General features: G+C 48.3%; 53 protein-coding genes and 1 other RNA gene (2 of these 54 cut by a window edge). 27 read left to right on the top strand and 27 right to left on the bottom strand.

From position 1 onward, the window contains the following. The 3 genes from recD to METTU_RS08875 form a co-directional block, all read left to right on the top strand. Positions 1-338, top strand: the end of a protein-coding gene (gene recD, locus METTU_RS08885; RefSeq protein WP_006891065.1) for an exodeoxyribonuclease V subunit alpha. Its footprint begins 1,351 nt before the window's first position; only the last 338 of its 1,689 coding nucleotides appear in the window; the start codon falls outside the window, past its left edge; it ends in the stop codon at positions 336-338. Positions 339-540: 202 nt separating this feature from the next. Further along, on the top strand, positions 541-1,446 hold the full coding sequence (locus METTU_RS08880) for a HipA domain-containing protein (protein ID WP_040579724.1): 906 nt from the start codon (positions 541-543) through the stop codon (positions 1,444-1,446). Next, positions 1,443-2,177 (top strand): HIRAN domain-containing protein, encoded by a 735-nt coding sequence (locus METTU_RS08875; RefSeq protein WP_006891063.1) that lies wholly within the window; start codon positions 1,443-1,445, stop codon positions 2,175-2,177. Before METTU_RS08880 ends, METTU_RS08875 begins: the two co-directional genes overlap by 4 nt. 307 nt (positions 2,178-2,484) lie before the next feature. Here the strand turns inward: METTU_RS08875 and phoU are convergent, their stop codons facing one another. The 5 genes from phoU to METTU_RS08845 all read right to left on the bottom strand — a co-directional run bounded on the left by phoU (position 2,485) and on the right by METTU_RS08845 (position 9,178). Further along, positions 2,485-3,201: a phosphate signaling complex protein PhoU gene (gene phoU / locus METTU_RS08870; protein WP_006891061.1), complete on the bottom strand. Its 717-nt coding sequence runs from the start codon at positions 3,199-3,201 to the stop codon at positions 2,485-2,487. Between the two features lie 13 nt (positions 3,202-3,214). Further along, positions 3,215-4,048, bottom strand: coding sequence for a phosphate ABC transporter ATP-binding protein PstB (gene pstB / locus METTU_RS08865; RefSeq protein ID WP_006891059.1), 834 nt, complete (start codon positions 4,046-4,048; stop codon positions 3,215-3,217). A 4-nt stretch (positions 4,049-4,052) separates the two neighbouring features. Continuing rightward, entirely contained in the window at positions 4,053-5,708 is a 1,656-nt protein-coding gene (pstA, locus tag METTU_RS08860) for a phosphate ABC transporter permease PstA (RefSeq protein WP_006891058.1), read from the bottom strand. After that, positions 5,705-8,002: an ABC transporter permease subunit gene (locus METTU_RS08855; protein ID WP_006891056.1), complete on the bottom strand. Its 2,298-nt coding sequence runs from the start codon at positions 8,000-8,002 to the stop codon at positions 5,705-5,707. Before METTU_RS08855 ends, pstA begins: the two co-directional genes overlap by 4 nt. 192 nt (positions 8,003-8,194) lie before the next feature. After that, on the bottom strand, positions 8,195-9,178 hold the full coding sequence (locus METTU_RS08845) for a PstS family phosphate ABC transporter substrate-binding protein (RefSeq protein ID WP_027148442.1): 984 nt from the start codon (positions 9,176-9,178) through the stop codon (positions 8,195-8,197). A 233-nt stretch (positions 9,179-9,411) separates the two neighbouring features. Between METTU_RS08845 and METTU_RS08840 the strand changes: the two genes are divergently transcribed. Then, complete coding sequence (locus tag METTU_RS08840) at positions 9,412-10,953, top strand: CHAD domain-containing protein (RefSeq protein WP_040580276.1); 1,542 nt, start codon at positions 9,412-9,414, stop codon at positions 10,951-10,953. A gap of 208 nt (positions 10,954-11,161) precedes the next feature. Continuing rightward, entirely contained in the window at positions 11,162-11,464 is a 303-nt protein-coding gene (locus tag METTU_RS08835) for a BON domain-containing protein (protein WP_006891052.1), read from the top strand. A 106-nt stretch (positions 11,465-11,570) separates the two neighbouring features. Here the strand turns inward: METTU_RS08835 and METTU_RS08830 are convergent, their stop codons facing one another. Beyond that, positions 11,571-11,846, bottom strand: a complete 276-nt coding sequence (locus METTU_RS08830; protein ID WP_006891046.1) for a hypothetical protein — start codon at positions 11,844-11,846, stop codon at positions 11,571-11,573. Positions 11,847-12,199: 353 nt separating this feature from the next. Between METTU_RS08830 and METTU_RS08825 the strand changes: the two genes are divergently transcribed. Next, positions 12,200-14,593 (top strand): Lon protease family protein, encoded by a 2,394-nt coding sequence (locus tag METTU_RS08825; RefSeq protein WP_006891045.1) that lies wholly within the window; start codon positions 12,200-12,202, stop codon positions 14,591-14,593. A gap of 480 nt (positions 14,594-15,073) precedes the next feature. Next, complete coding sequence (locus tag METTU_RS23160) at positions 15,074-15,259, top strand: hypothetical protein (protein WP_006891044.1); 186 nt, start codon at positions 15,074-15,076, stop codon at positions 15,257-15,259. Between the two features lie 522 nt (positions 15,260-15,781). On the opposite strand, the gene METTU_RS08820 is transcribed toward METTU_RS23160, so the two are convergent. The 7 genes from METTU_RS08820 to coaBC form a co-directional block, all read right to left on the bottom strand. Beyond that, positions 15,782-16,372 (bottom strand): Uma2 family endonuclease, encoded by a 591-nt coding sequence (locus METTU_RS08820; protein ID WP_006891040.1) that lies wholly within the window; start codon positions 16,370-16,372, stop codon positions 15,782-15,784. Between the two features lie 393 nt (positions 16,373-16,765). Continuing rightward, positions 16,766-17,362 (bottom strand): SPOR domain-containing protein, encoded by a 597-nt coding sequence (locus METTU_RS08815; protein WP_006891039.1) that lies wholly within the window; start codon positions 17,360-17,362, stop codon positions 16,766-16,768. A gap of 1 nt (position 17,363) precedes the next feature. Next, the gene (gene argS / locus METTU_RS08810; RefSeq protein ID WP_006891038.1) at positions 17,364-19,124 is read right to left on the bottom strand and encodes an arginine--tRNA ligase; all 1,761 of its coding nucleotides are present in this window, start codon (positions 19,122-19,124) and stop codon (positions 17,364-17,366) included. Between the two features lie 266 nt (positions 19,125-19,390). Further along, complete coding sequence (locus METTU_RS08805) at positions 19,391-19,786, bottom strand: hypothetical protein (protein ID WP_006891036.1); 396 nt, start codon at positions 19,784-19,786, stop codon at positions 19,391-19,393. Between the two features lie 137 nt (positions 19,787-19,923). Further along, on the bottom strand, positions 19,924-22,566 hold the full coding sequence (locus METTU_RS08800; RefSeq protein WP_006891034.1) for a phosphomannomutase/phosphoglucomutase: 2,643 nt from the start codon (positions 22,564-22,566) through the stop codon (positions 19,924-19,926). 28 nt (positions 22,567-22,594) lie between these two features. Beyond that, positions 22,595-23,059 (bottom strand): dUTP diphosphatase, encoded by a 465-nt coding sequence (gene dut / locus METTU_RS08795; RefSeq protein WP_006891033.1) that lies wholly within the window; start codon positions 23,057-23,059, stop codon positions 22,595-22,597. Beyond that, positions 23,031-24,245 (bottom strand): bifunctional phosphopantothenoylcysteine decarboxylase/phosphopantothenate--cysteine ligase CoaBC, encoded by a 1,215-nt coding sequence (gene coaBC, locus METTU_RS08790; protein ID WP_040579722.1) that lies wholly within the window; start codon positions 24,243-24,245, stop codon positions 23,031-23,033. Before coaBC ends, dut begins: the two co-directional genes overlap by 29 nt. An 88-nt stretch (positions 24,246-24,333) precedes the next feature. Here coaBC and radC point away from each other — a divergent pair, with 88 nt between their 5' ends. Both radC and METTU_RS08780 read left to right on the top strand, forming a co-directional pair. Beyond that, positions 24,334-25,008 carry a RadC family protein gene (gene radC, locus METTU_RS08785; RefSeq protein ID WP_006891029.1) on the top strand — a complete coding sequence of 225 codons (675 nt, stop codon included), beginning with the start codon at positions 24,334-24,336 and terminating at the stop codon, positions 25,006-25,008. Between the two features lie 919 nt (positions 25,009-25,927). After that, positions 25,928-26,116: a hypothetical protein gene (locus METTU_RS08780; RefSeq protein ID WP_006891026.1), complete on the top strand. Its 189-nt coding sequence runs from the start codon at positions 25,928-25,930 to the stop codon at positions 26,114-26,116. Positions 26,117-26,210: 94 nt separating this feature from the next. On the opposite strand, the gene amrA is transcribed toward METTU_RS08780, so the two are convergent. Together amrA and amrB are read right to left on the bottom strand one after the other, a co-directional pair. Further along, positions 26,211-26,840, bottom strand: a complete 630-nt coding sequence (gene amrA / locus METTU_RS08775) for an AmmeMemoRadiSam system protein A (protein WP_006891024.1) — start codon at positions 26,838-26,840, stop codon at positions 26,211-26,213. Next, a complete protein-coding gene (amrB, locus tag METTU_RS08770; RefSeq protein WP_006891023.1) occupies positions 26,827-27,606 on the bottom strand; it encodes an AmmeMemoRadiSam system protein B in 780 nt (259 codons plus the stop codon). Before amrB ends, amrA begins: the two co-directional genes overlap by 14 nt. Before the next feature lie 421 nt (positions 27,607-28,027). On the opposite strand from amrB, the gene amrS reads away from it, so the two are divergent. Continuing rightward, a complete protein-coding gene (gene amrS, locus METTU_RS08765) occupies positions 28,028-29,113 on the top strand; it encodes an AmmeMemoRadiSam system radical SAM enzyme (protein WP_006891020.1) in 1,086 nt (361 codons plus the stop codon). A gap of 173 nt (positions 29,114-29,286) precedes the next feature. On the opposite strand, the gene METTU_RS08760 is transcribed toward amrS, so the two are convergent. From METTU_RS08760 to sucC, 7 genes are all read right to left on the bottom strand, one after another. Further along, positions 29,287-29,757 carry a copper resistance protein NlpE gene (locus METTU_RS08760; RefSeq protein WP_006891018.1) on the bottom strand — a complete coding sequence of 157 codons (471 nt, stop codon included), beginning with the start codon at positions 29,755-29,757 and terminating at the stop codon, positions 29,287-29,289. Between the two features lie 85 nt (positions 29,758-29,842). After that, positions 29,843-30,598, bottom strand: a complete 756-nt coding sequence (locus METTU_RS08755) for a DUF5765 domain-containing protein (RefSeq protein ID WP_006891016.1) — start codon at positions 30,596-30,598, stop codon at positions 29,843-29,845. A gap of 506 nt (positions 30,599-31,104) precedes the next feature. Beyond that, complete coding sequence (locus METTU_RS08750; RefSeq protein WP_006891015.1) at positions 31,105-32,715, bottom strand: NAD+ synthase; 1,611 nt, start codon at positions 32,713-32,715, stop codon at positions 31,105-31,107. 44 nt (positions 32,716-32,759) lie between these two features. Next, positions 32,760-33,602: a DUF4435 domain-containing protein gene (locus tag METTU_RS08745; protein ID WP_006891012.1), complete on the bottom strand. Its 843-nt coding sequence runs from the start codon at positions 33,600-33,602 to the stop codon at positions 32,760-32,762. Continuing rightward, positions 33,583-34,875: an AAA family ATPase gene (locus METTU_RS08740; protein ID WP_006891010.1), complete on the bottom strand. Its 1,293-nt coding sequence runs from the start codon at positions 34,873-34,875 to the stop codon at positions 33,583-33,585. The genes METTU_RS08745 and METTU_RS08740 overlap by 20 nt, the downstream gene beginning before the upstream one ends. 95 nt (positions 34,876-34,970) lie before the next feature. After that, complete coding sequence (sucD, locus tag METTU_RS08735; RefSeq protein ID WP_006891008.1) at positions 34,971-35,837, bottom strand: succinate--CoA ligase subunit alpha; 867 nt, start codon at positions 35,835-35,837, stop codon at positions 34,971-34,973. Then, positions 35,834-37,000 (bottom strand): ADP-forming succinate--CoA ligase subunit beta, encoded by a 1,167-nt coding sequence (gene sucC, locus METTU_RS08730; protein WP_006891007.1) that lies wholly within the window; start codon positions 36,998-37,000, stop codon positions 35,834-35,836. The genes sucD and sucC overlap by 4 nt, the downstream gene beginning before the upstream one ends. Before the next feature lie 136 nt (positions 37,001-37,136). On the opposite strand from sucC, the gene METTU_RS08725 reads away from it, so the two are divergent. From METTU_RS08725 to METTU_RS08705, 5 genes are all read left to right on the top strand, one after another. After that, positions 37,137-38,765: a sensor histidine kinase gene (locus METTU_RS08725; protein WP_040580274.1), complete on the top strand. Its 1,629-nt coding sequence runs from the start codon at positions 37,137-37,139 to the stop codon at positions 38,763-38,765. Next, on the top strand, positions 38,762-40,105 hold the full coding sequence (locus METTU_RS08720) for a sigma-54-dependent transcriptional regulator (protein ID WP_006891004.1): 1,344 nt from the start codon (positions 38,762-38,764) through the stop codon (positions 40,103-40,105). Before METTU_RS08725 ends, METTU_RS08720 begins: the two co-directional genes overlap by 4 nt. A 209-nt stretch (positions 40,106-40,314) precedes the next feature. Then, positions 40,315-41,595 (top strand): SpoIIE family protein phosphatase, encoded by a 1,281-nt coding sequence (locus METTU_RS08715; protein ID WP_006891003.1) that lies wholly within the window; start codon positions 40,315-40,317, stop codon positions 41,593-41,595. Positions 41,596-41,611: 16 nt separating this feature from the next. Continuing rightward, positions 41,612-42,166 carry a SiaB family protein kinase gene (locus METTU_RS08710; RefSeq protein WP_006891002.1) on the top strand — a complete coding sequence of 185 codons (555 nt, stop codon included), beginning with the start codon at positions 41,612-41,614 and terminating at the stop codon, positions 42,164-42,166. 9 nt (positions 42,167-42,175) lie between these two features. Continuing rightward, on the top strand, positions 42,176-42,562 hold the full coding sequence (locus tag METTU_RS08705; protein ID WP_006891001.1) for a DUF1987 domain-containing protein: 387 nt from the start codon (positions 42,176-42,178) through the stop codon (positions 42,560-42,562). A gap of 231 nt (positions 42,563-42,793) precedes the next feature. Here the strand turns inward: METTU_RS08705 and METTU_RS08700 are convergent, their stop codons facing one another. From METTU_RS08700 to METTU_RS08680, 5 genes are all read right to left on the bottom strand, one after another. Next, positions 42,794-43,375, bottom strand: a complete 582-nt coding sequence (locus tag METTU_RS08700; protein ID WP_006891000.1) for a hypothetical protein — start codon at positions 43,373-43,375, stop codon at positions 42,794-42,796. 217 nt (positions 43,376-43,592) lie between these two features. Next, complete coding sequence (locus tag METTU_RS08695) at positions 43,593-44,813, bottom strand: UbiH/UbiF/VisC/COQ6 family ubiquinone biosynthesis hydroxylase (RefSeq protein WP_006890998.1); 1,221 nt, start codon at positions 44,811-44,813, stop codon at positions 43,593-43,595. Between the two features lie 4 nt (positions 44,814-44,817). After that, positions 44,818-46,029, bottom strand: a complete 1,212-nt coding sequence (gene ubiH, locus METTU_RS08690) for a 2-octaprenyl-6-methoxyphenyl hydroxylase (RefSeq protein ID WP_006890997.1) — start codon at positions 46,027-46,029, stop codon at positions 44,818-44,820. Beyond that, positions 46,029-47,339 carry a Xaa-Pro aminopeptidase gene (gene pepP / locus METTU_RS08685; RefSeq protein WP_006890996.1) on the bottom strand — a complete coding sequence of 437 codons (1,311 nt, stop codon included), beginning with the start codon at positions 47,337-47,339 and terminating at the stop codon, positions 46,029-46,031. The genes ubiH and pepP overlap by 1 nt, the downstream gene beginning before the upstream one ends. 61 nt (positions 47,340-47,400) lie before the next feature. Then, entirely contained in the window at positions 47,401-47,913 is a 513-nt protein-coding gene (locus METTU_RS08680) for a UPF0149 family protein (protein ID WP_006890994.1), read from the bottom strand. Between the two features lie 147 nt (positions 47,914-48,060). Here METTU_RS08680 and METTU_RS08675 point away from each other — a divergent pair, with 147 nt between their 5' ends. The 12 genes from METTU_RS08675 to METTU_RS08625 all read left to right on the top strand — a co-directional run. After that, a complete protein-coding gene (locus METTU_RS08675) occupies positions 48,061-48,282 on the top strand; it encodes a TIGR02449 family protein (RefSeq protein WP_006890988.1) in 222 nt (73 codons plus the stop codon). Next, positions 48,279-48,578: a cell division protein ZapA gene (locus tag METTU_RS08670; protein ID WP_006890987.1), complete on the top strand. Its 300-nt coding sequence runs from the start codon at positions 48,279-48,281 to the stop codon at positions 48,576-48,578. Before METTU_RS08675 ends, METTU_RS08670 begins: the two co-directional genes overlap by 4 nt. Positions 48,579-48,599: 21 nt before the next feature. Further along, a non-coding RNA gene (ssrS, locus tag METTU_RS22360) (6S RNA) lies at positions 48,600-48,779 on the top strand. Positions 48,780-48,808: 29 nt separating this feature from the next. Then, a complete protein-coding gene (locus METTU_RS08665) occupies positions 48,809-49,267 on the top strand; it encodes an EVE domain-containing protein (RefSeq protein ID WP_040579721.1) in 459 nt (152 codons plus the stop codon). 442 nt (positions 49,268-49,709) lie between these two features. Continuing rightward, positions 49,710-51,131, top strand: coding sequence for a mannose-1-phosphate guanylyltransferase/mannose-6-phosphate isomerase (locus tag METTU_RS08660; RefSeq protein ID WP_040579720.1), 1,422 nt, complete (start codon positions 49,710-49,712; stop codon positions 51,129-51,131). Positions 51,132-51,136: 5 nt separating this feature from the next. Beyond that, positions 51,137-52,222, top strand: a complete 1,086-nt coding sequence (gmd, locus tag METTU_RS08655; protein ID WP_006890984.1) for a GDP-mannose 4,6-dehydratase — start codon at positions 51,137-51,139, stop codon at positions 52,220-52,222. 10 nt (positions 52,223-52,232) lie between these two features. After that, the gene (locus METTU_RS08650) at positions 52,233-53,192 is read left to right on the top strand and encodes a GDP-L-fucose synthase family protein (RefSeq protein WP_006890983.1); all 960 of its coding nucleotides are present in this window, start codon (positions 52,233-52,235) and stop codon (positions 53,190-53,192) included. After that, positions 53,189-53,956 (top strand): glucose-1-phosphate cytidylyltransferase, encoded by a 768-nt coding sequence (gene rfbF / locus METTU_RS08645; RefSeq protein WP_006890982.1) that lies wholly within the window; start codon positions 53,189-53,191, stop codon positions 53,954-53,956. Before METTU_RS08650 ends, rfbF begins: the two co-directional genes overlap by 4 nt. After that, entirely contained in the window at positions 53,950-55,029 is a 1,080-nt protein-coding gene (gene rfbG / locus METTU_RS08640; protein WP_040580269.1) for a CDP-glucose 4,6-dehydratase, read from the top strand. Before rfbF ends, rfbG begins: the two co-directional genes overlap by 7 nt. 134 nt (positions 55,030-55,163) lie before the next feature. After that, positions 55,164-55,394 carry a hypothetical protein gene (locus METTU_RS08635; RefSeq protein WP_006890980.1) on the top strand — a complete coding sequence of 77 codons (231 nt, stop codon included), beginning with the start codon at positions 55,164-55,166 and terminating at the stop codon, positions 55,392-55,394. Positions 55,395-55,506: 112 nt separating this feature from the next. After that, on the top strand, positions 55,507-56,997 hold the full coding sequence (gene rfbH, locus METTU_RS08630) for a lipopolysaccharide biosynthesis protein RfbH (protein WP_254257842.1): 1,491 nt from the start codon (positions 55,507-55,509) through the stop codon (positions 56,995-56,997). Positions 56,998-57,003: 6 nt separating this feature from the next. Continuing rightward, positions 57,004-57,671, top strand: the 5' portion of a protein-coding gene (locus tag METTU_RS08625; protein ID WP_006890978.1) for an NAD-dependent epimerase/dehydratase family protein. 205 nt of this gene lie beyond the right edge of the window; the window shows 668 of its 873 coding nt (coding positions 1-668); its start codon is at positions 57,004-57,006; its stop codon lies off the right edge, out of view.

Below are 57,671 nucleotides of genomic sequence, written 5' to 3'. Positions count from 1 at the left end.
TCCCTTCGACAAGCTCAGGACAGGTTTCTACAGGGAAACTGATGGTGTTTTTCCAACGCGCCGACGGCAGCGTCAAAAGATACCTGCCTGCGCGTGTGCCGCATTGCGAAACCGTTTTTGCGATGACCATCCATAAAAGCCAGGGGTCGGAATTCGAGGAAGTGTTAATCGTCCTGCCTGAAGCCATCAATCCCGTGTTAACCAAGGAATTACTGTATACCGCAATTACCCGAGCCAAGAAAACCATCAAGCTGGTTGCCGGGGAGGCGGTATTTACCGCGACAGTCAGGCAAAAAATCGAGAGAGTTACTGGGCTGGTTGATAAGTTTAAGATTTGAAATGGGCACCTCTTTTCATCACGAAGACAAGAAGAAAAATACCTAAAGTAGGGTGCTGCCATTTTTAAGTTAATTCTAAAATAGTTTTGGTTGTATATTACTTGAGCGCGAATTTATTCGCGCTGAGTCCGTAGGCTGGGATAATGTATGAATCTCAGCCTATGTTTTTTAAAACAAGGTCGGTTTGATGAGCAAGATTTGCATGACTGATTTTTATCCCATTATTCCGCTTGCGGACAACGCGCCTGAACTACCGGAGCAACAAGGCAATAAAACGAAATATTGGCTACATATAGATAATCGGCTTTTTTTATTTAAAATTGGTCGGCCGAACACCGGGGAAAACTGGGCAGAAAAAGTTGCTTGTGAGTTATGCGCATTATTAGGATTGCCCCACGCCCATTATGAGCTTGCCGTATGGATGAACCAAAAAGGGATTCTCTCGGAAACGATTGTGCCACATGGTGGCCGTCTGGTGATGGGCAATGAATTGTTAGCAGAAATTAACAGTACCTATCCAGAACAGCAACTATATAAAGTACAGGATCATACTTTTGGGCGAATTGTTGCCCTATTGAGTAGCCCGGATATTTTGTTGCCCATGAATTGGCAACCGCCAAGTGATGCCATACAAAATGCAGTTGATGTTTTTTCAGGGTATTTATTGCTGGATGCGTGGATTGCCAATCAAGATCGGCATCATGAAAACTGGGGCGTAATACGCTATGGTGAAATTTATTTAGCTCCGACTTACGACCATGCCGCTTCTATGGGACAAAATGAGAGTGATGTCAAACGCAAAGAGCTGTTAACAACGCGAGACCGAGGGCGGCATATCAGCAGCTATATAAAAAAAGCCCGTTCAGCGATTTATTTAAATAAATCTGAACAAAAACCATTGCATACCTTGGACGCTTTTTGGCAACTTGCGAGTAAAAGACCGGAATCGGCAAAACTATGGCTACAACGATTAGGCGACATCTCACCTGAACAGTGTCAAAATGTCTTTAACAAAATACCGCCGTCTGAAATCAGCGAAACGGCAATTGAATTCGCTATGAAATTATTAGAATTAAACAAAAAAAGATTACTGGAGGTAAAGCCATGAAAGCCCTGTATATTGCATGGCAAGACCCGGAGACGCGCCTTTGGCATACTGTGGGGGAATTGACACGGGAAAACGGTTTATACCGGTTCGCCTATACCCAAGGCGCGTTATCGCCACGTTTTAAATATTTGGGCAGGATGCTGGATTTACATAAAAACTACTATTCTCACGAGTTATTTCCGCTGTTTGCCAATCGTGTACTAAATAGTTCGCGTCCGGAGTACCCTGATTATGTGCGTTGGTTAGCCATGAACCCGGCTACAAAAAGTGACCCCATGCAATTGCTGGCCCGTTCCGGCGGGATTCGAGCGACCGATGAATTATGCGTTTATTCCCATCCTGAAATCAACGATCAAGGAGAAATGGAATTATTTTTTCTCAGTCACGGTTTGCGTCATCTTGAGCCGGCAAGCTTACATCGTATCGAACGGCTGCAAAGTGGCGACCGGATTGTATTAAGGCGGGAAGATAATAACGAACATGACTGTTTTGCTTTGGTGCTGGAAACCGGCGAGGCTGTCAAAGTTGGGTATTGTCCGCGTTATTTGAATCGGGATTTGCGCAGGGTGATGGAAAAAACCGCAGTACAACTGACAGTAGAGCGTTTAAACCATGATGCACCGGTTCAATTTCGTTTGCTGTGCAAGGCCATTTTTAAGCTGCCGCAAGGATTTCAGTTGTTTGCGGATGATGAATATCAGCCTTTAGATAAGGAAGCGGTTGCGGCGTAATTTTGGAAGTTTAATGTGCGATACGATTACGAACAAGCCGTTGAATTGTTGGTTCGCTATGCGACGGGTTAATGCAAATCCGTTTGGAATGGATTTGCATTAACCCGAAGGGATCCGGGCAGGATAGTCCTGAGTGAATCCCTGCCGGAATGACGATTCTGGGGCAAACTGGTGTAAACGTTGAGCGCTCCAGCGTGGTAACAATGCAATGCAAAACTTCGCGTCTTCGTGGTTTTAAATTGACGTGCGCCGGAAACGCCAGTTCTCCCTGTCGCTCGAACTGGCTTATTCCGGCCTACGATCCCCCTTACTCCTTCATCTTTCTTTCCAGTTCTTCCTGGGTCAAATGCCGCACATCTTCGCCTTTGACCATGTAAACCAAATGCTCGCAAACATTACAGGCATGATCGCCGATTCTTTCCAGCGAGCGGGCAATCCACAGCACATCCAGCATCCGGGTAATATTTCTCGGATCTTCCATCATTCGGGTAATCAGCTGCCGGATAATACTGGCGTATTCACGATCGACATTTTCATCCAAACCGGTAATCGTGGTTACGTCCTCTACATTCATCCGGGCAAATACGTCCAGAGCGCCATGCAGCATTTCCTGAACCAATTCCGCCATGTGTTCCAATTCAAAATACTGGTCATGTTTATTGTTGTCGGCACCCGACAATTGTATGGCCATCTCGGCGATGCGTTCGGCCAGGTCGCCGACGCGTTCAAGTTCATTGATAACCTTGATTACGGTGATTAACAATCTTAAATCGAATGCCGCAGGTTGTCTCAGCGCAAAAATCTGCATACATTCCTGGTCGATAGCCATTTCCAGCGCATCGACCTGATTATCCTGTTTGATGACCAGTTCGGCCATTTCCACGTCACCGGTCGAGAAAGCCGTTACAGCCAATTCTATCTGCTGCTCAACCAGTCCGCCCATGGTTAAAACTTTGTTACGCACATCTTCCAGCTCTTTATTGAACTGGCCTGATATGTGGTGTCCTATTTTGCTGTTGTCCATTGCTTGCTCCTGGTTAGCCGTACCGACCGGTAATGTAATCTTCGGTTTGTTTTTTTCGAGGATTGGTGAATAACTCGCTGGTTGTACCCATCTCAATCAATTCGCCCATATACATAAATGCAGTGTAGTCCGAAACCCGCGCGGCCTGCTGCATGTTGTGGGTTACGATAACTATAGTGTATTTTTCTTTAAGCTCGTTGATCAGTTCTTCAATTTTTAATGTTGAAATAGGATCCAGCGCTGACGCGGGTTCATCCAGCAACAGCACTTCAGGCTCTATCGCAATCGCCCTGGCAATAACCAGACGCTGCTGCTGTCCGCCCGACAAGCCCAAGGCGTTATCATTCAAGCGGTCTTTTACTTCATCCCACAACGCTGCGCCGCGTAAGGCGTTTTCAACGGTTTCTTCCAATATCCGTTTGTCATTAATGCCCTGAATCCTGAGGCCGTAAGTGACATTTTCAAAGATAGACTTGGGGAACGGATTAGGCTTTTGAAACACCATGCCGACGCGCCTGCGCAAAGCGGCTACGTTAACGGCTTTGTCATAGATATTTTCATTATCCAGCAGGATCTTGCCTTCGATGGTCACGTTATCAACCAGGTCATTCATCCGGTTAATACAGCGCAGCAGTGTCGATTTTCCGCAACCGCTGGGGCCGATATAGGCGGTTACCTTTTTCTTGGGCATCTCCATATTAACGCCATGCAAAGCCTGCTTTTCCGCGTAGAAAAGGTTTAAATTTTCTACTTTGATACAAGCCTCATTCTGTTCGCCAGTTGTTTTTTGGTCGCGTAAAATTGAACTTACATCGATGGTATGTGTACGTGTGTGTTGTGCTGTCATTTCTTTAACCTTCCAGTGCCCGGTATTTTTCTCGCAGATGATTTCTGATTAAAATGGCTGATAAATTCAGCCCAACAATGACCAGTACCAACAATAATGATGTCGCATAAACCAACGGTCTCGCCGCCTCAACATTGGGGCTTTGAAAGCCGACATCATAGATATGAAATCCTAAATGCATAAATTTTCTGTCTAAATGCAAAAACGGGTAATTGCCGTCCAGCGGCAAGGTCGGCGCGAGTTTAACCACGCCCACCAGCATTAACGGAGCCACTTCGCCCGCCGCCCGGGCCACAGCCAGAATCAATCCGGTCATCATAGCAGGGCTTGCCATCGGCAACACCGTCAGCCATAAAGTTTCCAGTTTGGTAGCGCCCAAGGCCAGACTGCCTTCGCGTATAGACCTGGGGATACGCGCCAAGCCTTCTTCGGTTGAAACAATGACCACCGGCAAGGTGAGTAAAGCCAGCGTGATTGAAGCCCATAACAAGCCCGGCGTACCGTAGACCGGCGCAGGAGCCGCTTCCGGGAAAAACAGCTGATCGATGTTGCCGCCCAGGATATAGACAAAAAAGCCCAAGCCGAATACGCCGTAAACAATGGAAGGCACGCCGGCCAGATTGTTGACCGAAATTCTGATTAACCGGGTGATAAAGCCCTGTTTTGCATATTCCCGCAAATACACCGCCGCAATGACGCCAAACGGGGTCACTATAATCGACATCATCATCACCATCATCACCGTACCGAAAATAGCCGGGAAAATCCCCCCTTCAGTATTGGCTTCGCGCGGCTCGTCGGTTAAAAATTCAACCACCTTAACGCCGTAATGCACGATTTTATCGAACACGCTCATGGTGTTCGGCTGGAAAATCCTGACTACTTTATTCAAGGGAATTTCAATTTCAGCGCCGCTTTCGGTTTTTGCAACCAGGCTGTCCCGTCTTATTTGTTGATACAGCTCGCTCAATTGCGCTTGATACTTTTTATATTCGACTTCCAGCTCGGCCTTTTCAGCGGCTACCCGTTGTTCTGCAGCCGTATCCCAGAGATTTTCCAGTTGCAGCTTCTTTTGCTTAAGCCTTAGTTTTTCCAGGCTGTAGTTTATCGCGCCGACTTCCTTTTTTTCCAGATGGGCTATTTTCTTAAAAACGGTTAAGGCCTCAGATATTTTAGTCTGAACGGCAGGCCAAGCCTCCGCGCCTTCGGCGATAATCTTGCCGCTTTCCTTGACTGCAACCAGTCGGCCGTAAAAATTACCCCATTCCCGGCGTTCCACCACCATCAGCTCGGCGGGAGATTGTTGCTGCTTAACATTGCGTTCCAATATCCAGCGAAAATCGGTGCCGGTAATATCCCGGTTGCCGGCTTTAATCAGGTATTGCACCAAGGTATCTTCATCATCGGCCATGGCATAGCCGGTTGATTTAGCCATCGCGGCCGGGGTAATGCTGGTATCGACATGTTCGCCGATAATTGTCTGGATTTGCCCGTTCGGTTCCTGATAGGTGAACTGTACAACTGGGGACGGCCAGAAGTGGCCGGCTCCCCGGACTAAAATCAAGCCCAACACGCCAACCACCATAATAAGGGAGGTACTGACCGCCGCCGCGTTGAGCCATACCCAGGGAGTACCGCTTTTAAACCATAATCTGATCATAATGAGCTATATTTTTCACGTAAGCGCTGACGAATGACTTCGGCCAGCGTATTAAAAACAAAGGTAAACATAAACAACACCAGAGCCGCCAAGAACAGGACCCGGTAATGTGTACTATCTACTTCCGATTCAGGCATTTCCACAGCGATGTTTGCAGCCAGGGTACGCAAGCCCTGAAAAACGCTTAAATCCATCACCGGGGTATTTCCTGTTGCCATTAACACAATCATGGTCTCCCCGACGGCCCGGCCGAAACCGATCATCACTGCGGAAAAAATGCCCGGACTCGCGGTTAACAGCACAACCCTAATCATGGTTTGCCAAGGCGTAGCCCCCAGTGCCAGAGAACCCACGGTCAAATGTTTCGGCACACTGAAAATGGCATCTTCGGCGATCGAAAAAATGGTCGGAATAACCGCAAAGCCCATCGCCACACCAACCACCAAGGCATTGCGCTGGTCATAGCCTATGCCTAGTTCAGTCTTAAACCAGTCGCGCAACGAGCCGTGAAACAAAAACGCTTCCAGGGGCACACTCACCTTAAAGGCAAACCAGCCGCTCAGTAAAATGATGGGAATCAATAAAGCGGCGTCCCAGCCTTCCGAAAGATTATGAGCAATGGCCTTAGGTACAAATTGCCAGGCAAAGGCAAACAGCATGACTCCGACAGGAATAATCATCAGCATCGCAAACAGTCCGGCCAGATGCTCTTCCATAAACGGCGCCAGCCAAAGACCGGCAAGAAAGCCCAAAATAACCGTCGGCAATGCGCCCATGATTTCAATGGAGGGTTTTACGTACTGCCGCATACGCGGAGCCATAAAATAAGCGGTATAAATCGCTCCCATCAGCGCCAGAGGCATGGCCACCAGCATGGCATAAAACGCCGCCTTCAGGGTGCCGAAAACCAACGGCGTTAAGCTGTATTTAGGCTCGAAATCACTATTTGCCGAAGAAGACTGCCAGATGTAATCGGGCTTTGGATAGCTCTCATACCAGACTTTCTGCCAAAGCGATTTGATAGAAACCTCGGGATGCTCATTATCGATATGCCAGAAATGCATTTTGCCGTCTGCCGACTGCACCAACAACGCATTCGCTCTCGGCGACAAAACCGCTGCTGTCGGCAAGGCATCGCTTACGCGTTCTTTAATCATTTGCCTTTCAGCGGTTGAATGATAAATGCCCACGATCCCGTCGGCATCGGTCGTCATAAAGCCTTTACGCCGCTGCTCGGCATTAATTGAAACGACCGCTTTATCAGAGACTTTAAACGACCGGGTTTTTTGCATGGCGGGACGGTTCAACTTGTCTTTAACCATGCTCCACTGTGAAACCAGGCCGCTGGAGTCGCCTATCATCAGCGAAAGGTCGCCGTTTAAAAAAGTCACGCTGGTGATTTTTTGTCCGGCATCGACCACATTCTGTTGCTGTCTGATAGCCGGACTGCTTTTGTCGCTAATATCGAAAAAGCCCAACTGTCCGTCATTGCTAATCAGGTACAGATTGGATTCGTCTTTGTCGATTAAAATACCTGCAATACCTGCCGCCGACTGTTCCAGCACTGAATCGGTACGCGTTAAGGCAGCCTCGTCGGCAAATAACGATTGTTCCTTTTGGAAGTTGATTAAGCGGATTTTACCGGGACCCTGCGGGGTGTCGGCTGTTTTTGCGACTATCGTCGTTGCATTCTCGCCCACTTTAACAGCGATTTTCTCCAACGCTGCGCCGGAATCATCCAGCACCAAAGGTTGTTCGCCTAATGGGTATTTAAGCGATGGCGTAATAACCCGCACATTGTTTGGATAAGTTACTTTATATTGATGTTTAGCGATGACCGCCCGGCCATCGGATAAACCGTAAATAACTGCGCCTTCATTGATAGGGCTGCCCTGAGCAAAGCTGGCGATATGTGTACCCTCAGGTATTGCTACGGCCTGTGTCAATATGGTTTTACCGGTAGCCGCCTCAAAAAACACCACTTGGCCGCTGTCGGTAAATCGAGCGCCCACCTCATTTTGTTCTTCCATCTCCAGCAGTAATGTATTGCCCAGCGCCTGCTCCGGTATTGCGTATTCGCTGACCGATTTTGCAGTAGCCGATATAAACAGGGGATAAACCACATACAGCAAATAAAAGAAAATCAGCACAATCGCGACGATCACGCCCAAGCCGCCAGCCACTACGCCATAGCGTGCCAATACATCTTTTATGAGTCGCCAGCGCTGATGATACTCACCGGAACTGATTCTTATGGAAGGGGGGGATTTTATGGATGTGTTTAATTCTGACATGCTGAAGATACTAGAAATTAAATGTGACTATGATATAACAAAAAACCAAAAAAAACGGCCAAGATTCACAAAGCAAATCTCAGCCGTATTTTTGTCCGATGCGCCTTTACTTTCTGAGGGGGAAGATAACAACACATTAAACCCAACGTCCCTGTTTGCGCATCCTTGCGCAACACTACTCCAATTCTAATCTTATTTAAGCGTAGCCAGTACTTTATCGACAACTTTCGCAGGCAGAGGGATATAGCCGTCTTTTATAACCACTTGCTGACCGGTTTTGGACAATACCATTTTGATAAATTCATTGTCTAACGGTGCCAGCGGTTGGTTTGGCTTCTTGTTAACATATATATACAAGTAGCGTGTCAAAGGATAAGTACCTGCGATTGCATTTTCAGGCGTTGCTTCAACAAAAGTCTTGCTGCCTTTCTTTGCCAAAGGCACCATCTTAACGCCCGATGTCGTATAACCCATGCCGGAGTAACCGATACCGTTAACTGATGAAGTAACTGATTGAACTACGGAAGCGGAACCGGGTTGCTCGTTTACATTGTTTTTGAAGTCGCCCTTGCATAAAGCGTGTTCTTTAAAATAACCGTAAGTACCGGAAACCGAGTTACGTCCGTATAACTGGATGCTTTTTGATCCCCAAGCGGCAACACCGGCGTCACCCCATGATTCAATGCTCTTTTCGCCGCCGCATTTATTTGTGGAAGAGAAAATCGAATCAACTTGTTCCATGGTTAAGCCCTTGACCGGGTTGTCCTTGTTGACAAGAACCGCCAACGCATCAACAGCTACCGGAATAGCGGTTGGTTTGTAGCCGTATTTGTCTTCGAAGGCTTCAAGTTCGTCATCCTTCATTTCGCGGCTCATAGGGCCCAGGTTCGATGTGCCTTCAGTCAGTGCAGGCGGTGCTGTAGAAGACCCCGCAGCTTGAATTTGAATGTTTACGTTAGGATAAGCGCGATTGAATTCTTCAGCCCATAATGTCATCAGGTTGGCCAGCGTATCGGAACCGACACTGGACAAATTGCCGGAAATACCACTGGCTTTTTGATACTCGGGAATACCTGCATCAACAGTTTGTACGGCACCTGCAACACCACTGACTAATGCGGTGATACCAAAACCCATCGCAGTCACTAACGATTTAGTTTTAAAAGATAGTTTCATCATGAACTCTCAAAATAATTTAAAGTGGGACTATTATGGAAATAGAATATGACAAGGATATTACAATACAGTTTTTTTTGCTATGCTTGGGCTTCAGCGCAAAATAGCGGCTGAGTTGGAATTTATTTCTGCCGCGCCATTCATATCCAAGTGTCATTAAATGTTAATACTAAGCTGTTACGCTTGAGGGCTTATCAATCAGATTACTCGTGAACTCACACTCTTTAATGAATATGTCCTTACAATTTGAATTTCCCGTGAATTTAACGGCTGAAAATTTTATCGTCAAATTAAGCCATGAGGTGAGCACGCGGCTGGCTTCAAGGCAGTCTTCCCGCAAAACCTATTACGACAGCTTTGACTGGCGCTTGTACTCAAACGACATCACTTGCGAGTTTAATCAAGCAAAATCCGCTTCATCCTTAACCTTAAGATCAATTAAAAACGGTTTGGTTATTGCCGACGCAGAGCTTAAGAAAGTTCCTTTATTCAGCAAAGCATTCGATCCCGGAATAATACGCGACACTTTGGCGCCGCTGTTGGAAATGCGCGCATTATTACCCGTTTGCACACTGGATTATGAAATCTATCATCTAAACATCATTAATAAAGATGAAAAAACTATACTCCGGCTGCTAATCGAAGAGTACAGTCAATTCAATAACCGCGTCTTGCTGCAACCGGTAAGAGGCTACGACAAGGCTGAGGAACATATTGTTGAAATATTAACCGCAACACTGGGATTAACAGTCACGGACAAACCCGTTCTGCTAACCGCTCTGCAAGTTCAGGGGCGCAAGCCTAAAGATTACTCATCAAAACTGAATATCAACCTGGATCCCGACATGCGCGCCGATATTGCCGGCAAGTACATTTACAGCCACCTGCTAAAAGCCATCAAAGCCAACGAGCAGGGCACGATTGCCGATACCGATAGCGAATTTTTGCACGATTTTAGAGTTGCGGTCAGGAGAACCCGCGCGGGACTCAGTCAGATTAAAGGCATACTGCCCGCTAACAGCAGCGCATACTATGCCGATTTTTTCTCCTGGCTGGGACAGATCACCGGGCCAACGCGGGATTTGGATGTTTATCTGCTGAATTTTGAGCGTTACAAAAGCAGCCTGCCCGTGTCAATCAGGGAAGATCTCAATCCCTTATATGATTTTTTGCTCGGCAAGCAGCAAAAATCCCAGAAGGAATTGGCAAAAAAACTGCAATCTCCCAAGTATCTGTCCACGCTGGCCGAATGGGAACAGTTCCTTAAAGAACCCTCGTACAAAAAACCGCTTGAGCAAAATGCCAAACTGACCATTAAAGAACTGGCGGACCGAAGAATATGGAAAATTTTTACCCGCGTGTTGGAGGAAGGCGAGGCAATTACCGACTTATCACCGGCGGAAGCATTACACGACTTAAGGAAATCCTGTAAAAAACTGCGCTATTTAATGGAATTCTTTCAAAGCCTTTATCCGGAGAATCAAATAAAGTGCCTGATTAAAAACCTGAAAGGACTTCAGGAAGTTTTGGGCGACTTCCAGGATTACGCCGTTCAAGAGCATAATCTAAAATTGTTCAGCGAAGAAATGATGGCGCTTAACATCCACGCCAATACCTTTTTGGCCATGGGCGTACTGGTTCAGGATCTTGATGCCCATAGATGTAATGCCCGCAAAGACTTCGCATCAAGATTTGAAGACTTTAAACAGGAAGAAAACCGGTCGGCCTTTACGTCGCTTTTCGCCCCGGCAAAGCCCCATAGTCATCGGCATTGAGCGTGTGGAATACATCTCTCCGATATTATTGTATTATTTATGAGTGGAGTTATTTCAGTATGGGTAAATCGGGAGCTGTATAGGGGCAGAGCTATTGCCGGGGCGATACACATAGCAGCGTAGCGGTGGGTCGAATATCTGAATCTAACACTAAAAAAATAATCGTTTTTTAAACTTACACCTAATTAAACTATAAGGGTTAAACATTATGAGTAAATTCAAGTTGATAATAGGGTTCTTATTGGCAATGTTGATTGCCGGTTGTGCAGGAGGCACTACACATGAAAGCACAGGAGAATATCTGGATGATTCTGTCCTGACTACCAAGGTTCAGACTTCAATATTGGGCGATTCCAGGCTTAAACTGTTACAAATCAACGTTGAAACTTTTAAGGGTGTTGTGCAGCTAAGCGGGTTTGTGGATTCCGCTAGTGCCGCTACCAGAGCGGTGGAACTCGCAAGAACGGTTAAAGGCGTCAAGACGGTTAATAACAGCTTAATTGTGAAGTAATCGCGACTGCATAATCCACAGGGATGTGGTGAAAGCTTTCGCTCCTCGAAACCGCTCCATGCGTTGCTCTATCTCCCTGCGTCCATGCAGTCGTAATTCGCTTACATCAGGCTAACGCCAGCTCATGCTCATCTAATGCAAATTGCACTATGGCGGTCGGGTTGACGTCTTCAGCCTGCCGGCCCTCCTCGGCAACTGCTCCTGAGTCACCTAATGTTGGCGCTCTATCCCTTGCATTCATGCAGGCGTCATTTTGCGCATACAACAAATTCATAATTTCAGGGCTTAATGCAAAGTCAAAGCTTAAATTAAGCTCGTCGAGTCCGGCTTCTTGTACCGGTAAAAATTGTTGTGCCTTCGTTGCCACCCAATTGATAATCATCAGAATGCCTTTTCGTTTTGTTAAATTCAGGTTGATTATGCAACATTACAATTAAATTTATATGACAGTTATAAGTCAATAAGATGACATTAAAGTTTCAGCTTCACGGCAACCGCTCCATGCGTTACTCTACCTCCCCATCCTTGGGGGCGTACCTCTTGCATAATTTTCATGGATGGCGAATAGAGTAACGCAGGGCAATTATCGATAAGCAAATATCTGTCCCGGCAGTTAAAACTATCGCCGCTGTTTTATGGTTTTGCGCCTCATGCCTCATTATGGGGATAATCGGACAATGCGGTAAAAAATGGTAGAATTGCCGTTTTTGCGCAATTCGAGAACTTCTCTTAACCATGTCTAATACCTTAAAGCTTCCCCTTGAATCACTGAAACTAAATGTCGATTTGACGGGCTTTGAGTTCCCAACCGCACCTAAATTGCCGGACACCATTTTGGGCCAGTCCAGAGCCCAATCCGCACTGGAGTTTGGTGTCGCCATGAGCAACCCCGGCTATAATATTTTTGTGATGGGCGAGCCGGGATTGGGTCGGTTGTCGATGATTACCAATCACCTGGATGCCCAGGCCAAAACGCTGCCCGCGCCGCCCTCCTATGCTTATGTCGATAATTTCGATAATCCGAGAGAGCCGGTGGCCGTTGAGCTGCCCGCAGAGTATGGACAAACGCTCAGCAAGGACATCGAAAAGCTGATCGATAACCTGCTGGCGACCTTTCCTGCCGCCTTTGAAAGCCCTACGTACCAGCAAAAAAAGAGTGCTATCGAACGCCATTTTAACCAGTACTATAACAACGCCATCGATCTGGTCGATAAAAAGGCTCAGTCCTTGGAGATTGCGTTGTTCAGGGAAGGCGAGACGATTTCTTTCGCGCCTATCCGGGACAACAAGGCGCTGAACGAAGACCAGTTCACCCAATTGCCGCTGACGGAACGGGAAGTCTTTCACAAGCATGTCGAGGAGCTGGAAGTATACCTGAGCGATGTCTTGCTGGAATTGCCCCAGTGGCGCAGGGCCATGGTTGAAAAAATCAAGCAACTGGATAACGACACCATTGATCTGGCGATAGAACCGTTGTTTGCCGAACTGAATGACAGTTATCAAAACATCGATGACGTCATCAGCTTTTTAGCGGAAATCAAAAAAAATCTCAGCAACACCATTACCGATTATTTAATGCCGAGCCGGACGCCGGAGCCGCAAGACAATACCGTAAAACGGCAGCTGCTGACCGAGTTGTACGCGCCGAATATCCTGGTCGATAACAAGCAGGAATGCGGTGCGCCGGTTATTTACGAGCCGCATCCGATTTATCAAAACCTGTTCGGGCGCATCGAATACGTCAGCGATCAGGGTACGCTGGTCACCAATTATCGCCGGATTTGCGCCGGTTCATTGCACAAGGCCAACGGCGGTTATCTGATTCTCGATGCCGAAAAACTGCTGAATTATCCGTTCGTCTGGGAAGGCCTAAAACGCGCCCTGCAATCCGGCCGCATTGAAATCGAATCGCCTTATTCGGATCTGGGCATTAACACCATTACCCTTAAGCCCGAAGTCATCCCGTTAAACGTTAAAGTGATACTGGTCGGTTCCAGGGATATTTATTATCTGCTGGAAGAGCTGGATGATGAATTTAACGAGATGTTCAAAATCCTTGCCGATTTTGACAGCTACATTCCGCGTAACGACGAATCGATGCAGCGCTTCATACTGCTGATGATCAGGCAGGCCGCAGATTCCGGCGCCAAGCCGCTGACGCGGACGGCCATTGAATGCCTGATCGAGCACAGCTGCCGACTGTCGGAAAACCAGCATCATTTTTCCGCCCGGATCAAAGACTCGCTGGAAATCATCGGCGAAGCCAACCTGTTTTGTAAGCGGGACAACCAGTCGGTTTGCGATCGGTCGCATATCGAACAGGCGCTGGCCGCAAGAGAGCATCGTAACGGCAGAATGCCCGAGAACATCCTCGAAGAAATGCTGGTCGGCACCATCCTGATCGATACCGAGGGCGAGGCGGTAGGCAAAGTCAACGGCTTAACCGTGCTGGAAGTCGGCGGCAGCAGCTTCGGCGCACCGGTGCGCATTACCGCCAGCGTTTACCCCGGTTCCCGAGGCATTGTCGATGTCGAGCGGGAGGTGGAACTGGGTCAGGCCATCCATTCCAAAGGCGTAATGATCTTGACCGGCTACCTGGGGCACACCTATGCCCAGCAATTTCCTTTTGCCATATCGGGCAGCATCGCCATTGAACAATCCTACGGTTATATCGACGGCGACAGCGCCGCGCTGGCCGAGCTTTGCTGTCTTATTTCCGCATTGACCCGGACGCCGATCAAGCAGACTTTTGCTGTGACAGGGTCAATCAACCAGTACGGCGAAGTGCAGGCGGTAGGCGGCGTTAACGAGAAAATAGAAGGCTTCTTCAGGCTATGTCAGGCGCGCGGCCTTAACGGACAACACGCTGCCATTATCCCCGCCGCCAACAAGCGCAACCTGATGCTGAAACAGGAAGTGATCGATGCGGTGGCGAAGGGGCTGTTTGCGGTTTATGCGGTTTCCAGCGTTGATGAAACGTTGGAATTATTGACCGGGGAATCGGCTGGTGTGTTAGATAGCGAAGGTATGTATCCGGAAGATAGTATTAATTTTAAAGCCATCTCGAGGTTGAAGGAGATTTCGGATATGGCTGGGGATGAGGATGATAATAAGGAGGAAGGGGCTTAATCCCTCCACATAAATTTAAAACATCTCACCACCCGTCTACATGGATGCAGGAGCTGCGTAAGCCGGAATAAGGTCACCCAAACAGTGAGAACTGACGTTTCCGGTCTACAGGACTTGCGAGTCAGTTCAATCTCATATCTTCATCTGTTTTAGATGAAAACTAAGTTAAATATCATTATTTTCATAATACTACGTATAAATCCCTATTTACTGATCATGCTTTAAAGCGTCTTATGCAACTAATTTCTGGAAAATTTCTTAAATTATCCGTGCTTTTATGTGACGCTATCTGAATTTATTTTAGGATGCACTAAATATGCACAACCAGATGAAATAACAATGAATTTTAATTTTAAAAAATATTTAGACATCAAAATGATGCAATGTTTTGCGTCTATTTAGGATGTCTAATATTAGTTAGGCAAAAGAAAATCAACCAGTTGCGTACATCATAAAATCCACAACCAAAAGGAGACGTGTATGTCTAGTAGTACAACAAAAACCATCAACCGTGATGAAGAAGGACGCGTCACTTCAGTAACTGTCGAAGTAACACGCGATGACGGCTCTAAAAAAATAACAACTTCCGAACCAAATCATACTCTATTTAATGGTACTCAACCTGGACGCACTATTAGCAAAACGGAAACAAAGCCAACGAAATAATGATTAAATTGTACCCCCATACAAATCCAATCTGACAATCCTAACTTCGTGTTAGGGTAAACTCAAAAAGGAGGAATCATGCTTGCATTTGCACAACCAATGAATTGGAATGACTTGCCCCACATAAAAAGCTGGGGTCAGGCCTTATATTTGACATTTTTAAAGCTGTAAGGCGAATCAAAAGGGTTGGACATCGATTGAAAAGTAGCAAATATATTTTTAATCACATCAATCGAGCCGACCCTTTTAATTCGGATGGCTCAGCCCATTACTTCACGATTTCTGCAGCAGCGGCCTTTAACTTGGCTTCATCGGTCTGGATGGGTTTCATCATGTCGTTTTTAGAGTTTTTAGCGCCTGCGACTAGGCGTCAGCGGTTTTGAATTTCCCAAGCGAGACGGGGTTTGCAACCCCGTCTCTAACGTTTTGGCGATGACTGAGTTAAATGGCTACAGGCAAAACGTTTCGAACGAGGCAACATGCCTCGTCCGGCTGTGAGAAGTACCTTATGGCTGCCAAAGGTCAATAATCAACCGGCAATCGTGTAGCTAATTCATCCCACCGAATCACAATATCCGGCAACACGCTGACCTGGGTTTCGCCATTTAATTCGTACAGCTCGGGCTTGCCGTATTCGCCGTCGATTAAGCGGTAAACGGTTAGCACCCGATCAATAGGATGAACCAACCAATATTCTTTTACGCCATGGCGTTCGTAAAGATTTTGTTTTTTGATTTGATCGTGCCCGGCCGTGGACGGTGACAATACTTCCACAATCCAGTCCGGCGCGCCACGCACTCCGCGCCGATCCAGTTTGCTGCTGTCGCAGACCACCAATACGTCCGGTTGTACGACGGTATCGATGCTTTCATCCGCTTCATTCTGTTTCGGCAGGCGAACATCGACCGGCGCAATGAAAGCGCGGCAAAATTTACCCTTAAGTGCCAGACGAGCTTGGAGATAAATTTCCCCTGCCACATCCTGATGTGCCAGGTCGGGAGCAGGAGCCATCGCATACGCGTTGCCATCGATCAGCTCATAGCGCATATCGTCAGGCCAAGCCAGATAATCGCTGTAGCAATGGTGCTGAGTATCTTTTAATGCTAAACCCATATCAGTTTCCCCGTGTATTCCATGTAGGCCGCTATTGATGGAAAAAAGCATAACACAGCGCACAGGCTCCGGGTACGATTTTGGGGCTTCAATATGTTCTTTCGGGTGGGAGCTTAAATGGAGTCTGACACGGAGCAATGCTGTCGGGTGTCTATGGAAACGAAGGGGAGGCAGGACTGGTGTTGCAAAATTACAGGAATGCCTGTAATGGACACTATTTATGATTCTCTAAAAATACCAAATAAATTAGTATGTTGAATCGATTAAACCCATCGGCATTTGAGTGGGAATTTACAGATTTGCATCTCTTTTGAATATTTTGGTGTCTTCCGTGGCTTGATCGCCGTTTGAGGATGAATGAACATCAAAAAGGCGTGCGATGCTTACAGTCTATTAATTGCCAATTTCCATAACGATCACGTCTATGCCGTTTTCCCTTAATCGGCCTCGAATGGTGCTAACGCTGGTCATTTGGGTATAAGGCCCCATTTTGACCCGGTTCCAGACGACATTACCGACTTTGGCTTTCTCAACTTTGGATTCAATGCCCATTAAAGCCAGCTTGGCTCTTAAGCTGTCGGCATCTTTAAATTCCCTGAACGAACCGGCCTGCAAAATATAACTGGCGGTTTTGGCCTGTCCCACCCGCTCTTCCCTGGCGCGCGTGTTAATTTCGTGATCCGGCACGATGACTTCTTTTTCAGGCAGGATGGTATAAAAATCAAATTGCGGCAATACCGGCCCCTCAGGCTTTTTCTCCGGCTTGGGGGCTTCAACTTTGGCCTCCTCGGGCTGGGTCGGTATAGCCGGCTGCTGGGTTATTTGTTTCGATCCGGTGCTGCGTAAATAAACCAGAAAGACTACAAACGAAATAATCAACGCCGTAATCAGCATCCATCGCCACAGACCAAGACTTTTTTGTTGGCCTGAGTTTTGTCTGTACGACGAGGTATTCTTACTCTGCGTTCTATGTTTGTAGTCTTTAGCCATTTTACATTGCTTCAGGTGTGTTGATATTCAGCAAGCTCAAGCCGTTTGCCAATATCTGTTTCACTGCGCAAATCAAATTGAGCCTTGCATTACGAATTTTTGCATCCTCAACAAGAAATTGATGCGCATTGTAGTAAGTATGGAACTCGTTTGCCAATTCGCGCAGGTATTGAATCAGCTGATGCGGCTCGTACTGTAACGCCGCGCGTTCCAGCACTTCAGGATAGCGTGCCAGTGTTCCCAGCAGATTGGTTTCGTGCTCTTCGGTTAATAGCGCCAGATTTTCCATGCCCAGCGGCAAATTCCGTTCCCAGTTTTTCTCGTCCAATTGGCGCAACACGCTGCATACTCTGGCGTAGGCATACTGCACGTAAAATACCGGATTCTCGTTGGATTTGGAGGTCGCCAGTTTCAGGTCGAAATCCATGTGCTGTTCCGACCTGCGCATCACGTAAAAGAAGCGCGCCGCGTCTTTGCCGACTTCGTTGCGCAATTGCCGCAATGTGACAAATTCGCCGGAGCGGGTCGACATTTGTACTTTTTCTTCGCCGCGATACAGTGAGGCAAACTGTACCAGCAGCACTTTTAACTTGGATTCATCTGCGCCCAGGGCCTGAATGGCCGCCCTGACGCGGGGAATGTAGCCATGATGATCGGCTCCCCAAATGTTGATAATCTGGTCAAAACCGCGATCCAGCTTGTTCATGTGGTAGGCAATATCGGACGCGAAATAGGTGGATTGACCATTCTCGCGGACGACCACCCGGTCTTTCTCGTCGCCTAAATCGGCGCAGGCAAACCAGGTCGCGCCATCCTTTTCATAAAGATGACCGGCCGCGCGTAAGCGTTCCAGCGCTTTTTCCACCGAACCGTCGTCCATCAGCCGGCGTTCTGAAAACCATTCCTGATAGTCAACGCCAAACTCGCTTAAGTCGATTTTGATGTCTTCCAGAATGTTGTTCAGGCCTATTTGAAAAAAGTCCTGATATAACGGCGCGCCCAGCAAGGTCTTGGCGCGGGCTATCAGCGCATCGATATGTTCTTCCTTGTCGCCGCCCGCAGGTTCATCGGGAGGAATGTCTTCAAACACCAGCTCTACCGGTCTGCGATATTCATTGTTGGCGTTTTTATGAATGTTCCAGGCAATTTCGCGTACGTATTCGCCCCGGTAAGCATTGCTGGGAAAATGCACCACTTCGCCGCATTCTTCCAGGTATCTGAGCCAGATACTGGTGGCGAGTATGTCCATCTGCCGACCGGCATCGTTGACATAATATTCGCGATGCACGTCAAAACCGGTTGCCTGTAATAAATCGGCAACCGCAGAACCATAGGCGGCGCCACGTCCATGACCGACATGCAAAGGGCCGGTTGGATTGGCGGAAACAAACTCGACCTGGACTTTTTTACCGGCGCCGACATTGCTTAAGCCAAATTTCGGGCCTTGGTCGTGAATTTGCTTGATAACCTGATATTGGGCGGTGGGATCGATAAAGAAATTGATAAAGCCGGGGCCCGCCAGTTCAACTTTAACTATTGCGGTATCTTGAGGCAGTGCGGCAATCAGTTTTTCTGCCAGTTGGCGCGGGTTTGTATTTACCTGTTTCGCCAGCATTAATGCCAGATTCGAAGCAAAATCGCCGTGTTGTGGGTCACGGGTGCGGTCAATCGTAATGTTCGGGGTGATTTCCTGAGCGAGAACACCGTTTGATTTTAGTGTTTCAACGGCTTGCAGGATAAGTTCCTCTATCTTTTTTTTCATTGCTTCACTGCGTAGGTTAGATCAAGTAAATAGACGTGCATTATCCATTAAAATCATTCGATTATCCATTCAAACAACATTGATGCCAATTCACAGGACAACAGAGTGACCAACAGGACTTTTTGCCGGCGCTGTTCGTCATTGAAACGAAGTGTGAGTGGTGTGCCGACAAGGAGGGTAGAGCAGCGCAGTAATGCAGGAGTATTTGTTGAGGCTTAATCGTCATGTTTATAACGCGTAAGCCTCGGAGACTGGGAGGAGGGAGCTTACTTCTTGGTAAAATACATGTAGGTTCCGTACTTGTTATCTTTAAGTACCATAGCCGTATCGGTTTTTTCCACTAACGAGTAAACATCGAATTTGCCCGCCCTGCCCAATATGCTGACTTTTAAAGTGCCGTCTTCAACAACATAGTCGACTGCCGGCGCGTCATAGGGATTGCCTCTAACTTGAGGAATATCTTTTTGGGTCAGCTGGCTATTATCAATCACCCAGGTCATGCCCATCGGTTTTTTTTCAGTATCTTCCGGCGATTTTTTTGTATATTCCAGAAACCAACTGCCGATGATGTCTTTATTAGAAGTTAGAGGAGCGGCAAATACAGCCGTGCTTGAAAAGCCAAACAACAAGGATAACGCAAGCAATAGACTTATTTTTTTCATTATTCTTTCCTGGGTTAAGAAACTGGATATAAACCACTATTATATTAGTGTAATGCTATTGTACAAGAAACTGAGTTGAGCAGTATTTAACTTTAATGTTTATAGGGTTTCTTCAGCGATACGATGTTTCCGGTTTATTAAAAAGGCAAAACAATATCGGGTTTGATCTTTTTCATCAGTTGTCTGAATTGCTCCTGAATGCCGCTCATTGCGGCTTCCGAATCGGCCTCAAAACGGATAACCAGTGACGGTGTGGTGTTTGATGCCCGTACCAGTCCCCAGCCGTCCGGGAAGTCGACGCGCATTCCGTCTATATCGGTGATTTTGCCGTCGCTAAAATGGGCGGCGGCAAGCAGGCCGTCCATAAAAGTGAAATTTTCACCTTCTTCCAGCACGACATTCAATTCCGGGGTGTTGATGCTATCGGGAAAATCGGCAAATACCTCGGCGCTGTTGCGCGTGTCGCGGGACAGTATTTCGAGCAAACGCGCGGCCGAATACAAGGCATCGTCAAAACCGAACCAGCGATCATTAAAGAAAATATGTCCGCTCATTTCACCGGCCAACTTGGCCCCGGTTTCCTTAAGCTTGGCTTTCATCAATGAATGCCCGGTCTTCCAGAGGGTCGGCTTACCGCCGTATTTTACGATTTGATCGGCCAGATGGCGGGTGCATTTCACATCGTAAATGATTTCCGATCCGGGTTTGCCGGCCAGCACATCTTTGGCAAACAGCATCATCTGCCGGTCCGGCCAGATGATTTTGCCGTTTGAGTCGACAACGCCCAAACGATCGCCGTCGCCGTCAAAAGCGATGCCGATGTCGGCTTTGTAATGCTTGACCGTTGCAATCAATTCGGACAGGTTCTTGGGATTGCTGGGGTCCGGATGGTGATTGGGAAAGGTGCCGTCGATGTCGCAAAATAGCTCCTTCACTTCACAGCCCAGCGTTTTCAGCAGCATCGGCCCCAGTTCACCGGCAACGCCGTTGCCGCAGTCCAGCACCACGGTCATGGGTCTGGCGATATGTATATCTTCGGAAATAATGCCGATGTATTCATTGCTGAATTGGCTGTTCTGTTCGATGCCGCCGGGCTTGCCGGTTGCATAGGCCTGATTATCAATGCAGGTTTTAAGCTGTTGGATTCTTTCGTCAGCCAACGTTTCGCCGTTGATGACCATTTTCAGGCCGTTATAATCGGCGGGGTTATGGCTGCCGGTAATCATCACCCCGGAACGTCCTTCGGTGTGTCTTGCCACAAAATAAAGCACCGGCGTGGGTATCATGCCTATATCCAGCACATTGAGGCCGGTTGTAATAATGCCCTTGGTCAGGGCTTCCGCTAGGGCAGGGCTGGAGGTTCTTCCATCCCGGCCGACCACGATGGTTTTACAACCAAGCTCTTTAGCCTGGGTGCCCAGTGCACGACCAATGTCGTAAACCACTTCTTTAGTCAGCGTTTTGCCGACGATACCTCGGATGTCGTAAGCCCTGAAAATAACGCCCGTGTCAGCCGTTTTTTTTGTGGAAAGGGGCATGTCAAAGAAGTCCGGCACGGTTTTTTCAACGGCTTCCGGTTTGCTGGTTGCGGCAGCCGGTTTATTAAAATTAACGCCGTCGGTTTGTGCTTTAGGTGACTGCTCCAGGCGTTGCTCTGCTTCGGCAACTGCTCTTGCGTCGATGCCGTCGTTCGCTGTCTTTGGCGGCGTAGCTTCTGATTTGATCTTCATGGCTGGAGGAAGTGCCGTAAGACTGCCGGGAGCAGTCGCGGTCAGGCCGTCGCCAAAGTCATCAAAAAAACCACGCATTCCAAAATCGGCAATATTATTATCGTCGGCTACATAGCTGTCCTGATTATCCATAACCCGTTTAAACTGCGATAACGTGGAAATAACGGCATGCATTTCCGGCAACTTAACAGGATAGTTACCCTGTAGTTTATTGGTCATCAGATCCTTAAAGGCTTTCAGCACGCTGCCCAGATCGTGCGTCAGCAGAGATGAAAGCTTCCGGTAGCCCATAAAAAAAGCCAGCAGCGCCAGCAGGGCGGAAAGGGCGGTTATGCTTGCAATGACAGTCAGTCCGGAGGAATTTACACTGTTGTCATACCGGTAATGCAGTTCCCAGCCGGTGTTGGCTACTTTTATCGGGACATCATCGCCTTGTTCTGCACCGACCGGTTGACCGGCAGCGCCTAACACCAGCGTTGCCTGTTTCAATTCAAGATACCCGTCTTTTAGCTCCGCTGCCTGTACGGTTTTGCTAATAAAGTCGTAGTTCAAGCTGGCCAGGATAACGCCGACCGCCTGATCATTCTGCATAATCCTCCGGGTTATCGCCAGATGCCGGTCAGGCCCGACATCGCCTTGTATTGCGGGTAGTTGGTTTTTGGTAAAGGTCTCCCGCACCATGTCCAGATCGGCATAACCCATTTTGGGCACGCTTTTGTCATCCAGCTCACTGATGCCCGGTAATAACAGCCTGACCTTTAGAACGCCGGGTAAATGCCGTTCAAGTTCTGCCGCCACCGTGTGTGTGCGAGCTGTATCTGCACTGGTAACCGCAGCCAATACCTCGGGGTCCTGCGCCATTTTTTCCAGCGTGTCGGTCAGCAGCTTTATCTGTGCCGTTATGCCTAACGCGACGCTTTTTGCAACGGCTGCCGTGGCGTCTTGCTTTGATTGCGCGATTTGAGTTGCACTGATCCAGTAAACGCCCGTACCGGCAGTCAGAATCATTAAAACGGCAAACGCTGACAGTAAAGAAAATAGTCGTACCATGTTTATGCCTCTATGAAAGAAAAACAGCTTAATGACGACCTGTATGACCAAAGCCGCCGGAGCCGCGCAAACTTTGGTCGAACTCGGCGACTTGTTCGAATTCCACCTGCACCACCGGTACAAAAACCATTTGTGCGATGCGCTCGCCGATATTAATGGTAAAAGCGGTGTCGCCCCGGTTCCAGCAGGAGACGAAGACCTGTCCTTGATAATCCGAATCGATCAGCCCGACCAGATTACCCAACACGATGCCGTGTTTGTGTCCCAGACCGGATCTGGGCAATAAAACTGCGGCCAGCTGATGATCGTCAATATGGATAGCCAGGCCGGTTGGAATTAGCAATGTTTCGCCCGGTTTTAACTCGACCGGCTCATCCAGGCAGGCGCGCAAGTCCAAACCCGCCGAACCTGATGTCGCATATTCAGGCAACGGAATGTCTTTGCCTAAACGGCTGTCCAGAATTTTAAGCTGTATTTTTGTGGCGCCTTTCATATTCCATTCTCTCTACGATTAAGCTGATTAGTTGTTCGGCCAAATGATTTTTGTCGGTCATTGCCAGGGATTTTTGACCGTTTTTCCAGAACACCAGCAATGCGTTTTGTTCGCTATCAAAGCCGCCCAAATCGCGCCCTACCCAGTTTGCCGCAATCATATCCAGATTCTTGCGCGTCAATTTGTCTTGGGCGTATTGTTCAAGGTCATGGGTTTCTGCGGCAAATCCGACCGTGAACGGGCGGTTAGCGAGTTGTGCGACTTCCGCCAGAATATCCCTGGTTTTTTGCAAGGTCAGCGTGGTTTGTTCGGCCTGTTTTTTTATTTTCTCTTTTTCCATCAGGGCAGGGCTGTAATCGGCAACAGCCGCCGCGCCGATGTAAATATCATGTTCCGCGGCTTTGGCGATAACCGCCGCATGCATTTGCGCCGCTGTTTCTACGCTTATAAGCTCCGCATTATCAGGGGCGGAAAGTGTAACCGGGCCGCTGACCAGCGTGACTTTGGCGCCGGCTTTTAATGCGGCATTGGCAAGCGCATAGCCCATTTTTCCTGAACTGCGATTGGTGATGTAGCGGACCGGATCTAAAGGTTCGCGGGTCGGTCCGGCGCTGATTAAAACCTTAAGCCCGCTTAAACACTGTGCGGTCGGTTCATCCATTAAACGGTTACAAATGTCCAGAGGCTCGGACATCCTGCCGAAGCCGGTTTCGCCGCAAGCCTGATCGCCTTGTTCGGGGCCGATCACAATAACGCCGTGGCTTTTGAGTTTTTGAATATTTTCCTGAGTGACTGTTTTATGCCACATGGCTTGATTCATGGCCGGGGCAACGTAAACAGGGCAGGTTGCCGCCAGGTAGAGCGTTGACAATAAGTCGTCAGCCAGACCGTGGCTGCATTTTGCAAGGGTGTTGGCCGTTGCCGGGGCGATAATCAATGCATCGGCCCAGCGCGCCAGATTGATATGGCCCATGGCATGCTCTTCATCCGCATCAAGCAATTCGCTATGCACCGGATTGCCGGAAAGCGCCTGAAAGGTGAGCGGACTAACAAACTGCATGGCTGATCGGGTCATCACCACGCGCACTTTGGCGCCCCGTTTTCGCAACAGCCTGACCAACTCGGCCGACTTGTACGCAGCAATGCCGCCGCTGACAGCCAATAAAATATGTTTGTTAATAGTAATGCCCGGAAAAGTTGAACAAATGGCGACATTATGGCAAGTATGAAGAAATTCTTCTATGCTTAAATCTCAATCGTATAGGAAGAGGCCTATGTCCATTAAAGATTGGTCGGTAGAAGATCGGCCCAGAGAAAAACTGTTGCGACGCGGCTCGGCCGCTTTAACCGACGCGGAACTGCTGGCTATTTTTCTGCGCACCGGCTCGCCGGGCAAATCCGCAGTTGACCTGGCTCGTGAGTTGCTCGTCGACTTCGGTTCCCTGAACGCCTTGTTAGGCGCCGACCAGCAACGTTTTTGCGAGGGCAAAGGCTTGGGCGAGGCCACTTATGCTCAGCTCCAGGCCGTATTGGAAATGGCCCGGCGACATTTTAAGGAAGCCCTGCAGCGCGGCAATGCGCTAACCAGTCCGGAAATCACCCGTTCCTACCTCAGCGCACAACTGCGCGGCTACAGCTATGAAGTGTTTGCCTGTTTATTTCTTGATAACCAGCACCGGGTTATACAACTGGATGAATTATTCAGGGGCACCATAGACGGTGCCAGCGTTTATCCGAGGGAAGTCGCCAAGCAGGCATTACGCCATAATGCGGCAGCGGTGATTTTTGCCCATAACCACCCGTCCGGTATTTCCGAACCCAGTCAGGCAGATAAACATATCACCGAGAAACTGAAGCAGGCCTTGGCCTTGTTCGATATACGGGTGCTGGATCATTTTATTATCGGCGACGGGCAGCCCTATTCCTTTGCAGAGCATGGTTTGTTGTGAGGCGGAGCGAATTATGGCGCTGCCGATAAAAATATCATGGAAACAAGGTTTGTTACTCGCCCATGCACCCCATGGAAACCTGCTTATGCATTGCCAAAATGGGCAAAATAATTCCCCCCGTCTTTAAAAATAGCCAATTTTTTTCGTGGTAAATATCAATAAAGAACTAACGTGCTGTTGTATAAGGAAATTAAATAAATGATATTTTTTATGCGTTAATCTTGAAGAATCATTTGGAATTAAAACGTTGGTTAAGGTAAGGCATTCAGCTCAATAGCGAGTTCACCTGATAAGTAATCACGCTTATTGATTGAAGACGCTGAGCGCTCTACCCTAAAGATGCCTGGACAACACCAACCTATTTTCGAGGAATACCGACATAAACCGGCAAAATGCAAAATCAACGCTTTTTTCGCTGCTGCGAAAACTTTCCAAAAAAAGGTGTTATTGGGCGATTACCGATTGATAGGGATTTTAACTTCAAGAATAAGAATGTCAGCCGATAACGACACCAAGAATGTTAGACCGACATTGTCGACATGACTGACGAAAGCATAATTTTAATAAATTCGCTTTGAGGAAATCATCATGAAAAACATAGCATGGATGTTTAACATCATTGTTCAACTCACATTAATGGTAGCGCTGCTCTTTAACCGCAGGATTTATTTACACTGTGTTGACCTTGACAGTTAATTGACAAGGTATGGAAGGTTTTATGAATGGAGCTCTGAGCCGGTCCCTGATTTTTTTCAGGGACTGGCAGTAAGCTTGCAAGTGTAGGTTTTCTATAAGGGGCGGTTTACCTCTGCGTGTTAGATTCGAATCTCAATAATGAAAAAAGAATACGGCAATCACAAAAGCAAAATAGCGCTATTCGCCAAGCTCACCTTTCTTTAATCTATCGGAGACTATTTGAATGAAAGACGCAAAAATAACGCCCCTCACCGTGCAGCAATACGCAGAAATCTCCGAAGATATTTACGACGAAATTGACAGAGTTGTCTACGCTGGAATGGTTGCGGCCAAGTGCATCAAACATCCTGAATACGGCGACATCATTCTTGTTTCATCCGATCATGGCGGTTGTTTAATGATCCACGCTTAAAGCCGGTAGTCGATGGGGCGTACAATCCATTTAACGGTGAAGTCTCTTGCGGATGGTTACCATCATTTGAAGATGTTGACAGCGTAACGCTTGCCTAGTCTATTATCTCCGTCTGATAGCGGTAAATCCGGATATTTTTAGACCAGTAGTCGGGCGGTAATCCTGCCTTTTGTTTTAAATGCCGTAAAAACTGCTCAGGTTCCGGCAATGATTCCCATACCGACGGCAAAAAAGTGCCGCGTCGGCGACCTTTTTCCAATATTAAACCGTCTATTCTCGGCGGCAGCTGTTCGCGCTTGTTCGCAGCGCTATAAATTTCCGGTTCTTCCAATATTAAGCCGTCTATACCGGGTTGCAGTTGAGATATTAAGTCCTGTTCAGAGGTAAATGTAATAGGTTCGGCCGGTGTGAGCAAGGACAGGTGTATTTCCAGGTCGTCGAGTTCGTCCGCTTGCAGTGGCGGAAAGCGAGGGTCTCTGAAGGCGGCGGAAAATGCATTTTCGGCAATATCTTCGGCCAGCGGCCTGACCGCTTCCAGCATGCCGATGCAGCCGCGCAGTTGATGGTTTATCTGCAAGGTAACAAAGGTGGCGCGCGTTTCCGTCAATTCTTCCGGATAATCGTCCAGGTTGATTTTCAGGGGGCGACCTGTTTGTAAACCATGCTGTATTGAGCGCTTCGCCAACTCCAGCAGGCGTTGCCGATTCACCTTATTCAATGACATAAGCACCGTAGCCGACCACGCTGGCTTTATCTCCAGCGGTGTCGCCGGAGTTGCGCAGGTCTATGGTTGTAACGGACAGCGACTTTTTCCTTGCCAGTTTTAACAGGCCGCTGACAGGCACTTTGCCGCAAGCGGATTCGGGGGCGAGCCGCTCATATTGCAGCTGCTCTATGGCCTGGCTGGTTGATTTATCCATCTGCTGAGCGGTGGCATAATCATGATAATGACTCAGGTCGGAACTGATCACAATCAGCGTTTCATCGCCGCCCCATAACGCATCAAGCACCTGACTGACTTGTTCAGGCGAAGCTTCGCCTGCAACAATGGGTACGATTTCAAAGCTATCCAGCATTTCCTGTAAAAAAGGCAGATGCACTTCCAGGCTGTGCTCATAGGTGTGCGCCTGCTCAATGTATTCGACAAAGGGCAGTTGGACTAGGGTTTGCACTGCCGCCTGATCCACAGGGACAGATCCCAACGGTGTGGTAAACGTTTCCGATCTGCTTACGGCAAGGCCCCTGAAAGCCACGCGATGAGAGGGGCCGATAAGCACCACGCGGGTTATCTTGTCATGGGCTTTTTTTAACCGGGCATAGGCGCTTGCGGCAATCGGGCCGGAATAAATATAACCGGCATGAGGCGCGATGATGGCTTTGGGAACTTTTTCATTGGTCGCCGCATCATTCAAAAACTGGTCCAGCATCAGATGAAGTTGTTCCGGATTTGCAGGATAAAAAGAACCTGCTACGGCGGGCTGTCTATTCATTAGCTTGTCCTTTTATTTAATCTATACAACGGCATGGCGCATGGGGATACTCTCTGCGGGGAGCGCTTGCTGAGGAAACTCAGTCCACAAGATAGTAACACTGAATTGTTACGCGTTTTTAACAATCGTTCAGCCGTGAAAAGCGAAACCTACACCCTATCGATGGAACGGATCATAGAATTAAAGCCATCCGACATCCATACGTGCCATTACTTAGGCATACGAAAATCATTTATTTTATTTCGCTGATAAGCCATGCTGGACAATGGAAATTTTATAACTTGAACAAAAATAACGCGTAATACCCACAGTTCGCCTTCTGAATAAAGGTTGAGTTATTGAAACAAGCCTTCACGCACTATTGTTGCATGAGCAAAGTGGCGTCTTTTTACTATTTATTAGTGGAAACAGGAGAATAACCATGACTGATTTTGTTACCAAAGATACCGTAAGAACCCGCTACTGGCATACGCTGGATGATGGTCGGGTGCAATGCGATCTCTGCCCCCGGTTTTGCAAGATGCACAAAGGCCAGCGCGGCCTGTGCTTTGTCAGGCAAAACCTGGATGACCAGATTGTCATGACCAGTTATGGTCGCTCCAGCGGTTTTGCCATTGACCCCATCGAAAAGAAACCGCTGAACCATTTTTTACCGGGCACCCCGGTATTTTCCTTCGGCACCGCCGGATGCAATCTGGCCTGCAATTTTTGCCAGAATTGGGACATCAGCAAATCGCGGGAAATGGATACCTTGATGAGCAAGGCATCTCCCGATGCCATTGCGCAGACGGCACTTGATTATGGCTGTGACAGCGTCGCTTACACCTATAACGATCCGGTCGTTTTTCATGAATATGCGATCGATACCGCCCAGGCTTGCCGGCGTCTGGGCATAAAATCAGTGGCGGTATCCGCAGGTTATGTTTGCGCTGAACCCAGAGTCGAGTTTTATCAATGGATGGATGCCGCCAATATTGATTTAAAAGCCTTCACCGAACATTTTTATCACAAAATTGCCGGGGGACATTTGGAACCGGTATTGGAAACGCTTAAGTACATCAAGCATGAAACATCGGTCTGGCTGGAGCTGACCACCTTGGTTATTCCGGGCGAGAACGATTCGGAAGTCGAGCTGGAAGCCATGACCCAATGGGTGGTCGAGAATCTGGGGCCGGATGTGCCGATACATTTCACCGCGTTTCATCCGGATTGGAAAATGCGCGATAAGCCGCCTACGCCGCTTTCATCCTTGTTGCAGGCGCGACGAATCGCTTTAAAAAACGGGATACATTATGCCTATGTGGGCAATGTGCATGATAAGGCGGAAGAAAGTACTTATTGTCACAAGTGCAGAGGGTTGCTGATAGGCCGAGACTGGTACGAATTGTCCGACTGGAATCTGGATGCGTCCGGAAATTGCCGTTTTTGCGGCGAGCGCTGTGCGGGAGTCTTCAATCCAAAGCCGGGGAACTGGGGGGCGAAGCGAAAAGCGGTTGTTATGGGGTGATTGGTATGGCCAATGTTAAATGAAACTGTCAATTGGGTTGCGAAAAGATGCAACCCAATTGACACAGCTTAAGTTAAAGCGAATCGCCAATATACCAAGCCGGACGGGGCATGTTGCCGCGTCCGAAACGTTTTGCGTTGAAAATAAGTGTAATCGCTTTGCTTGAGCACTGCTCAATGCGACGGATGCGACGATGATGATTTTGTTACATCGGTTCTGCGCAAAATATAGCGATCTGCAAGTTTGCCGGAGATACGATTGCCATTGTTATCGAGCTGAGTGAGCGTATTTTCGCCGACAAGATATTGCCGTGTAGTTGAATTGTCGCGTGGCGTTAAAACAATCGTATTGTTGTTATTACCCCCAGTAAATTTCCCTTTTTCCACAATTTCTCTTTCCGACTTGCCAACGTATTGGGTAATCAAGAGATAACTGTTGTTTTTGTTCAAGGCGAGTGTCGTTTTCACGCCCTTGCAATCATCGCAAGGCAGAAAGCCGTGATAAACGCCCGGCCAATCAAGGCTATTTTGCGCATGATGCGTATCGGTATCCGTTGTCTCAGTCGTTTCAGCAAAAACAGGGTTGCAGCCCGAAAAAATTGCGATGAACAGAGAAAAAGTCAGAATTTGTCTAAATGTTTGCATATTTGCTCCTCGGAAAAATGACGATAACAGTAAAGTAGCCGCGTAGGCCGGGTTAGCTTTAGGGTAACCCGGCCTGCACTTATTTCTACAGCGAATCGCCAATATACTTCTTATAAAAAGGCCAGGTTTTAACGTGCAGATGTTTCCTGATCGGGGATTTAATGACCGATACGCATAAAGCGATGGAAAACAGGCACCAAACCGCGGCATATTCGTTAGGATCGGTGGTGGTCACGTCGGAAATAAACGGGCCGATTAAATAATGAAAGGCCACAAAACGCCATGAACCGTACATAAGCGGCAGGTAAAAGGCGACCACGATATAAGTAAACGCATGCAAGCCCCAGTTAAAGCCGAACAGCCAGCCCACAGGGTCCGACATCAGGCCGTTCAACGGCATTTGCCAAGCGATGTGCCAAGAGCCGGAGGTAGAACAAACACTCGGTCCGCAAAAACCTTCCACGCCGATGTTGCAAGAGCCTGCCCAGACAAAAGGATACATCTTGATCAGCATGAACAGCGTACCGATGGCGCAGATAGTATAGACAGTCGTTCGAATTTTTAGCTTGACGCTTTCCGGGATGAAGTACATCGCGACCATGTTGACAAAAAACGGCTGGAACGAGACGTGTAAATAGCCCAGCAGCGTTAGTATCTGATTATTCGGATTGTCACATAAATCGATATAGACGTAAGTTACCGCCTGTAATAATTCCATTAAAGCAAAATAAGTTAACGGAACCCAGAGTTCTTTAGATTCCCCTTGTTTAATTGCAACATAAGCTGCGGTACTAAGACCTGCGACGGCTAAAACACCGGACGCTTCACCACTCCAACACATAGAACTGACACCTTTTTTAAATTATTAAATACTGTCTTCTCATGAACATCTCTGTGAGCCAGCAGTAATGTTTTATTGGCTATGCGGATTGTTAGAGCGGTATATCGCTATTGAAGTGAAGATCAATAGGTCATGTCGACAGCCAACATAGCTATAGCTTTGTTTTTATAACCCGCCGGCAGGAACATTTGGTGATCGAAACAAACGGTTGTAAACCCGCCCATTGTATTACAAATAGTCAGGAATTGAGAAAATGTAATCCACCCCTTAAAGACATTTCACCACGAAGACACGAAGTTCACGAAGGAAAAGACGCGAAGCCTATGAATGAATACGAGAGGTAATACGCAAACAGTAGAGGCTTTTGGCGATACAGGAGCGGTTGCCGAGAGGGGAGTACCGGCAATGGCAAGCAGTCACATAAAAACTTCGTGTCTTCGTGGTGAATCAATCTCTTGCATTTTATTGATTGAAGCTTAAGTTGATGCGAATGAGCGCTTGCCCTACTAAATGCCCTTATAGCCGGAAGTGATCGGGTAACGCCGGTCGCGGCCGAACGCCCTTGCCGTGATCCTGATTCCCGGCGGGGATTGTCTGCGCTTGTATTCGTTCCGGTCGACCAGGCTGATGGCTCTGGCTACATCTTCGCGCCTGAATCCGGCGGCGATGATTTCAGCGGCGGACTGGTCCTTTTCGATATAACGCTCCAGGATCGGGTCCAGTACGTCGTAGGGCGGCAAGGAGTCCGCGTCAACCTGGTCGGGCGCCAACTCAGCCGAAGGCGGACGGGTAATGACCCGTTCCGGTATCGCCGGAGATAAGGAATTGCGATAATGCGCCAATTGGTAAATCAGCAGCTTGGGCACGTCCTTGATCGGCGCAAAACCGCCGGACATATCGCCGTACAGGGTCGCGTAACCCACGCTCATTTCACTCTTGTTGCCGGTGGTTAATAACAGCTTGCCCTGTTTGTTCGACAGCGCCATTAACACCACGCCGCGGCAACGCGCCTGAATGTTTTCCTCGGTGGCGTCTTTAGCGGTACCGGCAAAAATATCGGCCAACATGCCGGTGAACGCATTAACGGCGGGTTCTATCGGGATAATATGATGCTTGACGCCCAAGGCTTCCGCTTCCAGCATCGCATCTTCGTTGCTCATGTCCTGCGTATAGCGTGACGGCAGCAGCACAGCTTCAACTTTGTCAGCGCCCAGCGCATCGACGGCCAGAGCCAGAACCAGCGCAGAATCGATGCCGCCGGACAAACCCAAAATGGCTCCCTGGAAACCGTTTTTGCGCACATAATCTTTAATGCCCAGCACCAGGGCCTGATATTCGCTGGAGACTTCATTGTAGGACGGCGCACAGGTAGTTTTTACGGGCTTATTGCCGTCAAACTCGACCACGCTGATCTGCTCTTTAAATTCCGCGGCACGGAAGACGATGCCGCCGTCTGCGTCAACGACGAAAGACGCGCCGTCGAAAATCAATTCATCCTGACCGCCGATCTGATTGACATACACCAACGGAATCTGCGCGGCTTTAACCTGGCTGCAAATAATGGCTTCGCGTTGATGGATTTTTCCCGAATTAAACGGCGAGGCGTTAAGGGTCAGCAGCAACTCCGCTCCCGCCTGTTTGTTGTCTTCAATAATGCCTTGTCTCCAGACATCTTCGCAAATGGTCAGCCCTATAAACGTGCCGTTGAACTCGAATACGCAAGGTTGGCTGCCTGCCGTAAAATAACGCTGCTCGTCAAACACGCCGTAATTGGGCAGCGCCCGTTTGCGGTAGCAGGCCAGTATCGCGCCCTGATGCAATACCGCCGCACTGTTGTAAAGCTTGTCGCCATCGTGTTCGGGAAAACCGACGACCAGCGCAATACCGGCAACGCGGTCGGCCAGTTGATAAAGCGCGTTATTGGCGGCGGTAATAAAATCGGCGCGCAATAACAGGTCTTCCGCCGGATAGCCGGTAATGGTCAGTTCGGGAAAGACGACCATATCCGCGCCCAATTCATCACGGGCATGAATGGCGGCTCTGGCGATGTTGTCAACATTGGCGGCGATGTCGCCGACCAGGAAGTTGGTTTGGGCTAAGGCTATTTTTAGGGTCATTGAAGTTGCAAAAATCAAAGGCAGAAAGCGAAGAAAGATAACACTTATGGTACTGAAAACAGTAGTTGTCCGGTTTTAATTTCCCAGTCTTTAAGAAGGTTGTAAAGATTTGTAGTAGCAAAATCTTCTTTGCGATAAGCGATGCGTAAAGCTTTACCAATATCAGTGTCTTTGAAATTTTTAGTTCCAGCGGTGTGATTTTTTACATGGTGTGCAAACGCTTTCTCGAAATCATGCCCATTACATAAGTTATAGTGATCGGAAATGTCAGCAATCTTCAGATCAATTTCATCCGGTTGAAGAGAGCGTTTTTTGTTTGGCGAACGAGCTTCAATTTCTTGAATACACATTATTTTATTAAGTGTTAATTCAATTGAGTCGTAGAACTTATCTAAATCAATGCCACTAAAATTCAACTTCAAGTCTTCGATATTGTTGAGCCAACGGATACCACCAAGAAATACCAAAGACGCTAAAAGCTCACGACGAAAATCTATAAAACGAGCGCGTTTAAGAGAGAGATATTCAGCCACAATTGATTCGAAAGCCGTATCACAAGATGACAGCATCATCTCCGCATCATGGACATCTGTTAAAAACAGACCATTTGTTGTTTCCTGTTTGTTATCCAAATGCAGAAAGTCTGCATCGCGAATTCCAAGAATTTGGTTGGTTTCTAAAATTAATATGGATAAGGTTTTGCGTAAGTTTTCGACACCGCCATGTACCATTTCAATTTTTGTGTTATTGCCATCAATCAATTTTGCATAGAGTTTTTGATCGGTTTCGCCTTCGACCAAAACCCAGAGATAGTTTTTCCCTATTGGATGTCTACGCGCTTGGCGAATTTCACCTACCGTATCAATCTCACTTAGATAGCGCTGCATCACGTAATTCCTCTAAATCAACAGTCAAATCCCAATGATTGTTTATGATCTGCGGGGAATGCGTGGCGACAACAATGTTTATTTTTTGTAGTTCGATGATTTTGAACAGGTCGTCGAGAAATTGTTTTTGCCAAACAACATGTAGCGAAAGTTCCGGCTCATCAATCAATACCAAAGTTCCTGGCTTAACTTTGAACAATAGTTCATAAAGCAACACTACTTCCTGTTGTTCACCTGAAGATAAGTCACCCAACGCTAATGGCTTTGCTAGGTCAGTACTGAATTTAAAACCATCTTCTTTGGAAATATCTATACGTTTAAAAGTAAACCGACGTTCGTTTAGTATTCCAGTAAATGCTTTTAGTTTGCCAAGAAGATCGGAAAATACCGCAAGTTTCTTTTCAGTATCATCAATATAAACATAAAGTGCCTTAGCATTTTCTGGTTTGTAAGTTGGATGGCTATCTTCTTTTATGTCGAAAAGCTCAAACTCACTTAATGATTTTTGTATTTCCCTAACTTTGTCAAAACGGTGTTTAAATTCTTCTTCAGAAATGTCTTGTTGTTGGTCGAAAAGACGACGAGGAAAACTGCTATCAAGCTCTTGATTAATTTGTGACGATTTTGCTAGTGTTTCTCTAATATTTTCACGAAGCTCTTTGGCATATTCTTCAATGGTTTTGCTAAAAGTATCAAATACTTCTTCTTCCATATAAGGACGACTGGAAAATTGTCTACGTCTAGGGCTAAGGACAGGAAGCAACAATCTTTGTTCACGAATAAAATATACTTCAGGAATTATTGGCAACCCTATTGCATGAATTGCAGCTGCAAATTCAGGAAAAATCGGTAGAAATTTCTGTAGCAGTGTTTCTGTGTTGTAAATATTATCAGTACGACGATCTAACCACTTATCAGCATCAAGGGGACGTAGAAAAGGCATATCCTTCAATATCTTTTGTAGCGCGCTATTAAATGACTTTCTATTCAAATGAACAGTTTTAGACTTACCTAATGTCTTTATCAAAACATCGTTATCATCTTCTTTTTGCAGCGTAATCACATTTCGATCAGAAAATTCCAAAACAATTTTCTTGAACAACAGCCCAATAAAAAAGGGGCCATTTTGTGTAGCTAACGCATCCAGTATTTTCAATACCGTGGTTTTACCGTAACCGTTCGGCCCAGTTAAAATGGTAATGCCTTCCTCTTTAAACTCGATGTCATAATCGAAAATATCAAATAACTTTTCGATTTTTATGCTTGTCAACATATTGATTCCAATATCAATTGAAGTGCCATTATCAAATTAAACGGCTATTTTTCGGACTAGCTGTAAAGCTAATCCGACATATTTTACTTTGAATTCTACAAACACCCCTTCATCGCCACGCCAATATCAGTCGGCGAACTCACCACTTCAATTCCCGCCGCTTTAAGTGCCGCCACTTTGCCTTCCGCCGTGCCTTTGCCGCCGGTGACTATCGCACCGGCATGGCCCATACGCTTTCCGGGAGGAGCGGTTTGTCCCGCAATATAAGCAACCACAGGCTTGGTGACATGGGCTTTGATATATTCTGCGGCCTCTTCCTCTTCGCCGCCGCCGATCTCGCCGACCATCACAATGCCTTTGGTCTGCTCGTCGGCTTGAAAACGGCTCAGCACATCGACGAAGTTCATGCCGTGTATCGGGTCGCCGCCGATGCCGACGCAGGTACTTTGTCCCAAGCCTTGCGCGGTGGTTTGATGTACCGATTCATAAGTCAATGTACCGGAGCGCGACACAATGCCGATCGATCCGGGCAGGTGAATATGTCCGGGCATGATGCCGATTTTGCATTCGCCCGGCGTGATCACGCCGGGGCAGTTGGGGCCGATCAGCAAAACGCCGGTGCCTTCCATCGCGGCCTTAACGCGTAGCATTTGCAAAATCGGAATACCTTCGGTGATGCAGACGATCAGTTTAATCCCGGCATCGACTGCTTCCAGAATCGCATCGGCAGCATAAAAAGGCGGTACGTAAATGACGCTGGCGGTTGCGCCGGTGCCGCTGACGGCATCCTGTACGGTGTTGAATACCGGCAAACCCAAATGGGTTTCGCCGCCGCGTTCCGGGGTTACGCCGCCGACTAATTGGGTGCCGTAGTCCAGCGCCTGCTGGGAATGAAAAGTGCCTTGTTTGCCGGTAAAGCCTTGGCAAATCACTTTAGTGTCTTTGTCGATTAAAATGCTCATGCGGCCTCCGCCAATGCTACGACTTGTTCTGCCGCGTGTGCCAAATCATCCGCCGCATAAAGATTCAATCCGGTGTTGCTTAGCAAGGCCCGGCCCTGTTCGGCATTGGTGCCTTCCAGACGTACCACCACCGGTACGGCGACATGAACCTGCTCGACAGCGGCTAAAATGCCCGCCGCGATAATATCGCACTGCACGATGCCGCCGAAAATATTCACCAATACCGCTTTGACGCTATGATCCGACAGGATCAGCTTGAACGCCTCGCAAACTTTTTCAACGCTGGTGCCGCCGCCGACATCAAGAAAATTGGCCGGTTGACCGCCTTTAAGCTTGACCAGATCCATGGTCGCCATGGCCAGCCCCGCACCGTTAACCATGCAGCCGATATTGCCTTCCAGGGTGATGTAATTCAGTCCGAATTGCTGGGCCTTGTTTTCTTTTTCATCTTCCTGATCGGCATCTTTCATCGCCCTTATATCGGGATGCACTTCGACCGCGTTATCGTCGAAATTGATCTTGGCATCCAGCGCTATCAGCTCGCCGTTGTCGGTTTCTATCAACGGATTAATTTCAATCTGGCTGGCATCCTTGGCTAAAAACAGGTCGTACAAGCCTTGCATGATTTTTCCCAGCGCTTTAATTTGCGAACCTTTAAGTCCCAATGCGTAAGCGACCTTCCGGCATTGATAGCCTTGTAAACCGGCGGCCGGATGGACGGGCACCGAGATAATCTGTTCAGGCGTTTCGTGGGCGACGGTTTCTATATCCATGCCGCCCGCAGACGAGGCAATAAAAATAATGCGCTCGCTGCCCCGGTCAACCAGTACGCTCAGATAGAGCTCGCGTTTGATCGGGTAGGTTTTTTCTATCAGTAATGAATTAATCGGCAAGCCTTCCGCGCCGGTCTGTTTGGTCACCAGCCGCTTTCCGAGCATGCCCCGGCTAAACTCGGCCACTTCAGCCGGCGTTTTGGCCAGCTTTACGCCGCCGACTTTGCCTCGCCCACCGGCATGAACCTGTGCTTTAACCACCCAACCGTCACCGCCCAGTTCTTTGGCAACCTGCTCGGCGCTTTCCGGCGTGGTCGCCTGCTTTCCATCAGGCACAGGTATGGAGTAATGCAAAAACAACTGTTTAGCCTGATATTCATGAATATTCATTAAATGACTCCTTGGATTAACCGGCAAAGTCCGGCGAGGGTATTTTTCACACACAGATGACAACTAAATGCTACGATTAAAGGCCTTATTGAGCATTTTAACGAAGTCCCTGCAAAACGCCATTTTAAAAATAAACATGCCGGCAAATACCCACGAGACCATCTTTCCCTGTCCTTTTTCCAAGGGTTACGGCATTCCCGCCCAACAAGCCTGGATATTGTTAAAGGTTTTTTTAGGCTATCGACTTGTCCTGGCCGGCCTATTTGTTACGTTGTTTTACAGTTACACGGATGCTTCATTACTCGGCGCTTACGACAGTAAATTATTCACTTACAGCAGCCAAAGCTACTTGATACTCTCGATCCTGTCCGGTATCTGCATAACCTGGCGACTGACCAGTTACGCCACCCAAGCGCAACTGCTTATTTTTAGCGATATACTCATCCTGACCTTGATTATGCACGCTTCCGGCGGCATTAACAGCGGCATGGGCACTTTGCTTGCCGTATCCATCGCCGCAGGCGGCTTATTGATTGGCGGTCGCTGCGCGATGTTATTTGCCGCACTGGCCAGTTTGGCCGTGTTGACCGAACAAGTCGTTGCCGATTACACGCACAGTTTTAATTCGACTTCTTATGCCAATGCCGGGATGCTGGGAGCTGCCTTTTTCACCATTGCCTTGCTGTCGTATATCCTCGCCAAACGTAGCGAACAGATATTTCAGCTTGCCGATCAACAAAAACAAACCATCATTAAGCTGGAAGACCTCAACAAGTATATTATCCAGCATCTGCAATCGGGCATCATTATCGCCAACAAGCAGCAAGCCATTCAGATGGCCAATGAAGCGGCATTGCGACTGGCAAATCTATCGACACTGCCGGTCAAGCTTGGCGATATTTCGGCATATTTAGCTGAAGCTTTTCAAACCTGGTTATCCGATCCCGAACAAAATCTTGTGCTGCTGCAACTGCCGAACCAGTCCGAAATCCATAGCCGATTCATGCCCCTGCCGACCGGTCATGAATTTTTTTACATGATTATTCTTGAGGATATTGCGCTTTATAACCAACAGGTGCAGCAAAGCAAGCTCGCATCGCTGGGACGGCTTACCGCCAGTATCGCCCACGAAATACGCAACCCGTTAGGCGCCATCAGTCACGCAGGACAATTACTCTCGGAAAATCCGCAGTTATCCGTCCAGGACCGGCGGCTGACGGAAATCATCCAGACCCACTCGGTCCGCGTCAACCATATCATTGAGGACATCTTACAGCTGTCCAGAAGAACCGATTCAAGGCGGGAAAAGATTCGGCTAAAGCCCTGGCTGGATAATTACCTGAAAAATTTCACGCTTGAGCATGCCGTTAATGTGGATGCATTCCAGCTTTTGTACCCTGATGAATCTTTATGCGCGTTTATAGACCCAGGTCATTTAAGGCAGATTACCGACAACCTGTGCCGGAATGCGCTGAAATACGGCAAGCCTGAGGCCGGGCCCATAATATTACGCGCTTTTGCCCTGCAACAGGCGCCTTGCATAGAGGTCATTGATAACGGTTCCGGCATCAGCCGCGAACACCAGAGCCACCTGTTTGAGCCCTTTTTTACCACCTCTTCCAGCGGTACGGGATTAGGACTTTATATCTCAAAAGAGTTAGCCGAATTAAATCAGGCAAAATTGAGCTATTATTTAACCGACGATAGCCGGAGCTGTTTCCGGCTCTGCTTGCTGAATGCGGAACAGACCTTAATTGACCTATGAATAAACCACTGGCATTGATTGTAGACGACGAACCCGATATCCGTGAGCTGTTGGAAATCACCCTTAACAGGATGAGTATCCGGACAGCCTGCGCTGAGAATATCGCTCAAGCCAAGGCATTATTGAAGCAAGAGTCCTGCGATCTTTGCCTGACCGATATGAAATTGCCGGACGGCAACGGTCTGGAACTGGTTGACTTTATACAAACGCTGTCCGCGCCGATACCGGTCGCCGTGATTACCGCGCACGGCAATATGGAGTCGGCCATTCTGGCGATGAAAAAAGGAGCTTTCGATTTCGTTTCCAAGCCGTTTGATTTACCCGGATTGAGGCTGCTCATTAACAATGCCTTAAAACTTTCCGATGCCGGCACCACCAAAGAAAGACGAACCCGGCACACGCTGCTGGGCGAATCGTTAATCATGCAGGAGATCAGGGCAAAAATAGGGAAACTCGCCCGCAGCCAAGCGCCGGTTTATATCAGCGGCGAGTCGGGCTCAGGCAAAGAGCTGGTTGCAAAGTTGATTCATCAGCAAAGCTCCCGTAGCGATCATGCTTTTGTAGCGATTAACTGCGGCGCGATCCCGCACGACCTGATGGAAAGTGAATTCTTCGGTCATAAAAAAGGCAGTTTTACCGGTGCCGTCAGCGACAAAAAAGGCTTATTCCAGGCCGCAGAAGGCGGCACTCTATTTCTTGATGAAGTTGCCGATTTGCCCCTGTCCCTGCAAGTCAAACTACTGCGCGCCATACAGGAAAAGAAAATTCGCCCGGTCGGCGACCAGCAGGAAATTCCGGTCGATATTCGTTTGCTCAGCGCCACGCATCGAAACCTTAACGACATGGTTCGGGATGGCAGCTTCAGGCAGGATTTATATTACCGGATCAATGTCATCGATCTTCATGTTCCACCCTTGCGAGAGCGGCCTGGCGATATACCCGCCCTTGTCGAGCATATATTGGCCAAACTGACGGGCGCCAACAAACAGGATAGGCCGGTCTTATCGGCATCCGCATTAGCGGCATTGCAGAAGTATCATTTTCCGGGCAATGTTCGGGAGCTTGAAAATATCATGGAAAGAGCCCTTGCGCTGTATGACGGCAACAACATAGAGAGTGATGATTTGAACCTACCGATAGATGCGCATAAAGCGGCTAAATCGCCGGAATATAGCCCGGTTTTGGGGTCATTGGAGGATCACCTGGAAGGCATTGAAAGAAAAGCCATTACCCTGGTGCTGGAAGAAAATGAAGGGGACAAAACAGCGGCTGCCAAACAGCTGGGGTTATCTTTCAGATCGTTACGCTATCGTTTGAAACAGCTGGATATGGATCATTAATAGCGGATCAAGGCAAAACTTCACCGATACTCCCACCCCTCTGAAAGTACGTTGGTAAATATTTCATTGCAACCCCCTGACACACAAAGGCAGTCAAAAATGTGAGCTGCTCGGCATTTTTGATCGGATAGCTACAGCAAAGTTCTGATTCATCATATTGTCATAAAAGTAATTTATCGTTGCCTAATTTCCAGCACAAAGGCAAATCAATGTTTGACCAATCCTTATTAAACCAATCGAAAGCGGGACTGTCCGAAATCGAGGCAGAATATATTGCCAGCAGTCTTCTAAAAGTCTGTTCCACGGTATCGCCCCAGCAAACCAATAGTGAAGTGACCGCGCTGTTGGACGAGCAGCGAGACCTGATTTCTGTTGCCGTGGTAGAAAATGGCAGGCCGATTGGTTTGATTAGTCGCAATATTTTTATGGAAGGCATGGCCAAACCTTTCCACCATGATTTGTTCGACCGAAAAAGCTGCATTGCGTTCATGGACAAAGATCCGCTCATTGTCGATCAAAACATGAGCATTCAAACGCTCAGTTTTAAGGTGTTGGGTTCCGGTCGCAAAACCATCAACGACGGGTTTGTTATCACCGATGAAAACGGCGATTACCTGGGGCTCGGCACCGGCGAAGATTTAATTAGGGTCGTTTCTTTTTTACAGGCGGAAAAAAACCGGCTGGTAACAGAAAGCATTAATTACGCAAGCATCATCCAAAAATCCTTCCTGCGTTCGTCAAGAGAAGACATGAGCGCTGTATTGCAAGACTACTTTATGCATTGGGAGCCGCGCGACAAAGTAGGCGGCGACTATTATTTCTGCAAAAAATTCGATGACGGTTTCTTTCTTGCGTTGATCGATTGCACCGGGCATGGCGTTCCCGGCGCCTTTATGACGCTGATTATGGCGTCTTTTCTCGATCATATCCTGCATGAAGATAATCGTCACGACCCTGCCGGCGCGCTGGCGATAATGAATAAAAAGGTCAAGATGGCGCTTGGCCAGATAAACGAGACGGCCACTGACGGCATTGACATCGACAGGTTTTCTTCAGCGCAGAGCGGGCAATCCGATGACGGCATGGACACGGCTTTCTGCTGGGTCAATACGCAAAACGGTACGCTTACTTATGCCGGGGCCAAAACCCCCTTGTTTTATATAGGCAACTCCTCATCCGAAGTGCAGTTGCTGGATCCGGATCGTAAAGGCGTCGGCTATATTGACACGCCGATGGATTATGAATGGACCAACCAGCAGCTCCCATTAACAAAAGGGATGTGCCTTTATCTGACCACCGACGGGATCATCGATCAGATTGGCGGGTTAAAAAAGATCGCGTTTGGCAAAAAACGCTTTTCGGCCCTACTTCAGGATAATTACCTCAAACCCATGCCGGAGCAGGAGTCTATTATCATGCAAGCCTATTATGACTATCAGGGAAAGCAGAAGCGGCGCGACGATGTATCTCTGATGGGATTCAGATTTTAATTAACCGGGGAATTTTATGCTTATCGATCTGTTTACCGTATTCCGCGAAGAGGCTGATGCTAACGGTATTGTTTTTTATTACAGCGGTATCCTTTCACAGAATGTCATCATAACCATGAGTGACTCTTTAAAACAAAAACTGCAAATTCAGGATGAAAAGGGAGCCAGATCCCGCAAGGTGTTCTCCACTTTTATCGAAATGATACAAAATGCGCTGCACTATTCACCCGGTGCGCCCGATTCTGACGACACCAAGGAAGGCTCTATCATTGTCGGCAAAAAAGAAGATAAATATTTTATTATCTGTGCAAATTTTATTCAAAAACAGCATGAAACGCGCATCCGCGAGAAAATTGATCCGATCCTGGAAATGAGCGCCGACGAAATCAGGCAAGCTTATCGTACGCAATTGAAAAATGATCAGCACAGTGACGACACGATCAGTAAAGGTGCGGGTCTTGGATTTTTAACACTGGCAAGAGATTCAATCGAACCTATCCAATACGCTATCAGAGATGCAATAGGGTATGAAAATGAACTGTCTTGCTTTTATCTCAAAGCTACTATTTAAGGAACTATCATGACCGACATCTACATTCCAGCCACTTCCGATACACCTGAAATCAACTTTAAATTTTCAAGCAACACGCTGAGTATGTCCGGTGAAGCATACCCTGAAAACGGCGTTGAATTTTTCCGTCCTATCCTTCGGCAATTGCAAAGTCATTTAACATCGCTCAACGGCGACGCTATTGAATTTAATTTTCAGCTCACTTATTTCAACAGTGTCAGCACTAAAATTTTTTTTAGCATGTTTGAATTATTAAACGAATACGCCAAAGCCCATCCCAATTGCGTTTTGTTAAACTGGCATCATGATGAAGACGACGACACGATTCTGGAATTAGGTCAGGACATACAGGAAGACTTTACCTGGATCGATTTCAACGCGGTCGTGCTAGCGTAATTATTCGGCCCGGCCTCGTTTCCAGGCCGAGTCATGATCTACGGTGATGACTGACTGGAATCGCAAAGCCCGCTTTTCGGTTCCAGTCATTGCGCTTGGTGACGCAGAGCGTCTAAGTCACGCGTAAGGAGGGGGGGGTTATGAGGCAGCTAAGATAACCGCGCTTTGCAGATCAATAAAAAAAGGGAGACCATCCTGCCTCCCTTTCATACACGGTCAATGACCTAAGTCTTATGCCTTATATTGATCCATGGCTTCCAGTTTTGCTATGGCCTCTTTTATTTTTGCGTCAATCTCGGCATTCAATTCACTAGCGGTATAGACTTTTTCCAATAAACCTTCGGTAACCAAGGCGTCTTTTATCCAGCGTTTGGTGAACCGGTAATTGCTATACGCCGTGACAACATCTCCTGTTTTTGGATCTTTTAATCCGGCGCTCTTTGCCGCGACAGCAGCGGGTTTTTTAGCTGTTGCGGATTTGGCTGGGGCCGCCTTTGTGGTTTTAGTCGCCGCAGGTTTGGCCGCTGCCTTGGTCGCAGTCGCTTTAGTTGCTGCCGGTTTGGCTGCTACAGGCGGCACTGCTTTAGTTGCCGCAGCCTTAGGTGCAACAGTTTTAGCTTCTGCCGGTTTAATTGCCGCCGGTTTTTCTTTGGTAACGGCAACTTGGGGCTTTGGCTGTTCCACGGCTGCTGCCTGTGGTTCAGGTTTTGCGGCCGGTGCTTTGGATTTAGCAGTTGCTTTCTGTTCGTCTATAATCGCATAAACAACATAGGCAACAAAAATAGTAGTTAATATAAACAACCCTTCAATCATAATGGCTCTCCACCTCTTTAAAAGTTAATTTTTTTATCACTGCTTTGAAATTAAGCGTCGCCGGTTAGCAGGTCAGCTTTCGTTCACACCCCTTACCTATAATTCAAGCAGGTAAACCGTACCGCTAGTGCCGGAATATACCAGAAGCCTGTGTGCAGGGAAAACTCTAATTCGAAAAAACGTAAATCTGTCCGATACTTAGGGATAAGCCCGGCGATTACCAGCATATTTGCCTTTGTGCCAGTTTAGGTAAATCGTCACGCAAGCCCATGGCGTAACGGTTAAAATAAGCCTTGACCCATGCCGAGTTATTAACCCTATTCATTCCCGCCGAGCGCAAGCCGACCAAGGGCTGCGCGGTTACGCCATAGGTCCTGTTCAGCACGTCCATGCTCGACATCATCATCAGGTTATCGCCTTTACGCCAGCGCTCATAACGACGCAGGAAGCGCGAGCTGGATAACGGTCTTTTTTCCTGTCGGGTCTGGATTACCAGCTCCGCAATCGCTGCGGCATCCAACAACCCGGCATTCACGCCTTGTCCGGCCAGAGGATGCATGGCATGGGCGGCATCGCCGCACAGCGCGAAACGTTGGTCGACATAGCGGTTTGCGTATTGAAAGCGTAAAGGAAATGCGGCGCGGGGGCCGACGTCCAGCATCTTGCCCAGAATACCGCCTGAAGCTTGTTCCAGAACTTGCAGGAAGTCTTGATCGGCAAGCGCCAGATGGCTTTTTGATGTTTCCGAGCTCAGGGTCCAAACTATCGAACACTGTCCGTTTTTCAGCGGCAAAAAAGCCAATGGCCCTTCATCCAGAAAACGTTGCCAGGCGGTGAACTGATGACTCTTCTCAGTGCTTACCGTAGCGACCAATCCATCCTGATGATAGTCCCAGCCGGTAACGTCGATACCTGCCATCGCTCTTAATGTGGAGTCGCGTCCGTCTGCTGCAATCACCAGATCGGCCTCAAGGATTCGGCCGTCTTCCAGTCGCAACTGCCTGCTACTTTCGTTAAGCTGCATATCGACGACTTTTGCAGGTGTAATGCAAGTGGCCGAGGGCAAGCTGTCCAGCACATCCCAAAGGGCGGCAACGGTAACCCGGTTTTCGACCAAATGGCCGAGTTCATTAAATTCGGTGTCGGCGCAATCAAAATGCAATTCCCCGTCGGCACGAGCATCCCATACCCGCATATCGCGGTAAGCGCAAACGCCGCGTTGCACCATGCCCGGCCAAGCGCCCACCATTTCAAGGATGTTCTGGGAGGCTTTGGTTAGTGCGGAGACGCGAATATCGATAGGTTCCGGCGGCCACTGCCGTTCCGGGTTAAACCGTTCCAACAGCGCAACCTTGATGCCACCATGCGCCAGAGCGCAAGCCGTTGCCGCGCCTACCATACCGCCGCCGCAGACGATGACTTCATAACGTTCGGTCATTGTTCTATCTCCTGCTACCCAGCCGGGGCAAGTGCCCGGCTAAGCCCATGGCATGGCGTGTAAGCAATGCTTTTGCGGCGGGAATATGATCCAGCACCGCCAGGCCGATATTCCTGGCGGCAGCCAATGCCAGCCAGTCATTGGAAAAAATCCGCACCACCGTATCGGTAAAGCCGATGGTTCGGTCATGATCTGTCTGCCTGGATTCGGCGTAAGCCGTTAAAAAATCGGCGGCGCCTATATCCTGACCCGTTTCATGTTGCTTGATGATCATCTCGGCCAGTTGCACAACGTCGCGCAGACCCAGGTTAAACCCTTGCCCTGCAACCGGATGCAGCTGATGCACCGCATTGCCGATGACCACGGTTCGGGCTGCGATCATTTTTTCGGCGCGAATCAGCGACAACGGGAACGCCCGCCGGGGAGCCGCCAAACCAAGCTCGCCCAGCCTATAACCGAAGCACTGCTGAAGTTCGGCTAAAAAATCCGTCTCGCTGCCGGACATCAATGCATCGGCATCTTCGCTGCTGCGCGTCCAGACCACGGCGCAATGATTGCTATCGACCGGCAACAAGGCCAGCGGCCCTGAAGCGGTAAAACGCTCGAACGCGGTATTCTTATGGGGCAGGGATGATTTAATCGTGGTGACCAGCGCGGTTTGTCCGTACTCGGTGATGTGTTGGTTTATTTCCAGCAACTTGCGGACCGAGGAGTTGCCGCCGTCCGCACCGACCAGCAGTTTGGCCGAAACATTTAGCGGTTCATCGCCGCGTTTCAGGCTGATATTGACGGCGTCATTACCGGCCATCAAACCGACCAGTCGGGCAGGGCAGATCAGTTCTATATCGGACTCGGCAACAAGCCTAGCGACATGTGTTTCAATGTCCCGCGCGGTAATGACGTAGCCCAGCGCCGCCACATTCTCTTTGTGCGCCGAAAGCCTGACTTTGCCGAAATGGCCTTGATCGGAAATATGGATGTCTTTGATTGCGGTGGCGGCCTGGCTGATGCCCTGCCAGATACCCAGCGACTCAAGCATTTTTACGGTACCGGCGGCTAAAGCCAAGGCCCGGTCGCCGGCGGGGGAGTCATGGTGTTGTTCGCGGGTACTGGCTTCAACTATCGCAATCTTCAGCCCGGTTTCTTTTAACGCCAGAGCCAGACAGTTACCTGCCAAGCCGCCGCCGGCAATTAATAAGTCGTAATCATGTTGCATCAGCTCGCCTGCATTAAGCTTTCAATTTCCGCAATGGTCTTGGGCGCGCCGCCGGTCAAAATCTCATGTCCTTCGGCGGTTACCAGAACATCGTCTTCAATGCGTATGCCTATGCCGCGCCATTGCTCGTCAACGGTCAGGCAATCCGCGGGGATATACAAGCCCGGTTCGATGGTTAGCACCATGCCGGGTTCCAGCAAGCGCCATTCCTTATCCAGTTTGTAGTCGCCGACATCATGCACATCCATGCCTAGCCAGTGGCCGATCCGGTGCATGTAAAACTGTTTGTATTTTTCATCCTTGATCAGCTTGGTTACTTTGCCTTTGAGCAGGCCCAGCGATACCAGTCCTTTGGTGAGCACCTCAACCGACGCGTCATGCGCCAGATGCCACGGCAGACCCGGCTTGATCTGTGCGATTGCCGCGGCCTGAGCATCCAGAACCAGTTGGTAAAGCTGTTTTTGCGGCTCGCTAAAACGCCCGGAAACCGGGAAAGTGCGGGTAATATCGGCGGCGTAATGGTCGCATTCCGCACCGGCATCAATCAACAGTAAATCGCCGCTTTTTAATTTATCGGCATTTTCAGTGTAATGCAGTACGCAGGCGTTTTTTCCTCCGGCGACAATCGAAGGATAAGCAACCGCGCGCAAGCCGTCCTGGATAAAGTTATAAATGATTTCGGCTTCTATCTGGTACTCATACAGACCGGCCTTGCATCTTTGCATGGCTTTGACATGAGCGTTGGCGGAAACGTCGGCGGCGCGACGCATCAGCTTGAGTTCTTCAGGGCTCTTGAACAGCCGCATTTCGTGCAGAATGTGCTCCAGCGAAGCCAGTTCGCCCGGCGCAGTAACGCCGCTTCTGGATTGGCTGCGGATATGATTTATCCAGACCAATAAGTTGTGATCGAGATCGGAATCGCGCCCGATCGGATAATAGACCTTGCCTTTGTCTTCCAATAAGCCCGGCAAAATATCATCCAGATCGTCGATCGGAAAGGAATCATCAGCCTTATAATGAACGGTAGCGCCTTCAAGACCTGCGTGCGCGCCCTCCCACAAGGCCTTTTTTTCATCGAATTCGCGGCAAAACAAGATGTATTCGCCTTGCTTGCGGCCGGGGATAAACACGGCCAGGGAATCCGGTTCATTAAAGCCGGTCAAATAATAAAAGTCGCTATCCTGCCGGAACGGGTAATTCACATCCCGGTTGCGAGCCCGGACTGCTGCGCTGCCTATCAGTGCAATATTGCCTTTGCCGATGTGCTGCATTAATTGCTTACGGCGTTTTTTAAATTCACTTTGTTTCATATTAAAATCAGGTTAAGGGCAAAAGACTAAGGGCCAAAGGTTCACGGAGATTTTTCGCCTTTCATCTTTCGCCTTTGTTATTCAATTCGCTCCGCAGCAGTAAAACAGCCGACCTCATGTATTCGGTAATTTCCATAAAATCACTCTCATCTTCTTCGCCTTCAGCCTCGGTATCCAGCTTGGTGAATTCGACAATGTCTTTTAGGATTTCGCCGGCTTCCCTGGATAAGTCGGAGGCGGCATGGGTAAAACCCACGCCCAATAAAAAGCCTTGGCACCAGTAGGTAAGCGCTTCAACCTGCTCACTCAATAATGCGTCATCACTGGGTAAAAGCAAGTCGAATTCAAAGTCATCGCTAACCAATAAGCTTCGCGTGTCCTCGAACAAGTGCATCAACGTCGCTCGGTCTTCATCGGTCAGCGGTGTCGCATGCTGAAACAACTCGGTTAACCACTGGGCACTTTGAGCCTGTTCGTTGGCGCACAACATGCCTGTCGCCATGCCGTGCGCTTGCCCCGCCGAAAGCTCGGCATCGCTTTGTACAACTATTGCATTAATTATTTGGTAAGTCATAAATTCCACATAATAATTTCACTATCGCGGACTAAAAATATCGCTTATGCTACCATGATCATTAACTTGGATAATATTTGTTAATCTTGAATCGCCCGGTAAATACGCAATATTTTACGTATCTCCTTGCAATAACCCAGTATCACCATGACACAATCAAATCAATCTTTAGAGTTAAAAGACCTCGAAGACAAGCTGGATCAGCTCATCGAGCAGTACACTCATGTAAAAAATGAAAACAGTTCGCTGAAAACCAAACAGGACTCATTAGTTCGGGAAAAAGCCAAGCTTTTGGAAAAAACCACGCTGGCCAGAACCCGGGTTGAAGCCATGATTACTCGTCTGAAAGCAATGGAGAACGGATCATGAACAAAAAACTCCAGCCGGTATCGCTGACCATCATGGGCAAAGAATACAAAATTGCCTGCGCACTTGACGAGCAAGGCGACCTGATCCAGTCGGCCCAACAGCTTGATACCCAAATGCGCCAAATGAGGGATTCCGGCAAGGTAGCCGGCGCCGACAGAATTGCAGTCATGGCGGCGCTCAATTTAGCTCACGAGTTGCAATTGATGAAAAGTCAAAATGCCATGCTCAACCAAACCTTGAGCGAATGCCTGGCGAAAATGGCACACAAGATAGAAAACGTTTTAGAAAATCAGTAAACACGCTAAACTATTAACTTGCATCTCCTGCGGCGTTCGAGAGTGTGCTGGGTGTTTCCTGAACCTGTTTTTACCCCGGGGGCGGATACCAGTATTGGTGAGCATGCCCGTTTTATACGGGAAGCCTGATTTACCGGCCATGTCCCCACTTGAACCTCCGGTTCAAGGACGAAAGCACATTACGGCGCAGGCGGGAGATGCACCATAACACTTCCCATAAAGAAATCCCCATGAACTACTGGCTAATGAAATCCGAACCCGATACGTTCGGGATTAATGATCTGTATAACAAACCTAACCAGACCGAACATTGGGACGGCGTGCGTAATTATCAGGCCAGGAATATGATGCGGGATGACATGAAGCTGGGCGACCGGGTTTTCTTCTATCATTCCAACTGCGAAATGCCGGGCATCGTCGGCATCATGGAAATCGTCAAAGAAGGCTATCCCGATTTTTCCGCGTTCGACCCGGATGACAAGCATTTTGATCCCAAAAGCGATCACGAACATCCCCGCTGGATGATGGTTGATGTTAAATACGTCAGAACCTTGTCCCGCACCATCACTCTCAAAGAATTAAAACACCAGGAAGAACTGGCAGGCCTCGCGCTGGTAAGACGCGGCAACCGATTATCCATAATGCCGGTGAGCAAAGGCGAGTGGGAGTTTATTCTTTCGCTGGAGTAAATCGGACGGAGTTTAAAGTTAAGTTCGGCGGCGGAAATATCTGAAAAGCTTCCGTTCCCTGTATTGCTTTACCTCCTACGTTCATGCGGGCAACGATGCGAGTAAATTTGCAATCCTCATCCTGAGTAGAGGAATTGTTGCGTTAATGAAGCTCGCGATGATACTGGTTTCAGGCCAGTCCAAGGGCGGTAAGGCCTAGCTAAATTGGCCTGTATATGAAACAATTAAATATTAATAGAGCTTGATAAAGACAAAATTATGCTTGTATGTGAGAGAACAGTTTTAAACGGCGTTTTAGTGATTCGAGTTACCCAATCGAAATTGTCGCGGTTGACCTTTCGACACTTCGCTAGTCTACTTCATGCGTTGTTCACAGCAACCGCTCCCTGCGTTGCTCTCCCTCCCTCATCTGGGGCATGCCTCCTGTATCCGTGTAGTCGGCATGTCTGAGAATAGTATGGGCAACAGTTATGCAATTATTCTTGCAGGTGGCAGCGGCAGTCGCCTCTGGCCGCTTTCGCGTACATTACGCCCAAAACAATTGCTTTCGCTCGATGGCGAGCAAACGTTGCTGCAACAAACGGCATGTCGTTTGCTCAAGCATGTGGGCGCTGGATGTTTGTTAACGGTGACGCATCAGGACCACAAGTTTGAGGTAAAAGGGCAGTTGGCCGAAATTGATGCCCTGCTTCCCGCGGCGGTATTAGCCGAACCTTGTGCCCGCAATACCCTGCCGGCGATTGCGTGGGCTGTTTGGGAAATTTTCAAGCAGGACCCGGAGGCGATGATTGGTGTTTTTCCTTCCGATCACGCGATTGGTGACGAACAAAGTTTTCTTTCGGCTTGGCGATCAGCCGAACTGGCGGCGGCGGAGGGTTATCTGGTATTGCTGGGCATCACGCCATCCGAACCGGCGACAGGTTACGGCTATATTCAGCCTGGCGCATCCCTAAAGCTTGATGTTGCAACTAACCCGATTTTGAACGTATCCAGTTTTGTTGAAAAACCGGATCTGGACAACGCCAAACGTTTTGTCGAAAGCGGCTATTTGTGGAACAGCGGCATGTTTGTATTCCGTGCAAATGATTTTATGCAACTACTGGAATGTCATCAGCCTGAAATTCACCTAGCAATGACCTCAATGCAGGGAGCTGCCGACGTCGAAGCCTCTTATGACCAGCTGCCGAACCTGTCTATCGATTACGGTTTGGCGGAAAAAGCTAAAAACGTGGCCGTAGTGCCTGTTTCCATGGACTGGAGCGATCTCGGCAGCTGGGAGTCGATTTATCAGCATCGCGCTAAAGATGAATCGGGAAATATAACGCAAGGGGATGTTCTGTCGCTGGATACGCAAGACAGTCTGCTATGGAGCTCGAATGGCCTGCTGGCTACGTTGGGCGTACGAAATATTGCCGTGATCCAAACGGCGGATGCAACGCTGATTTGTGATCGTAGCCGCACGGAAGACATTAAGCAACTGGTCGCGCAGGTGCAGAAAACTCATCCTCACCTGACTGAAACGCATTTGACGGTGCATCGTCCCTGGGGAATCTACAGGGTCTTGGAAGAAGGTCCCAATTTCAAGATCAAGTGCATCATCGTCAATCCCGGCGCCAAGCTCTCCATGCAAATGCATAAACACCGCTCCGAGCACTGGGTTGTGGTGTCAGGCACCGCTAAAATTACCAATGGTACGCAGGAAATCCAGTTGGAGGCGAACCAATCAACTTATATTCCCAAGACCCACCGACATCGTCTGGAAAATCCCGGTCGTCTTCCGTTGCAAATTATCGAGGTGCAATGCGGCGAGTATGTGGGAGAAGACGATATTGTGCGTTTCGACGACACCTACGACAGAACATAATCCAGATGAATAAAATAGCATTAATTACCGGCATTACCGGGCAGGATGGGGCCTATCTGGCCGAATTTTTACTTCAAAAAGGCTACATTGTGCATGGCATTAAGCGGCGCTCATCGCTGTTCAATACCGACCGTATCGATCACCTCTATCAGGATCCGCACGTCAAGAATGCGCGTTTCTTTTTGCATTTCGGCGACTTAACCGATGCGACCAACCTGATCCGCATCATCCAGCAAGTTCAACCGGATGAGATTTATAATCTCGCCGCCATGAGCCACGTTGCGGTGAGTTTTGATACTCCCGAATATACGGCCAATGCCGACGGTATCGGCACCTTACGACTACTTGAGGCTATCCGCATTCTCGGCCTGGAAAAGAAGACCCGTTTTTACCAGGCTTCTACTTCCGAGCTTTACGGCCTGGTTCAGGAAACTCCGCAGAAAGAGACTACGCCGTTTTATCCACGTTCTCCTTATGCCGTTGCCAAGCTTTATGCTTACTGGATCACCGTCAATTATCGCGAGGCTTATGGCATGTATGCCTGTAACGGCATCCTGTTTAATCATGAAAGTCCGATTCGCGGCGAGACCTTTGTTACCCGCAAAATTACCCGTGCTTTGGCGCGCATTAAACTTGGCTTGCAGGATTGTCTTTACCTTGGCAATCTTGATGCCCTGCGCGATTGGGGGCATGCTAAAGACTATGTCGAAATGCAATGGTTGATGCTCCAACAAGAGCAAGCAGAAGATTTTGTTATTGCGACAGGTGTGCAATACAGTGTACGCCAGTTTGTTGATATTGCGGCGAAAGAACTGGGTATAACCATCACTTGGCAAGGCAGCGGTGTAGAAGAAAAGGGTTATGATGCGCAAGGACGATGTATCGTACAGGTTGATGCTCGTTACTTTCGCCCTACGGAAGTCGAGACATTGCTGGGCGATCCGAGCAAAGCAAAAGAAAAACTCGGTTGGACACCGAAGATCACTTTCCATGAATTGGTAGCAGAAATGGTGCGAGAAGACCTTAAGAGTGCCGAGCGCGACGAGTTGGTCAAAAAGCACGGCTTCGCTGCTTACGATTATCACGAATAAGTAATCAGTAATGAATAAACACACCAAAATATATATTGCCGGACACCGGGGCTTAGCAGGTAGTGCCATTGTGCGTGAGTTGCAACGGCAAGGTTACACCAATCTGATAGGGCGCACCCATGGCGAACTTGATTTGGAAGATGCCACGTCCACACAACAATTTTTTGAGCAGGAGCGCCCCGAAATTGTATTTCTGGCAGCTGCCAAAGTCGGCGGCATACATGCCAACAACAGTTATCCGGTGGAATTCCTGATGAGCAATCTGTTGGTTGAATCTAATGTTTGCCGGGCTGCTTATGCCACAGGCGTGAATCGCTTGATATTTTTAGGTAGCTCCTGTATCTATCCGCGTGATTGTCCGCAACCTATCAAAGAAGAATATTTACTTACCGGGCCGCTCGAATCAACCAACCGCGCCTATGCACTGGCCAAGATTGCCGGTATTGAAATGTGTTGGTCGTACAATCGTCAATACGGCACCAAATGGCTGGCGGCCATGCCCACCAATTTGTACGGTCCTGGCGATAATTATGATCTGAATAATTCACATGTATTGCCGGCTTTGATACGTAAAATACACGAAGCAAAAGTTGCGGGTATTCCGGAAGTGGTGCTGTGGGGTAGCGGTACACCCCAGCGCGAGTTTTTATATGTGGATGATCTGGCGAATGCATTGGTATTTTTGGCGTCATTAGATGATGAGCGCTATAACATTTTGACCAATCCAGGCCAATGTCCATTGATCAACGTGGGTACCGGCGAAGATCTTACCATCCGAGCGCTCGCGGAAATGTGTGCCGAGGTGGTGGGTTACAATGGAAAATTCGTGCAAGACATATCCAAACCCGATGGCACCATGCGCAAGGTACTGGATGTATCCAAAATTAACAAATTGGAGTGGAGGGCAAGCACCCGCCTAAAAGAGGGAATTAACCTGACTTACAAAGCATTCGGAGATAATCAGGCATGAAAGCAATTATTCTTGCCGGCGGTCTAGGTACTCGAATTAGTGAAGAGACATCAATTCGTCCTAAGCCTATGGTTGAAATTGGCGGCAAGCCCATACTCTGGCATATCATGAAAACCTATTCAGCCCACGGCATACATGACTTTATTATTTGTTGCGGCTATAAAGGCTATGTGATTAAGGAGTATTTTGCCAACTACTTTTTGCATATGTCTGATGTGACATTCGACATGCAAAGCAACCAGATGGAGGTACATCAACGCAACGCTGAGCCATGGCGTGTCACGCTGGTAGATACCGGAGAAGAAACCATGACAGGCGGCCGCATTAAGCGCGTTGCCGACTATGTACAAGGCGAAAATTTTTGCTGTACTTATGGTGACGGCATTGGCGATGTCAATATTACTGAGCTGATTGAATTTCATCAGCAACATGGCAAGCTGGCTACGTTAACAGCAACACAGCCACCAGGACGATTTGGTGCGCTTAACTTGAATGGGAATAATGTAATTAGTTTTCAGGAAAAGCCACATGGAGATGGTGGTTGGGTTAACGGTGGTTTTTTTGTGCTTTCGCCGGAAGTGATCAATTACATCAAAGATGATCACACCGTGTGGGAGTTCGAACCTATGGAACAACTTGCCAAAGACGGGCAAATGGCCGCTCATTTTCATTCCGGCTTTTGGCAGCCGATGGATACTTTGCGCGATAAAAACCATCTTGAAGAGCTATGGGCAAGCGGAAAGGCGCCGTGGAAAATATGGTAGAGCCATCCTTCTGGGTCGATAAAGTAGTATTGCTGACCGGACATACCGGCTTCAAAGGCAGCTGGCTTTCCTTGTGGCTGCAAGCCATGGGTGCGCAAGTAATTGGCTATGCGCTGGCAGCGCCCACGAATCCCAGTTTATTTGATGCCGCCAATGTTGCTGAAGGCATGGTTAGCATCGAGTCGGATATACGTGATTTTGCGGCGCTTTCAGCCGTGTTTGAAAAATATCAACCTGAGATTGTCATACATATGGCGGCTCAACCTTTAGTGCGCTATTCCTACGCCAACCCCATAGAAACCTATTCCACCAATGTGATGGGCACCGTGCATTTGTTGGAAGCGGCAAGACTGACGGATAGTGTTCGGGCGATTGTCAATATTACCAGCGACAAGTGCTATGAAAATCGAGAGTGGGCATGGGGTTACCGGGAAAACGAACCCATGGGCGGCTTTGATCCTTACTCTAACAGCAAAGGCTGTGCTGAGCTGGTGGCATCCGCCTATCGGAGCTCTTATTTCAACCCCGGCAATTTTACCGATCATGGTGTGGCATTAGCCTCGGTCAGAGCCGGTAATGTGATCGGCGGCGGCGATTGGGCGGAAGACCGGCTTATTCCTGACATCATGCGTGCAATCATGCAAGGCAAACCGGTGAGTATTCGCAACCCGCATGCCATCCGTCCTTGGCAGCATGTGCTGGAGCCTTTGTCCGGTTATTTATTGCTGGCGCAAAAGCTTTATGAAGAAGGAGCGGTCTATGCAGAGGGTTGGAATTTCGGTCCGAGCGATGAAGATGCAAAGCCAGTGCAATGGATCGTGGAGAGGCTGATTAAGACTTGGGGCGAGGGTGCAACTTGGATGCTGGATGGCGGCGATCATCCGCACGAGGCGCATTATCTGAAACTGGATTGTTCCAAAGCGAAAGCACGGCTGGACTGGCATCCGAGATGGCATCTGGGGGATGCATTGCGAGCCATAGTGGATTGGCATCAGGCATACCATGCCGGTAAAGATATGCGTGCTTTTACGCTTGCCCAGATTTCCGAATATGAAGGCGATCAGGCTGATTGATATGAGATATTTGATTTGCGAGGCTATGCGAGGCAAACCGGAACATAGATGCATGGCATAGGTCGGGATTTATCCCGACACGGGAAGTCTCGAACGACTTGTAAAAGCGAATATAGATAATTTTGGAGTGAGGCATGAAACAGGCTGTGATTAGAGAAATATTGTGTGTTGACGCAAATCGTCAGCTACACATTAACGTACCCGCCGATATGGGGGATGAATTTGAAGTAATTGTGTTGCCAATTTGCGCCAATGCAGCAAACGAACTGAGCGAAGAAGACCAGTTTATGTTGGCTGCTTATTCGGCAGTAACTGAAAGCAGTTCTGAAGAAGACGCTGTGTGGGAGAAATATGTCCGCAACTAATCAATTTCAGCCAGGAACAATACACATCTATAAGGTTCCGCTTGTTGGGGCAAGTGGATCAAGTACCAGACCCGTGCTAATTACCTCCTTGCCGAACAGCAAAGGTGACGTAATGGGGATACCTGGAAGTTCGCAAATACATCAATGGAACGAGGCAAACCAGCTAATCATTAACCCGGAAGACCTGTTAACCGGGGGTCTGGATAAAGCGACAGTTTTTCCTGTAAGTAAACAGATGATTTTTTCTCCGCGTTTCTTTTGCGGCGAAGTTGGCACAGTCAAGACGGCGACACTGGAAAAAGCTATACGTTTAGTTGTAGGGCACCAAGTTGAGCAATTCCAGGCATCAGTCAAGCAACCCCAAATATTTACACCCGGCACCAGCGTCATTCCGCCTTCCGGCAAAGTGCTTGGAGCCAGCGAACTGAAAAACATGGTCGATGCCTCTCTGGATGGCTGGCTTACCACCGGACGTTTTAACAAGGCATTTGAACAGCGTTTCGCCGAGTTTGTCGGTGTGCCGTATGCACTAACGACCACTTCAGGTTCGGCAGCCAACCTGCTGGCGTTTACCGCGCTGACTTCGCATAGGCTGGGTGATCGCGCTTTAAAGCCGGGCGATGAAGTGATTACCGTCGCGGCAGGTTTTCCTACCACGGTTAATCCCATTTTGCAGAACGGCATGGTGCCGGTATTTGTGGATGTCGATATTCCTACCTACAATATTGATCCGCAAAAAATTGCAGCGGCGGTGACTGACCGCACTCGCGCCATCATGATTGCCCATACCCTGGGTAATCCGTATGATCTGGATGCAGTGATGGACATCGCACAAAAACATAATCTGTGGGTGATTGAAGATTGCTGTGACGCGCTAGGTTCACTCTACAAGGGGCAACATGTTGGCACCTTCGGGCATATTGCCACATGCAGTTTTTACCCGGCCCACCACATCACTATGGGTGAAGGCGGCATCGTTTTTACCAAAGATCGCAAACTGCGCAAAATCATCGAATCCTTCCGCGATTGGGGCCGTGATTGCTATTGCGCTCCCGGTTGCGACGACACCTGCCGCAAACGTTTTGGCTGGCAACTCGGAACCCTGCCGAAGGGCTACGATCACAAATACACCTACTCGCATTTGGGCTATAACCTCAACATCAGTGACATGCAAGCCGCTTGCGCCTTGGCGCAAATGGATCGCTTGCCGGAGTTTATCGTTGCGCGCAAACGCAACTTTGCCTTTCTTAAAAAGCGGTTGAAGTCTTGCGAAGGGCTCCTGATTCTTCCCGAGGCAACTGCGGATAGTGAACCATCCTGGTTTGGGTTTCCCATTACCATAAGGGAATCGGCGGGCATCGAGCGGGTCGAGCTGCTGAAATATCTAGATCAATACAAAATAGGCACACGTCTCTTATTCGCCGGTAACCTCACGCGCCAGCCGTATTTCAAAGACAGGAATTATCGTGTCAGCGGCGAACTGACTAACACCGATGACATCATGAACAATACCTTTTGGATAGGCGTTTACCCCGGTTTGAACGAACCGATGCTGAACTATGTCTGCGAACAGATTGAGGCGTTTTTGGGGCTAGATAGTTAGCTTGTCATGCAAACTTTATTAATTACCGGTGCTACAGGCTATCTCGGTAGTCATTTGGTTCGCACACTATTAGCGGCAGGACATAGGGTCGCCATATTAAAGCGCGCCACATCTAATTTTTCCCGGCTTGATGACTGCATGCCACGGCTTGCCGTGTTTAATATTGAAGACGGCCTGGATTTGCCCTTTAAGTCGTTAGGCCATATCAACGCAGTGATACACGCGGCAACCTGCTATGGTCGGAATGGCGAAAAGGCATCTGAGGTATTCGCAGCCAATACGGTATTCCCTTTGCAATTATTGGAAACCGCTGCTTTCTTTAATGCCGATAGTTTCTTTAATACCGATACCATTCTTTACAAGTATCTTAATGCTTACTCTCTGTCAAAGCATCACTTTGTGGAATGGGGAAAGAGTTTTGCTGATACCGGCAAGATAAGCTTTGTTAATATAAAACTTGAGCATATGTACGGCGCGGGCGATGATTCCAGCAAGTTCGCAACATATGTTATTCGCGCCTGTCTGAATAATATTGACGAGTTAAAGCTAACATTGGGTGAGCAACAGCGGGACTTTATACATATAGATGATGCGGCTAGTGCGTATCAATATTTACTCGAAAACGCCGATAAAATTGGGCAAGGATTTTCCGAATTTGATGTTGGTTCAGGACA

It is taken from the genome of Methylobacter tundripaludum SV96 (genome assembly GCF_000190755.2).
Classification (GTDB): domain Bacteria; phylum Pseudomonadota; class Gammaproteobacteria; order Methylococcales; family Methylomonadaceae; genus Methylobacter_A; species Methylobacter_A tundripaludum.
The sequence above is the reverse complement of the archived record's forward strand: the minus strand, read 5'-3'. Positions and strand labels throughout refer to the sequence as shown.

Bases quoted from the DNA above. Each gene is read 5' to 3' on its own strand.
- METTU_RS08880 (WP_040579724.1), top strand. From the start codon at position 541: ATGACTGATTTTTATCCCATTATTCCGCTTGCGGACAACGCGCCTGAA.
- METTU_RS08875 (WP_006891063.1), top strand. From the start codon at position 1,443: ATGAAAGCCCTGTATATTGCATGGCAAGACCCGGAGACGCGCCTTTGG.
- phoU (WP_006891061.1), bottom strand. From the start codon at position 3,201: ATGGACAACAGCAAAATAGGACACCACATATCAGGCCAGTTCAATAAA.
- pstB (WP_006891059.1), bottom strand. From the start codon at position 4,048: ATGACAGCACAACACACACGTACACATACCATCGATGTAAGTTCAATT.
- pstA (WP_006891058.1), bottom strand. From the start codon at position 5,708: ATGATCAGATTATGGTTTAAAAGCGGTACTCCCTGGGTATGGCTCAAC.
- METTU_RS08855 (WP_006891056.1), bottom strand. From the start codon at position 8,002: ATGTCAGAATTAAACACATCCATAAAATCCCCCCCTTCCATAAGAATC.
- METTU_RS08845 (WP_027148442.1), bottom strand. From the start codon at position 9,178: ATGAAACTATCTTTTAAAACTAAATCGTTAGTGACTGCGATGGGTTTT.
- METTU_RS08840 (WP_040580276.1), top strand. From the start codon at position 9,412: ATGTCCTTACAATTTGAATTTCCCGTGAATTTAACGGCTGAAAATTTT.
- METTU_RS08835 (WP_006891052.1), top strand. From the start codon at position 11,162: ATGAGTAAATTCAAGTTGATAATAGGGTTCTTATTGGCAATGTTGATT.
- METTU_RS08830 (WP_006891046.1), bottom strand. From the start codon at position 11,846: ATGATTATCAATTGGGTGGCAACGAAGGCACAACAATTTTTACCGGTA.
- METTU_RS08825 (WP_006891045.1), top strand. From the start codon at position 12,200: ATGTCTAATACCTTAAAGCTTCCCCTTGAATCACTGAAACTAAATGTC.
- METTU_RS23160 (WP_006891044.1), top strand. From the start codon at position 15,074: ATGTCTAGTAGTACAACAAAAACCATCAACCGTGATGAAGAAGGACGC.
- METTU_RS08820 (WP_006891040.1), bottom strand. From the start codon at position 16,372: ATGGGTTTAGCATTAAAAGATACTCAGCACCATTGCTACAGCGATTAT.
- METTU_RS08815 (WP_006891039.1), bottom strand. From the start codon at position 17,362: ATGGCTAAAGACTACAAACATAGAACGCAGAGTAAGAATACCTCGTCG.
- argS (WP_006891038.1), bottom strand. From the start codon at position 19,124: ATGAAAAAAAAGATAGAGGAACTTATCCTGCAAGCCGTTGAAACACTA.
- METTU_RS08805 (WP_006891036.1), bottom strand. From the start codon at position 19,786: ATGAAAAAAATAAGTCTATTGCTTGCGTTATCCTTGTTGTTTGGCTTT.
- METTU_RS08800 (WP_006891034.1), bottom strand. From the start codon at position 22,566: ATGGTACGACTATTTTCTTTACTGTCAGCGTTTGCCGTTTTAATGATT.
- dut (WP_006891033.1), bottom strand. From the start codon at position 23,059: ATGAAAGGCGCCACAAAAATACAGCTTAAAATTCTGGACAGCCGTTTA.
- radC (WP_006891029.1), top strand. From the start codon at position 24,334: ATGTCCATTAAAGATTGGTCGGTAGAAGATCGGCCCAGAGAAAAACTG.
- METTU_RS08780 (WP_006891026.1), top strand. From the start codon at position 25,928: ATGAAAGACGCAAAAATAACGCCCCTCACCGTGCAGCAATACGCAGAA.
- amrA (WP_006891024.1), bottom strand. From the start codon at position 26,840: ATGTCATTGAATAAGGTGAATCGGCAACGCCTGCTGGAGTTGGCGAAG.
- amrB (WP_006891023.1), bottom strand. From the start codon at position 27,606: ATGAATAGACAGCCCGCCGTAGCAGGTTCTTTTTATCCTGCAAATCCG.
- amrS (WP_006891020.1), top strand. From the start codon at position 28,028: ATGACTGATTTTGTTACCAAAGATACCGTAAGAACCCGCTACTGGCAT.
- METTU_RS08760 (WP_006891018.1), bottom strand. From the start codon at position 29,757: ATGCAAACATTTAGACAAATTCTGACTTTTTCTCTGTTCATCGCAATT.
- METTU_RS08755 (WP_006891016.1), bottom strand. From the start codon at position 30,598: ATGTGTTGGAGTGGTGAAGCGTCCGGTGTTTTAGCCGTCGCAGGTCTT.
- METTU_RS08750 (WP_006891015.1), bottom strand. From the start codon at position 32,715: ATGACCCTAAAAATAGCCTTAGCCCAAACCAACTTCCTGGTCGGCGAC.
- METTU_RS08745 (WP_006891012.1), bottom strand. From the start codon at position 33,602: ATGCAGCGCTATCTAAGTGAGATTGATACGGTAGGTGAAATTCGCCAA.
- METTU_RS08740 (WP_006891010.1), bottom strand. From the start codon at position 34,875: ATGTTGACAAGCATAAAAATCGAAAAGTTATTTGATATTTTCGATTAT.
- sucD (WP_006891008.1), bottom strand. From the start codon at position 35,837: ATGAGCATTTTAATCGACAAAGACACTAAAGTGATTTGCCAAGGCTTT.
- sucC (WP_006891007.1), bottom strand. From the start codon at position 37,000: ATGAATATTCATGAATATCAGGCTAAACAGTTGTTTTTGCATTACTCC.
- METTU_RS08725 (WP_040580274.1), top strand. From the start codon at position 37,137: ATGCCGGCAAATACCCACGAGACCATCTTTCCCTGTCCTTTTTCCAAG.
- METTU_RS08720 (WP_006891004.1), top strand. From the start codon at position 38,762: ATGAATAAACCACTGGCATTGATTGTAGACGACGAACCCGATATCCGT.
- METTU_RS08715 (WP_006891003.1), top strand. From the start codon at position 40,315: ATGTTTGACCAATCCTTATTAAACCAATCGAAAGCGGGACTGTCCGAA.
- METTU_RS08710 (WP_006891002.1), top strand. From the start codon at position 41,612: ATGCTTATCGATCTGTTTACCGTATTCCGCGAAGAGGCTGATGCTAAC.
- METTU_RS08705 (WP_006891001.1), top strand. From the start codon at position 42,176: ATGACCGACATCTACATTCCAGCCACTTCCGATACACCTGAAATCAAC.
- METTU_RS08700 (WP_006891000.1), bottom strand. From the start codon at position 43,375: ATGATTGAAGGGTTGTTTATATTAACTACTATTTTTGTTGCCTATGTT.
- METTU_RS08695 (WP_006890998.1), bottom strand. From the start codon at position 44,813: ATGACCGAACGTTATGAAGTCATCGTCTGCGGCGGCGGTATGGTAGGC.
- ubiH (WP_006890997.1), bottom strand. From the start codon at position 46,029: ATGCAACATGATTACGACTTATTAATTGCCGGCGGCGGCTTGGCAGGT.
- pepP (WP_006890996.1), bottom strand. From the start codon at position 47,339: ATGAAACAAAGTGAATTTAAAAAACGCCGTAAGCAATTAATGCAGCAC.
- METTU_RS08680 (WP_006890994.1), bottom strand. From the start codon at position 47,913: ATGACTTACCAAATAATTAATGCAATAGTTGTACAAAGCGATGCCGAG.
- METTU_RS08675 (WP_006890988.1), top strand. From the start codon at position 48,061: ATGACACAATCAAATCAATCTTTAGAGTTAAAAGACCTCGAAGACAAG.
- METTU_RS08670 (WP_006890987.1), top strand. From the start codon at position 48,279: ATGAACAAAAAACTCCAGCCGGTATCGCTGACCATCATGGGCAAAGAA.
- METTU_RS08665 (WP_040579721.1), top strand. From the start codon at position 48,809: ATGAACTACTGGCTAATGAAATCCGAACCCGATACGTTCGGGATTAAT.
- METTU_RS08660 (WP_040579720.1), top strand. From the start codon at position 49,710: ATGTCTGAGAATAGTATGGGCAACAGTTATGCAATTATTCTTGCAGGT.
- gmd (WP_006890984.1), top strand. From the start codon at position 51,137: ATGAATAAAATAGCATTAATTACCGGCATTACCGGGCAGGATGGGGCC.
- METTU_RS08650 (WP_006890983.1), top strand. From the start codon at position 52,233: ATGAATAAACACACCAAAATATATATTGCCGGACACCGGGGCTTAGCA.
- rfbF (WP_006890982.1), top strand. From the start codon at position 53,189: ATGAAAGCAATTATTCTTGCCGGCGGTCTAGGTACTCGAATTAGTGAA.
- rfbG (WP_040580269.1), top strand. From the start codon at position 53,950: ATGGTAGAGCCATCCTTCTGGGTCGATAAAGTAGTATTGCTGACCGGA.
- METTU_RS08635 (WP_006890980.1), top strand. From the start codon at position 55,164: ATGAAACAGGCTGTGATTAGAGAAATATTGTGTGTTGACGCAAATCGT.
- rfbH (WP_254257842.1), top strand. From the start codon at position 55,507: ATGGGGATACCTGGAAGTTCGCAAATACATCAATGGAACGAGGCAAAC.